This is a genomic window from Candidatus Jettenia sp. AMX1 (assembly GCF_030263775.1).
In the GTDB taxonomy this organism is placed as follows: Bacteria; Planctomycetota; Brocadiia; order Brocadiales; family Brocadiaceae; genus Jettenia; species Jettenia caeni.
This window is the reverse complement of sequence record NZ_SZPP01000060.1, coordinates 1-56,001: the sequence shown is the minus strand read 5'-3', so window position 1 is coordinate 56,001 and position 56,001 is coordinate 1. Positions and strand designations below refer to the sequence as shown.

Below are 56,001 nucleotides of genomic sequence, written 5' to 3'. Positions count from 1 at the left end.
CGTATGATGAAATTAGGAATGCCGGAAAGTTATGCGATCTCATAAATTGCATACTACAGGGAAAAACTGCTTTTTTATCGGATTTGTGCAACAAAGCCCAATGTCACTAAAATATATACCTCTGGCTAAACCAACAACATCATGGTATATCTGGCCCGGAATTGAATATTTTTCTTTCCTCAACATGACTAAAGTGTGACTAAAGAAACAAGAAATATGCTCAGTTATACTAAAATTAAAGAACACAAAATAACATATAAGAACCTACTGTAAGTACTTAAAAATTAAGTGTATAAGTCATAAATGTTTTAATTTCAATATTTAACTAAATTATTGCTGTAATAGCTTCCCAAGCTAGGTATGGGGGTTCGATTCCCCTGGACAAAGATGTCCATAAAGTTCCGTCATATATGCCGTACTATGCCCAACCCACTTTGCAACTTCCCAAATAGATATTCCTGCCATTAAGCATTGACTGATAAAAGTATGCCTTAATGTATGTAAACCTATATCAGTTAATCCAACTTTTTCAACAAGTGCAATAAAGTCTCTGCTTGCTCTATCCTCATGAATAATCTTGCCATCTTTCTTGAAACAATATTCGTAACTATTCAGGTACTTTTTGATGTAAGGCATAAATAGCGAGTAAGTATTTTTAATAAATTTACTGGACTGAGGGAGAAAATTCCCTTAAGGTTTAAGTTTAAGTATGAAAGCCCTAACACCACAAGAGGCATTGAAGATATATCAGTCTGGCCCGGAAGCGGTTATAAAAATTCTCTGTGAATTAAGCGCTGCCGTTGAGCGTTTAGAGCATCGCGTAAGAGAACTTGAAAACCAATTAGCTCAAAATAGCCGTAACAGCAACAGACCGCCCAGCAGCGATGTTTTTCAGAAACATACCAGTTCAGAATCAAGACGCAAAAGAAAACCGGGAGGCCAGAAAGGACATCCAGGCCAAACGCTTAAGCCCGTTGAAAATCCCGATCATGTTACATGGCACAAAGTTGATAAACACTGCGACTGTGGATATCCTTTGAAAGATCAACCATGGCATGATTATGGTCGCCGTCAAGTCTTTGATATTCCTTCACTCAAAACCGAAGTACTCGATGAAACAGGCATGTCCCTCAGTGGCACCAATCATTGGTTACATTCTGCTAGCACGGAGGAGTTTACCTAGTATGAGCTTCATCAAAAACGTGGACGTCCCAAAAAAGGGAAAGCCAGATGTTTGGTGGAGCGATTCGATAACCATCGTCACAAGGTACTTGCCTTTCTGTATGATTTGCATGTACCTTTTGATAATAATCTTGCTGAACGTGATATCAGAATGGCTAAATTGAAACAGAAGATCTCAGGGACCTTTCGCAGCGAAGAAATGGCAGAGAGTTTTTGTCGAATCCGTAGTTTTATCTCCACGGTTCGCAAGCAAAGCAGAAATATTATGGAGGCCATTAAGACTCTCTATACTGATTCCCCATTAATCCCCATTCATGGGTAGCATTATCAAAGAACAATAATCCTCATACTAAAATTTACTCATTTTTATGCTACTTTTGTAAAAGTACCTGAGTAGTTACAAGGGTTATACCTCATACATAAAAAGTAAAACAGAAATGATTTTAAGTGATAATGAAGTCACAACGATTATAAATCAAATAGAAAAATATCGACTCACCGCTAATTCTAAAACAAGAAGAGAACATATTGAACATGTAAATACTATTAAAGAAAATAAAAAGGCTAAAGTTCCGGATATCCAACTTAAAAACCATTTTTCTTCTATTATTAAAAAACCTAAAAGGCAACATATTATAACGCACCAAGGTAATAATATAGGATACATTCCTTTGCCCGGCTTTGATGCTATAACAGCCAACCTTCCAAATAATTCTTCAAACAAATGTTCTATATGTGGTACCACGGTTACCCAATATATGCTTGAATATTGCCTTAATAATCCTCAAATCTTTAAAGACAAAATTTATTGCAATAAACACTTACCCTGAAGTATTATTAATTAATATAAATTGCCTTAATAAATTCTTTTAGTAATCATAATTTAGAGGTTAAAAATAAGATGCTAAAAGAAATTACAACTCGGAAAGAGAGGGTAACATGGAAAGAACAATCAGAGTCAGATTTTCGCATGGCGTAATTAAACCTTTGGAAAAAGTAGAATTTTCGGAAGGTGAAGAATTTACTGTTACTATTCATGAAATACATGAAAAGCCAAAAAAGAAATTTTTCCGCGACGCCTTAAAGGCTACTGCTGGAGGATGGAAAAATTTAGTAGATGCTGAAGAGTTAAAAAGAAATATTTATGCTGATCGCCTTATCAGCACAAGAACTGAGGTAAAGCTATGAAATATCTGATCGATACTGATTGGATAATCGATCACTTCCGGGGTGTTGAACTAATAACAAAGAAATTGGAAAACATAGCTCCTCAGGGAGTTGCTATAAGCATAATATCCTTAGCAGAAATTTATGAAGGTATTTTTACTTCCAAGGAGCCCGCTAAAAGTCAGCAATTGTTAGATGAATTTTTAGCTCCTGATCTAAAAGTATTAAGTATCAATGAGGACATTTGCAGAGCATTTGGCAGGGAGAGAACTAAACTAAGAAAGAAAAAACAACTGATTGGTGATCTGGATCTCTTGATTGCTTCTACAGCCCTGCATTATAATCTCACAATCTTAACTAATAACCTAAAACACTTCGAGAAGGTAGAGGGATTAAAAATTTCCTCGATCAAAGAATAAAGATTATAAAACAAAAAAATGAGGAATGAAATGAAAATATTGTCTGATAAAGCCAATTCCCTTTTACCCTTGCCCCTATATTAATATAACCACCGCTAGCTATTCCTTCGGGCACGGCTCTAAGGACTGGGCAAGGGGGTAGGGCAGACAATATTTACATTTCTCATTGATTAATTTAAAAAGCATAATGACTAAAATGTGACTAAAGAAACAAGAAATATGCTCAATTATACTAATACTAAGAATACAAAATAACATAGAAGAACTTACTGTAAGTACTTAAAAATTAACTGTATAAGTCATAAATGTTTTAATTTCAATATTTAACCAAATTATTGTTGTAATAGCTTCCCAAGCTAGGTATGTGGGTTCGATCCCCTTAAGGTGTATCCCATTGTCTAGACAATGGGATACACCTTATAAATCGGGGGAAATAATTATGTCTATTACAAGCGATAAAATAAGTTCTACTTTAACAACTTTACTCAATGAACTCAGGGACGAATGTTTGTTAACAATTAAACTCATTCATCAACTCGAACTTGAGCACTTAACAGATGGGCAAATTGAAGATGTTTTGGGAGAATTGACAGCGTCCGTCACTCATTTACAAGTACATTCTAAAATAGTAAAGGAAGAATTAAATAATAGGTAAATATCCTATTCATTCGATCCGTAACCTCTCTTGTCTCATCTGATACCTCCACTGCCTCATAATATATGTTTGATCTGTGGATACACTTCAATCCCTCACCTTCTTTCATCATCTATTTTATCAAAAATGACTCTTGGCTACTGGTTCGAAAAACTCATTCCATTATACTTTCCCAATAAAGATACGCATGCAATTACCTACCGGGAGTATGTTTTTACAAACATACAAGATATTACCTATATATTTACACAATAAACACTTAAAAATAATATCCTGTAATTATGTATGTATATGCATACATGAATTAAAACCTACCTCTCAAAATAACGAATACCATATAGGGAAACTAATAATCATAAGTAATTATTAATAAAAAGTTTACGCATTCTATTCGCCTCTATAAGAATTTCTCCGGATAACTCATTTTACAGGCATGTTGTTTGTTGTATACGAGATAAGTTTCTTAAATAATGATAAGGAGAGGTAAGGCGGTGGAAAAAATTGAAAAATCGATAGAGGTTAATGTACCGGTGCATCTGGTGTATAGCCAATGGACCGAGTTTGAAGCTTTTCCCCGTTTTATGGGAGGTGTGAAAGAAGTAAAAAAACTCGATGACAATCGGCTGCGCTGGCGTGCAGAGATTAGGGGTAAAGAAGTGGAATGGGATGCTCGAATTACCCGCCAGACTCCTGACGAAGTTATTGCATGGGTAAGTATTTCGGGTATACAAAACTGTGGCACTGTTACATTCAAGAGTACCGATCAGAACAAGACACGTATTACCTTGATTATGGAAATAGAATCCAAAGAAATCTCCGGAAATACTGAAGATTTCGTAAGGGTAGTGTCAGGCCAAATAGAAGGTGATATGAAGCACTTTAAGGAGTTTATCGAGGAACGCGGAGAGATTGGAACAGAGACAGAAAGCTAACGTGATGAAATTAAGGGTGGTCAAAAAAGAGAAAGTAATTTCAGGACTTTAAGATCTATCTATACGCGCTTTCGTTTATATATTTTTGCAAAATACCCGTGTTGAAGAGTTCTGTTTAGTCTATACGCTATCTTTCTTTTAGTCACTCGTGGAGGGCGGAAAGATGGGAAATTTTTCATCGGGGCTGTTTAGAAAGGAGATACAATATGCCAAGGACCATACTCTTAATTGTGCTTGTTTTACTACTTCTTGCGGTAATACCCGCCTGGCCTTACAGTGTGGGTTGGGGATATTACCCTAGCGGCGGTTTGGGTTTGATTCTTCTTATTGTAATTATTTTAGCAATACTAGGGTATTTTTAGTGTTAATTTTCTTTCATTGTGAAAATTTTCGTAGTCCCATAATCCAGGATGGATAGATTTCACCGGTCTATCATAAAGAGCGTATGAATAAGAACATGATGGAAAGGATAGGAAAATGGTTAATACTACCGATAATCCTTTTGCAAGTAGTACTGTTAAGTAAAATTCTCTTTGCTGAACAAGAAGGTACAAGAAAGCTGTCAAAGGATGAAGTTATCCAAAAAGTCCAAAAATTTCATGTGCCTTTTATAGCCAACAACGGGCAAATTGACGATAAGATAAAATTTTATGCCAATACCTTTTGTGGGACGGTATTTGTAACACAAGAAGGAGAGATAATTTATTCTCTGACAGAGGTAAAGGATCGTGCTGAGAAAAATAAAAATATGAGTAAGGTTACGGGGTCTCACAGGTCAATAGTAAGGAGAGGTGTATTTAAAGAAGAGATTATAAAAGGGAAGATGGATGAAATAAAAGGGGAAGGGAAAACGATAACCAGGGTTAGCTCCTTTAAGGGGAAAGACCCATCAAAATGGAAGACCAGTATATCAACGTATGAGTTGATAAATTTAGGGGAAGTGTATAAAGGAATAGATTTAAAATTAAGGGCTTATGCGAATAATGTCGAAAAGCTTTTTTATGTAAGGCCAGGCGCCAATCCAGAACAGATAAAAATACGATTGGATTATATACAGCCCCCTGAATACCCATTTGCTGAAGGTAACAGCATATACAGTTTATTCTGCGAATGGAGGATGGCCACAAAATCTCTTTTAGAAAACAAGATAAGGGGGTTCGCGGTAAATAAACACGGTGAACTTGAGACAGAATCAGGGACCGTTCTATTCACAAAACCTGTGGGGTATCAGGAGATCCATGGGAAACGGGTGGAGATTGCGGCTGAATATAGTATCCAAAAATCAGAATTTAGAAGTCAGAATCCAGAAGAAAAAATCTCTCAATTTATCTACGGTCTCAAAGTAGGAGATTATGACAGGACAAAGGAGCTTATAATAGATCCTCTCCTGGCATCTACTTTTTTGGGAGGCTCTTCTTTAGAGAGAATAAATTCTATCGCTGTAGATTCCGGGGGAAATATCTATATTGCCGGTGAAACCATTTCCCCGGATTTCCCATTGGCTCCGGGCATATTTGACTCCTCTCATAATGGTAGTTTTGATGTATTTGTATCAAAGGTAGATGGGGCATTAACAACCCTCCTTGCATCTACCTTTTTAGGAGGATCTGATGGTGATAGGGCTGATTTCCTTGTAATAGACCCAAACGGAAACATCTCCGTAAGCGGCTCAACTAATTCATCAAACTTTCCTGTAATCCCCGGCGCTTTTGATACTTCTTTTCATGGCAATAGTGACGTATTTGTATCGAAACTGGATGGAACGCTAACGAACCTCCTCGCATCGACTTATTTAGGAGGATCTGGCAGGGAAGTCTGTGATTCTCTTATGATTGATCAAGCCGGTAATGTTTATGTGGCTGGTTCGACTAGTTCGTTAGACTTCCCAATAACCCCTGAAGTTTTCGATACATCTTTTAGTGGCGGGGGTGATGTGTTTATTTCGAAATTAAACGGGACATTAACCAATCTTCTTGCATCAACCTATTTAGGAGGATCTGCCCTGTTCTCCGAAGAACTCAGTTCGACAGCTATAGATGCAGCCGGAAATATTTATGTAACTGGCGCAACCGGATCTTCAGATTTTCCAACAACTCCCGGCGCTTTTGATACTTCTTATAATGGTAATTTTGATGTATTTGTATCAAGATTAAATGGAGAATTGACAACCCTCCTTTCATCTACTTTTTTAGGAGGATTCGAGGCTGATAGCGCCAGTTCTCTATCGATAAACTCAGAGGGTAATATTTATGTGACAGGGCTTACTTCATCATTTGATTTTCCGGTGACTTCAGGAGCTTTCGATGGTTCTTTTAATGGCGGTGTTAACGATGTATTTGTATCGAAACTGGATGGAACGTTAACGATCCTCCTTGCATCGACCTATTTAGGCGGGTCCGACAGTGATAGTAGTGATTCTCTTGTGGTAGATTTGCAGGGTAATGTGTATGTGACAGGTTCGACTGCATCGTTAAATTTTCCAACAACACTGCGTGCCTTTGATACCTCTCATAATGGTTTCTTCGACATTTTTATTTCAAAGATGGACAGAACGTTAACAAATCTGCTTACGTCGACTTATTTGGGAGGATCCAGTGGTGATGGCGCTGATGCTTTCGTCATAGACTCAAATGGAAATCTCTATGTAGCTGGCTCTACAGGATCGTCAGATTTTCCAATAACCAGTGGTTCTTTTGATACTTCTTTTAATGGTGTTGCCGATGCTTTTATATCAAAACTTAATAGTGACCTATCTGCTTTAATTACCTTTAATTATTTCTATAGCAAAGCTAAGATGAAACTAGGTCCTCAGGCTAATGATGATAATTTTGATATGTGGTCTACTTTTGTCCTCGGCGATACCAGCGACGGGATTGACCCTCTTTCAGATGATATATACCTTCAAGTAGGAACTTTATCCATCTCCATCCCGTCAGGTTCTTTTAAAAACAATAAGAATAAACACTTCAAGCTCAAGAGAATTATAAATGGTGTAGCTTTGCATTTGACAATCGTGCCGTCTTTGAATAAAAAAAGTTTTGAATTTAAGGCAGAAGTGAAACATGCGAATCTGACCGGGACGACAGATCCGATTAAAATGCAATTTACCATTGGCAATGATGGCGGCAGTACTATTGTTGCCGCCGAACCTCATAAGTTAATAACAACCGACACGAGGCATATTCCCTGAGGGCGTATACTCTCCATTGACGAGAGGCTGTCCTCATTATCATTGAGAGAGTGTCTTTTCCAAAGCAATCTATACATAACGACATACATTCGCAACGCTCTATCGTTCCGGGTTTGGCCTGGAATCCATGGTTTTTTTGGATTAACGTGAGAAATGCATGCATAGTGCAGCATCAATGGTATGCGGCTAGTTTTATGGCGCCAGCTAGCCGCAGAGGATTGATGGAGTTTACATGGGCAGTAATAGAAATTCTGCCTTATTATCATTCCGTATATATGAAAGGAGTAATGGATTATGGAAAAAATCGAAAAATCGATTGAGGTGAATGTTCCTGTACACACAGCTTACAACCAATGGACGCAATTTGAGGAATTTCCCCGTTTTATGGAGGGCGTAAAAGAGGTAAAGCAGCTCGATGCCAAACGGCTTCATTGGAAAGCTGAGATTTTGGGTAAAGAGGTAGAATGGGATGCCCATATTACTGAACAGACGCCGGACCGTCAGATTTCCTGGGAAAGCACTTCGGGCGCGGTTAACAGAGGCACTGTTCTGTTTAAAAGCTCTGAGCCGAACAAGACACGTATCACGCTGGATATAGAATATGAACCCAGAGGCGCAACTGAAAAGCTAGGCGATATCGTGGGCGCCCTCTCAAGTAAGGTCGAAGGTGATTTAGAGAGATTTAAGGATTTCATTGAGCAGCGTGGGTCCGAGACGGGAAGCTGGCGTGGAGAGATCAAAGATAGAAAAGTTTAGAAGAGAGAGATAATTCTTGAAAATGCCTGATGAATCCCGGGCGATATACGAATCGTTCTTAGGGAAGCGTCCGGTAGTTACAAGAATACATGGCAAAGATAAAAAATTAAATCCCCCTTAATCCTCGCTTATGAAAGGAGGATTTGGGGGGTTGATTATCGTTTACGGGCATTTACCTAAAATTGTGTTTACGATAAATCTCAATGATGAATAAAAACTATTCTGGAGGATCATACAGGAAATACTCATGAAGGTCTATCGGGAAAGAAAAGATATTGTTACAATTCGTGGAAATCCTGTTACTCTTGTTGGTTCGGAACTTAAGCCTGGAGATAAAGCGCCTGATTTTACGGTTCTGGATGGAGATTTAAAGGAAATCAGATTAAGGGATTTTGCCGGAAGAATAAAGGTTATCAGTGTTACCGCTTCCCTTGATACACCTATTTGTTATATGCAGACAAGGAAGTTTAATCAGGAAGCTGCCCAATTATCCGATACTGCTGTTATGCTAACAATAACCATGGATCTTCCCTTTGCAATTTCACTATTCTGCATGACAGCAGGTGTTGATAAGATTAAAACCCTTTCTGACCATAAGTACGCCTCGTTTGGAAATGCTTACGGTGTTTTGATCAAGGAATTAAGGCTCCTTGCCCATTCTGTCTTTGTTATCGATGAGGATGATACGGTAAGATATATAGAAATTATTCCCGAATTAACCCATTACTATACCTATGATAAAGCCTTTCACTATGTTAAGAAGCTTGCTTAATATCCAGGTGCAGGGATATTATGTACGGTCCAATTTTATGAAAGAATACCTTTTCATTCCTATTGTTACCCTTTTTATTTTTCTCTTCTCCAGCGATTTATCTGCTCAAGTGCATGTTGAAGCAGCCTTTCCCTATCTCAGCTTTATTAATCCTACCGATATTCAAAACTCTGGTGATGGGACAAACCGTTTATTTGTCCTTGAACAACAGGGAATTATCTCTGTATTTCAAAACAGTTCCCGTACGAGAGAAAAACAGATTTTTTTGGATATTCGTGATCGGGTGAATGACCGTGGTGCTGAGGAAGGATTATTAGGCCTGGCATTTCACCCGGATTTTAAGAATAATGGATTTTTTTATGTAAATTATACCGCTTCCAACCCCCGACGTACTGTTATTGCAAGATACAGCGTTCATCAGACAACTCCAAACGCCGTTTTGAAAGACAGCGAACTCATCATCATGCAATTTTCCCAACCTTTTAGTAATCATAATGGCGGGCAAATTACTTTTGGTCCAGATGGATTTCTCTACATCGCAACGGGTGATGGTGGTTCTGGCGGTGATCCTTTCGGGAACGGGCAGAGTCTGAAGACACTTCTCGGAAAAATTTTAAGAATAGATGTGGATAATCCTTCGGAGGGAAGGAATTATGGAATCCCCGCCGATAATCCTTTCGTAGGGAACAATTCCGGATTCCAGGAGGAAATTTATGCCTATGGATTGCGTAATCCATGGCGATTTAGCTTCGATCCGGAAACGCAATGGCTCTGGGCTGCAGATGTTGGTCAGTATCATTTTGAGGAAGTGGATATTATCGGGAAAGGGAAAAATTATGGATGGAACATTATGGAAGGACTCCATTGCTTCAAGCCACCTTCCGGATGTGATACTACAGGCTTAGAACTTCCGGTTTGGGAGTACAACCATGATGTTGGCGCCTCTATAACCGGTGGATACGTCTACCGGGGTTCTCTGGTTCCTGAACTCATTGGCGCTTATATCTATAGTGACTTTATGTCTGGAAGGATTTGGTCTTTGAGATATGATGGCTCCAGTTTGCCCATCAATACTGAATTACTAACCACGAGTTTAAACATATCCTCATTCGGAATTGATGAGAAAAATGAGCTCTATATGCTATCCTTTGATGGTAAAATTTATTGCTTTAAGTCAACAATAGAATAGAATAAAATGATAAGCAATTTTACTTTAAAGGCTCTTAAAACGAAAAAGAGGAAAATATGGGAAATACCGTATATAGAATTTTTTTCTGTAAAGTAGCATTACTCTCCTGCTTGTTAAGTACTGCCTATGGAAGCATAATTCATGTGCCACAAGATTACTCCACGATTAAAAATGCTGTAGGTAATGCAGTGCCTGGTGATGTTATTCTTATAGCTCCGGGAACTTACCTTGAAAATAAAATAAGTATTAATAAGAGGCTTACCATCGCCTCCTGGTATTATACCACCGGGGATGAACAATATATAAGTCAAACGGTTATCGATGGTGGAGGCGCTAACGTATTTACAACAATCCGTAGCCAGGGAATAAACGTGGAGATTAGCGGTTTAAAATTTATAAACTCTTATAAACCAATTATCATACATGATTTGGTTGCTATAAAGCGCAATATATTTTTTGGTAGTAAAGGTGACACCATTAGTTTTGAAGCATCCGGCTACGGCTATGTCGGTTATAATACGATTGAACAAAGTGGTGACGATGGGATCGATATTGACGGGAGGAAGGGGGGATATTACACGATTGAATACAATACAATCCGAAATTGCAGGGATGACGGCATTGAAATCCGTTTAAGCGAATATGCCGGTCCCGCAATAAAATACACGATTAACAACAATACTTTTTTCGGAAACCGTGAGGATGGTATTCAATTAATTGATTATGATGATGTATCAAACAGAGGCTTTTCTAATAGAGTCTTTTCTATCTCTCATAATGTATTTGCAAATAATGCAATGGCTGGCTTAGGATGTATGGCCAATAGGGATAGCGGAGAAAACTATGCAGGATCATCCATGAAAGAGCGGGTATATTTCTACAATAATACCGTTGTGGGGAATATAGTTGGTATTACGGGTGGGGATAATATGATTGCTCTTAATAATATTATTGCTAACAATACAAATGTAGGCATAAAAGGAGTTAAAGCGGATTCCGTTGTAGGCTACAGTATTTTCTATCAGAATGGGACGCATATTCAAAACAGTGTTACCAGTGAACCTCTCTTACTCGATATGGAGCCGAAATATGATGCCAATTATCGCCTTTTAGATGGAAGCCCGTGCATCGATAGAGGTACAATCCGTTTTGAATGGAATTCTGAAGTTGTTTTGGACTTATCTTCCCCCTCACCCAATGGATCGGTACCTGACCTGGGAGCCTATGAACATTAAAATCCTGATGATGTATATCACACGCACCATTACCATCAATGAGAGTGAAATCCAATGTGAGTTTATTCGTGCTTCAGGACCCGGCGGCCAGAATGTCAATAAGGTTGCCACGGCTGTGCAACTCCGGTTTGATGCAGGCAATTCACCTTCGCTGCCTGATGATGTTCGTAATCGTCTTATTCATCTGGCTGGCAAGAGAATTACTGAAGGCGGCGTACTTATTATCAATGCCCGGAGGTTCCGTACTCAGGAAAAAAACCGTCAGGATGCAATTGACCGGTTTGTTGAGTTAATCCGCAGGGCAGCAGAAAGACCAAAACTCCGTGGTAAGACAAAGCCGACATCTGCATCGAAGAGGCGCAGGTTAGATACGAAACGCCGTCGCGGCGAGGTCAAACGGATACGAAGGTCTGCTCCTTATTCTGAAGGCTAGTACACTGTCAACTTAATTTATCATAATAGGCTCTCTCGTATGTGTCATTGCGAGGGTATTGTCCGAAGCAATCCCTGGACATTTCACAAGAGATTGCTTCGGACAATACCCTCGCAATGACACAGCCCCATGCAGTTGAACCGATACAAATCGTATTATCATGAATTCTATTGACCGTGTACGAGAGACGCCTCCGGCGAGACATTTCTTCATGGTATTCTAAAGATGTGGGTAAAGATAAGTTAGAAAGGGGGACGAGGAATTTTCCCCCTTTTTTAAAGGGGGATCAAGGGGGATTACTTCTTCTTCTTTATCTTGTTCCGGGCTTTTGCTTACTCGCAACGCCATGAAAAGATAACCTCTTTAGGCAGCTTCCAGGTCGGGTTGGCTCCTTATTTTAAGCAATTGCAAAACATCAACTATATAAGACCGCAGACGAGAGGTGTAAGCTATGAGTATGTATAAATTGGGTACAGCTTTTATAACGGGAGCTTCCAGTGGGATTGGCGCTGCCTTTGCCCATCAATTGGCAAAGAAAAAGAAAAATCTTATTCTCGTTGATAAGCAAAAAGAGCGATTAGCAGCCCTGGCCGCTACCCTGCAACACCATTACTCCATTACTGTTGAAATCCTGACTGCTGATTTATCCAATCCTGTTGATATTGAGCGCGTTGAAAACCGTATTGCCGAAATTGAAGTTTTAGATACCCTCATTAATAATGCAGGTTTCGGTACATCAGGTAATTTTGTTGAGATTGGTTTGGCGAAACAGATTGATATGATACATGTTCATGTTATAGCAAGTGTACGTTTCTGCAGAGCCGCTTTACCAGGAATGGTGATGCGCCGTAATGGTTCTATTATTAATGTTTCTTCAATTGGCGCCTTTAAACCTATTCCGGGGAGTGTCACTTACTCAGCTACCAAGGCTTATCTCATTACCTTTTCAGAGGCCTTACAAACCGAATTAACAGGTACCGGTGTCAGGGTTCAGGCCTTGTGCCCGGGTTTTACGAATACCGACTTTCACAGCACGACAGAGTTTGTTAACTTTAATCGTTCCCGAATCCCTAAAGTATTCTGGATGTCGGCAGAAGAAGTTGCATCAAAGTCTCTGAAGGCCTTGAGGAAAAATCAAGCGGTATATATTCCGGGATTGAAAAATCGTTTACTCGTAATCCTGGCTCGTATAACGAATAGGTTTCCCCTCGTATTGACATGGATTAGAAAAAATCTCAGTAATATTGCCAGATCACATAAAGAATGATAGGCAACTCATCTACCACTCTATGCTAAGAATCTGTTTGAAAGTCTCCTTTAAGGTATATTTTTCAATGATTTTTATAGATTTTTGTTTAAGCTTTTACATTCATGAATGTACCAGTAAAGAATCAGGTATAAGAAACATGATACTTTGCCTGCCATATCATCGGTAAACACGTTGCGATACATGAAGTACATACTTACGGAGACTGGTTTGATAAGAATGGGAGGAAAGGCTATGGATAATTCTTTTTTACCGGTGTGGCTGCAGTCAGGACTTTGGGGATTAGTCGCCGGATCGGCGTTGCTAATTGGCGCTGCAATCGGTTATTTCGCTCATGTCTCACAGCGTATAATTGCTGCTATTATGGCTTTTGGCAGTGGAGTCTTAATTTCAGCCCTATCATTCGAGCTGATGGATGAGGCATATAAGCAAGGAGGTTTTGTACCGACAGCGATTGGTTTTTTCGGTGGGGCGTCTCTCTTTACTACTGCAAATGTATACTTATCTCATAAAGGCGCTAAGCATCGTAAAAGATCTACGAAACAGCCCTCAGAGGAAAAGAATTCCGGTAGTGGTCTTACTATCGCTATTGGCTCATTACTGGACGGTATTCCGGAATCTATTGCGATTGGTATTAGTATGATACAGGGCGGAGTTATCAGTATTGTGATGCTTGCTGCCGTCTTTCTTTCAAACCTTCCCGAGGGACTCTCCAGCTCTGCAGGGATGAAATATGCCGGACGGCCTGCACGGTATGTTTTTGGTGTTTGGGCAAGTATTGCAATTGCCTGTGGTATCTCGGCCCTTATCGGTTACGCAGTCTTTAGTCATTTTTCAAGTGGTGTTGTTGCTATAACAATTGCAACTGCTGCTGGCGCTATTTTGGCTATGATAGCTGATACTATGATTCCAGAAGCATTCGAACAAACCCATAATCTTACAGGTCTTATTACCGTTGGCGGGTTTCTTATCGCTTTTTTCCTTAGCAAACTTATTTCATAGCTCTCTTATCGTTATTCGAAAATGTTTACCGTAGTGACAAACCTGAACGATCTGGTTAAGGTATTCATTGTGCGCGGTATTGTTTTTCTCGAGGAACAAAAGATTCCGTATCTGATAGAACGAGATACCTATGATTACTCTGCAATACATATTTTAGGAGAAGAAAACGGAGAACCTTTTGCGTCAGGCCGTATACGTGCATGTGACGGATATGCAAAACTAGAACGTGTTGCAATACGGAAGGCATACCGGAGAAAAAATTTTGGGCATAGATTAACAGAATTTATGATATCAGTTGCCAGGGAACAAGGCTTCAGGAAATTTAAGGTACATGCCCAGGCCTATCTTACGGGCTTTTATCGAAAACATGGATTCGTGATTGTTGGAGATGTCTTCAAAGAAGCTACTATTGATCACTATGTGATGATCCGTGATGATTCGGGTCAACAAAAATGAGTATCTCCTAGCGCCCTCCCAGTACTTCTTTTATTAAAAGTGTTAAGTCAAGAATGGCGCGTTCGCCTTCGCCTGCAAAGGCTGAACCATGCATGGTTGCGAGCATTTTGGGCTTCAGAGCAGCCATTTCCCGGAGTAACTGTTCCGTCTTTGTGGTATACGGTATTGCGCCCATCAGTGGTCCTGTTTGGGATTTAATCAGGGCATTCCGTACCCGATCAATTATATCGGACCCTGTCACGGCCTCAACATTTCCAGTCTGAAGGAATAAATCTGAACAGAATAGTATTTGGTTCGTTTCTTCAAATAACATGCCTGCATCCCATCCGTGTGGCAAGTGCGGTGTTGGCAGGAAACGAAAACGGTATTTTCCTGTGCTTACTATTTCGTCCTTTGCCATTCCGCGGGGAGGCCGATCTGCGTAGTCGCCCAGGTTTACCAGTGAGCCTACCGTGCTGCAGAATGCCTGTGCCGACGGCGCTACTTTGAGCCATTCATTAAGAGAACCGCATTCATCTGCCTCAAAATGACTGAAACCGACCCATCGGATCTGCGACGGGTTAATAATTTTTGATAGTGTTTCATGTATGGCTGGAAACATACGCCTCATGCCAGTATGATAGAGTAAAGGTTCATCATCTTTAACAATGAACTGGTTGAATTGCAGGTTGAACTCTGGTGTGTAAATTGAGATGCAATATATATCCGGCGCAATTTCGGTTGTCTTGATCATTTTTTCCTCTTTCGTTTCATGATAAAATGCAGGGCAAACCTTCAGGTTTGCACTTTTGCAAGGCTAAAGCCTTGCCCTACATCGACTCTATGTTTTCATGGGTAGGGGCAGGTTTGAAACCTGCCCCTACTATAGTGCAAAATAGTTTCTGGCGCAACAGGAATAAAATGTAGCGAATTGGATTGGGTTTTCATCCGTTTCCAGGTATTATAATAACTTTTTTTATATAAGCGGTTTTCAGGGTGGCACTGACAAACTTTGTTTGTCAGTATGTTATATTCCCTACCCACGTGGGTCTTGAACCAAGCACGGACAAACCATCCCTGTTCAAGACATACAGGGACATGGTTTGTCCGTGTTGTGAGTTGAGAAAAGATTGCTTCGGGAAAAACCCCCTCGCAATGACAAATACTCTAGAGCCTCTTATGGTAAATTATCTTGATTGTATAGGAATTTTCATTTTATGTAAGCGGTTTTCAGGGTGGCACGGACAAACTCCGTTTGTCCGTGTTGCCGTCTTTAACTTGACTATCGCTTAAGGTATGCGACACTTTTCCCGGGAGATATTTGTATGTTTTATACGACCATTATATTAGCTTCAGAACTGGTTAACCACATTACCAATCCGGATTGGGTCATTATTGATTGCCGTTTCTCATTGGATAATCCTGAGCGTGGCCGTAAGGATTACGTCCAGTCCCATATTCCCGGCGCAATCTATGCTCATCTGAATGAGGACTTATCAGGTGAGATTATTCCGGGTAAAACAGGCCGTCATCCATTACCAAACATAAAAACATTCGTTCAAACTTTATCAAAGTGGGGGATAGATTCCGATGTCCAGGTGATAGCATATGATGACAAAGGCGGCTCAATAGCAGCACGGCTATGGTGGATGCTAAGCTGGGTAGGTCATAATAATGCCGCGGTCTTAAACGGAGGTTGGCAACAGTGGATAAAGAATAATTATCCGGTAAAAAGTGGTGTAGAGGATAGAAAGTTTAGCACTTTTGCCCCTCGACTTCGGAATGAACTCCTCTTTGATGCCAACGATGTCTTACGTATATTGAATAATCCTGGTTTTCGCTTACTGGACTCCCGGAGTGCTGACCGCTACCGGGGCGAACATGAAACAGTTGATCCGATAGCTGGTCATATTCCCGGTGCAATATCTGCCCCGTTTGCTGATAATCTGAATCCGGAAGGTATGTTTCTTTCAAGGGAAGAGTTAAAAGCCCGCTTTCAAACCCTCCTGGGTAATGTGCCATTTGAACGTGCCGTTTTTTATTGTGGTTCCGGTGTTACGGCATCTCACAATCTTCTTGCTTTAGCTTATGCTGGTTTGGGAGATGCCCGTTTGTATGCCGGTTCATGGAGCGATTGGATTACAGATCCTAACCGTCCGGTTTCTAAAGGTTCAAAATAAGGTATCAAACCTGAATAATAAAAGGTTCATTCTCTTTATCGTGCATTATCATAAGACCAAAATGGGGAGGTAATAAGCATGAGATTTCTTGTAACGGCAAAGGCATTTGATACAATTACCCGCGAGGATGAGGTATTGCGTGTCCGGCAAGTGTTTGGAGAAAAAGTCCGGCAGATATGTACATCTGGTAACATGATAGAAGGCGGTGTCTTTGTTGATGCGCGCGGCTGCTTTTTTCTTCTTGATGTAGACACTGCTACAAAGTTGTATGAATTATTGTCTCCGCTTCACGACTTTTGCAAAATCGAGATCCATCCAATAGATACTTTTGAATTTCTGGAAAAACTTTTCAAAAAGCTCGCGCCTAAGTAATCTCATTCTTCACAGCACAAAGCTCATAGCAAAGAATTGGTTGTATCGAATGCTTGTGAAAAGTTGTTTATTCTGTGCCTTTTGATGCTTCTTCATATATGATATGTTCAATGTTGGTGCGGATAATCTTGTATGGTTGGGCACCAGTAAGCACAATCGCCTGCTCCAATGGCTGATCTAACCGGCTGATGAGGATTGTTGGCACTGCAGTAATTCTCAAATCCCGGGCGAGTTTTTCATCTTTCAGAATATGCTCTGTATATTGGTTTGTCTCCAGAGCTTTACGGAGTTCATCACGGTCTAATCCTACCGATGTTCCAATAGTAAGCAGAACGTTTATATCGCTCAAATCTGATCCATCTTCAAAAAAGGCACGGAAGATTTCGTGGTTCATAGCCTCAAAGTGTGTTTTCGTACGGGCAAACTTTGCCGCTTCCAGTGCTTTGCGGCTCCGGGGTTGTACAGGCGGAAGCCGTAGCGCCATGCCCCGCATCTGAGCCATAGGATAGACGGCGCGTTCCCAGGTAGTTCTAAGATATTCACCCTGGGGATCAAGGGTAGGAACAGGATCGGGCCTGAGTTCAAAAGCCCGCCATTCCTGATGGATCGTATCGGCGTACTCTTTTTTAATCTGATTTAAGATAGGTTCCTCAAGATAACAGAAGGGACACACATAATCGCTCCAGATGTTAAGGTTGATTTGATGTTTGTTTTCCATATTTTTTCCTCCAAAATCAATTCATACGTTGCATTCCTATTTCTCCAATAAATAGTAAATATGCTCTCTTGTCAAGAAGGATATAATTATTGAGGGGTGGTAAAATTAAATAGCAAACCACCCATAATCCCCCTTAGTCCCCCTTTAAAAAAGGAGGAAATAATGATGAATGCTTTAGAAAAGGGGGAAATATTTGATTTAGAAAAAGGGGAAAAGTTTGATATGTTTGATCAGACAAACTTTTCTCAAGAAAAAATCCTTCCATCTTTCCCCCCTTTTCTAAATGTATCTTTCTTTCCTCCCTTTTTTAAAGGGGGGTAGGGGGGATTAGAGGGAAACATGGACACACATTGCTCTTTCTCCAGGGGGATAGCATCCTTTTCCATGGAACACTATTCTTCGCTTGATGCATATGCCGCTTAACCCACCCTACTCATTATAGAATTACCGGTAGGGTGGATTAAACGAAGTGAATCCACCATTGCATCTGAATGATATAACATTCCATACAATTCTTTGCCATGTCACACATTCCTCTGTTACACCCCTGTGTCATGTTACACATTGCTTTCCATAGTGATTATCAAATACTTTATGTCTTCCGAATTTGGGTTACAACGTGAGCCTTATAATCTTTCCCTGCATATGGAGCACCTTTTACCGGTATTTATGAAAATATACATTGCATAAACTCCTTACTTATTAACAGCTTACATCATTTTTTATCTTCTTTAGGGTATGCTAAAATTATCTCGTTTTTTGTAAAACAAAAGAGTATGAAAAACTTCTCATAAGATTTCCAAATTTTTTCCTGTTTCTATCCATTTGGAACACATTTTTCTTATGGATAGGGAATAGTATTGTACCTATGTATCGATAGTATACAGTATTTCAAAAATGTTTAGTAATTTACTTCTTGGTATTATGTTATGAGGTTTACATGCGACAATTGAAAATACACGCCTTTATTTTTCTTCCCTTTATGCTTGCTTTTGTTTCACAGTATAAGCTTTTGGTGGTTGCCCGAAACAAAATACGAAAATTGAGCAGGAAGAATTTAATCCCCTGTATCACTCCTGCCTCCACTTCCGAACAGGCAAATGCCGGTGGGAATCCGGAAAATAATACGAATACATGGATTTCTACCTTTGCAGAGCTTTCCCCATACATGATACGGGGAACGACATTTGGTAATTCAATCCAATTTTGATTTTGAGCAACTATAGTTCTTGGACAAAGTATCAGAAACCTTTTCACTGAATCCATGCCGTATTTGCCAGTCTGTAATCAGGTAAAAATTTGAATACCTACACATATTTCAGGGAAAAACAATGTGTTTCAAGGAGAAATTAATAGCAAGAGAAAGACGTGCGCTGTGCGGTATTTGCCCTGCAGGATGTTGGATTGTTGTTACCTATAACGAAGAAGGAAGAATTGATAAAGTGCGGCCTGACGAGAGCTCAGGTCTCGGTATTATCTGTAAACTGGGTGAATATTCTGCTGATATTGTGTACTCGAAGGACAGACTTCTCTATCCGATGCGTCGGAAAGGGCCTAAGGGTACGTATGAATTTGAGAAGATATCATGGGATCAGGCCTACGATACTATCATAGAAAAGTTGAACAGGATTAAGGCAGATTTTGGTCCTGAAGCCGCTGCACTTTATACTGGCCGTGGAAGTTTTGAGCTATCCATGTGTGATATTTATCAACCGAAAGGAGTTGCTGTCTCATCAGCTTCCAGTGTATTGTTTCCTTTTGGTTCGCCAAATACCATGGGCGTAGGGTCACTCTGTTATGTTTCTTTTGCAATGATAGCTCCTCATATAACCATGGGCGGCATGCTTATCAATATGTTCTCGGATATAGAAAATGCCGGGCTTATTATTGTCTGGGGCGCAAATCCGGCTACTGATTGCCCTCCTCTGGATCTTAAGAGAATACTGAATGCACGGGAACGTGGTGCAGAGGTAATCATAATCGATCCTCGCCGTACTATGACAGCAAAGTTAACAAATGCCGAGTGGGTTCCTGTTCGTTCAGGAACTGACGGAGCGCTTGCCCTTGGTATGTGTAATGTCCTTATAAAAGAAGAGCGGTACGATGAGGTATTTGTAAGAGACTGGACAAGAGGATTTGATGAATTTTCACGGTACGTGCAACACTTTAGTCCTGAGGTTGTAGAAGATATTACGGGTGTTCCGGCTGAAAAGATTCAATCGCTTGCCAGACGTATCTCTGAAGCGCATGGTGCATCACCTGTTATGTACAGTGGTCTTGAGTACAACGATAGCGGAGTGCAAGCCATACGCGCTACTCATGTGCTGTGGGCGCTTGCCGGACAGCTCGATGTTCCGGGTGGGCGTTGTTTTTCCATGAGGGAGAATCAATTTCCCCTGAACCGGGATGGCCATATTCCAAATCCTGATCTGCACAAGACAATAGGACGCAATCAGTTTCCTGTCTATAGCCTGTATCGTTCAGAATCTCATCCCATGTCCCTTCCTGATGCGGTTATACGGGGAAAGCCCTATCCGGTTCGTTCCCTCATTATCCTCGGCGCTTCTCTTATAACCGCCTGGCCGCAGCCAAAGGTCTGGAGGGAGACCTTGCATGCCCTGGATTTCCTTGTCTGTATAGACCGTCAGCTTACTGCGGATGCTGCCTATGCAGATATCGTGCTTCCCGGTACGACTCTGTATGAAATAGAATCATATATGATATACGGCCCCGTCTTTCGGATACGGGAAAAGGTTGTTGAGCCGGTGGGAGAGGCCAGGAATGACTTTTTTATCATGGCAGAACTTGCACGCCGTTTAGGCTATGGGTATCTGTATCCTCAAAACGAGGAAGAACTTCTCCGTCATGTTTTAAAAGCGTCAGGATTTACCCTGGAAGATGTACGTGCTAACGGTGGCACAGTACAGGTTCCCACCGTAATGATGCAATACAAAAAATGGGAGAAAGGACTATTGCGGTCCGACGGGAGACCAGGATTTGATACCCCTACAGGGAAATTTGAAATAGCATCCACCATACTTGAAGAGCATGGCTATGATGCGTTACCTGTCTACACGGAACCCCGGGAAGGTCCCCGCTCCCAACCAGAAACGAACAAAAAGTTTCCCCTTATTTTTAATTCAGGATCAAGGGTAACTACGGATTTTCGTTCACAGCACCATGCGATTCCAGGTTTGTATAAGGAACGACCGGAACCGACAGTTACCATAAATACTCATGATGCAAGGGAGCGCGATATTAAGGGTGGTGACCGTGTTACTGTCCAAACAGTACGTGGACAGGTCCCTATGAGGGCGCTTGTTACCGATGATATCATACAGGGTACCATAGATGCAAATATGGGTGGTGGCGGCCCTTTGGGACCAAAGGCGTGGCAGGAGTGTAATATCAATGAGTTGACAGATCTTAAGCGTTACGATCCTATCTCAGGATTTCCTGTTTATAAAGCGCTTTTGTGTGATGTAAGAAAAATCTCTGAGCAGAAGGAATCCGTCAGGATAGATTCAGGCGAGTATGGACCACCATACGCCGAACTTGCCGCGTCTGCAGAAGAGATAAAAGAGAAGAGAAGACGCATTTATTTTGATCATAATGCCACAACACCGCTTGATTCAGAGGTGTTTGAAGTAATGATGAGATCTATGGGAGATTGTTACGGAAACCCTTCAAGCATCTATAAAGAAGGAAAAGACGCTTCTTGTATCCTGGAAGCATCCCGCAGAAGCATTGCACAATTGATTAACTGTACAGCCCGGCGCATTCTCTTTACCGGTAGCGGCTCAGAGGCGAATAACCTGGTGTTAAAAGGTGTTGCATTTTGGAATATAAAAAGGAAGAAAAACCATATCATAACGACACAGATAGAACATCCATCGGTGCTTGCGACGTGTGAGTGGCTGGAGAAAAATGGTATGAGGGTGACCTATCTTACCGTAGACCGTGCGGGAATGGTTAACCCTGAAGATTTGGCTCATGCAATTACTGATAAAACCTGTCTCGTAAGCATAATGACCGCAAACAACGAAACCGGAACAATACAGCCCGTTAAGGAATTTACGCGTATAGCGAGGGAACACGGGGCTTTATTTCATACCGATTGTGTTCAGGGAATAGGAAAGATCCCGATTGATGTGGAAACCCTTGAGGTTGATTTTTTATCGATGTCAGGCCATAAAATACATGGTCCGAAAGGCGCCGGTGCACTCTATATACGAAACGGGGCAAACCTTGAACCCCTTATTCATGGCGGGAAGCAGGAATATGGATTACGGGCAGGGACTGAAAATTTACCAGGAATTGCAGGGTTTGGCAAAGCAGCAGAAATTGCTCTGAAAAATCTTGCACAGATGGATGCGGTAAGAAACATGCGTGACAGACTCGAAGACGGAATAAGGGAACTACTTCCTGGAGTGACATTAAACGGGCATAGAACTGAGAGACTTCCGAATACCCTGAATATAATCTTGCCCGGCATGCGTGGGGAATCAATTGTGCTGACTCTTGACCAAAACGGTGTATCCATTTCTTCAGGCTCTGCTTGTCGCTCCGGTTCTCCTAAACCATCGCATGTTCTTATTGCGATGGGATTGTCTGAAGAAGAGGCGCATTGTTCTGTCAGGTTTTCTCTTGGTGTTGAAAATAGCGGGAAAGAGGTTGAGGCGACTCTCTTTCTTCTCAGGAAAGTAATTCGTGATTCGAAAAACATTGTTCGTTTTATTCCATGCCGTTAAGGAGAGACAACCAGGAGGGGTTATCGCCATATACATCTAATCCTCCTTAGTCCCCCTTTAGAAAAGAGGGAAATGATGGATGCTTTAGAAAGGGGAGAAATGTGTGAGTGATTGAGAAAAGGGGGAAATCCCTCGTTCCCTCCTTTATGAAAGATTGACTTCTTTTTCCCCCTTTTCTAAAGGGGAGTTAGGGGGGATTAGAAGGAGACAGGGACACACGTTGCTTTTTCTCCAGGGGGATACCTCCTTTTCCATGGAACACTATTCTTAGCTTGATTGTAGAGGGATTTTCATTGTATGTAAGCGGTTTTCAGGGTGGCATGGACTGTACAGACGCATAATAATGCGTCTCTACAGTCCGTGTTGTGTTTAATGTGTCATTTGCGAGGGTATTGTCCGAAGCAATCTCTTGATGCATAGGAATTTCAATGTTTGTTGTAGGGGCGAAGCATTTGCTGAGATTACATTTGAATGCAGCCTATATTCTGGATAGCAAATGCTTCGCCCTACGTGTGACCGCAAACAAAGTTGCCGAAGTCCTAATTTGATGCATATGGGGGTTACCGATGCCTTTGCTTATATTGAAAGATGCAGACGGTAATAATGTTAAAAGCCTATCGGAAAACGGTATAAGGAAAAATTGTTATTATGAAGAGTAATAGTTGTGTGAGAGAGGAGATTTTATCTATGTATAGCGCTTCCAGTATTGATCGTATTGAAGTGAAAAATTGTATGAGTGATACGTATAGTAACGATTTAAAGAACGATGTTTTAAAGGGATTAACAGCCACGCAAAAATATATTCCAAGTAAATATTTTTATGATACCTACGGCTCTCGTCTCTTTGAAGAGATTAGTCTTTTGCCAGAATATTATGTAACACATACAGAGTTATCGATTCTACAGGATACTGCTTCCGCAATAATAGAAAATTTTCCGGAAGGGGATCTTATTGAACTTGGTTCCGGCGCAAATGTAAAGATCAAAACCCTCCTTGATATAGCATACAAATCATACCTGGCTGATATCCGTTACGTATCGGTTGATGTAAGTGAAGCGTTACTCGTTAAGGCCTTAAAGGAATTAGTAACTATATATCCTGACTTACGGGTGTTAGGCATCGTTGCTGATTTCACAAAACATATGAAGGAAATTCCGTTGGATCGCAACAAGGTATTCATTTTTTTTGGAAGCACTATTGGCAATTTTACGGAAAAAGAGAGCATTGTTTTTTTAAAAAATATTGCTCGCTTCATGGGACCTAATGATCGATTCCTTTTAGGTTTGGACATGGTAAAGCCCAAAGAGATATTAGAACTTGCATATAATGATCCTCCCGGTATTACCTCTAAATTTAATAAAAATATTCTCAGTGTGGTAAACAGAGAACTCGATGCAAATTTTCATAGAGATCATTTCGATCATGTTGCCTTTTTTAATGGGGGAAAGAATCAGATCGAAATGCATTTGCGGGCAAATCGTACAGTCTCGGTAAAGATAAAAAAATTAGATTTAACGGTTGAAATAGAAAAAGATGAAACAATCCGTACAGAAATATCACGGAAATTCAGAAGGGAAAGCGCTGAAAAAATGGTTGATGAGGCAGGTTTAAGGATTAACCGGTGGTTTTCCGATCCGCAGGGATGGTTTTCCCTGGTTGAACTAAAGAAATCAACCTCCTATCTATGGAAAGAACACCTGAGAACACAAATTGCACAGAGAAAAGCGAAAAGGGTAAAAGGTTGAAATGTTGAAAAGCGATAGGGGCGAGGATGCATGCGCAAAATCCTGTAAAGATATATTGGCTTTGCCCGTATCCATACCACATAAATACCACAATGTATGCAATTACCTATTGAACGTATGTTTTTACAGCCATATAGAAGATATCATAAGAATTTATTATTATGATATTTAAGATTGAATCCAATGTCTTTGTATGAGTATGCATGCAAAGAATGATAGTCGGTTTTTCGTAAGAGTAAGGATAAAAAAACCATGAAGTATACTTGTTTTGTCATAAGTAATTAAATAATTTATGTTTATGTATCAATGATATCTCGATAATAAATTTTGGTATTCATGGTTTTTGGCAAACTTTTTGCTTAAAATATACTGCGTCAGACAGTGCTGTTGAGGGTCATTTCAGAAGTTTAAAAACTTTTTGATAGGGAGAAAAGGGATGTTGAAAAAACTCAGTCTTAGTTTAGTGGCAGGGGCATTTGTTTTTGGCTTTGGTATTGTAAATACTCCGTTTGTTGGTTCTGCCATGGCAGACCATCACTATGAAGAAAAGAAAAAAGAGAAGAAAGAAGTGGAAACAGATGATGGGAAAACGATAGAAAAAAAGACAGAGGTAAAGAAAAAAGACGGAGAGAAGGAAATAGAAAAGATACAGAAGACGGAAAAGAACTATTAAAGAGTTTCATGAAATACTTAAAGATTGTTGCATCTGTCGGGTTCCCCTCCTTTCTTGAAGAGATTCAAGAATATATCCCTTCAGATGCAGCATCTTCAAAAGATTACTCGCTTGCAATGTATTCGGAGAAGGGTTAAGCAATATGCAATAAGGATTCTTACCAAAGATAAAATGTAGTACGGATAAGGGCAAACTCTGAGTAATCAGAGGACGCAAAGGAAAGGGTCTTGGGAAGAGTGAAAAGAAGTATAGGAAAAGACAGCCTTGCTGCCGAGGTGTTTTTAGTGAATATCTTTGTAGTAAGGCTTTTTTATTGCTAATTCAAGAAATGGCGATTTATTACTTATAAGAATACCACCAAGGAGTTTTTATTATGCCGACAAAGAAAAAGTCTATAAAGAATGTGAGTGACAAAGAACAACGTCAATATGAACATATTAAAGAAAAGGCACAAAAATCGGGCCGGTATGGCAAGCGAGCAAAGGAAGTAGCTGCGAGAACCGTGATCAAGCAACACAAAAAGAAAGGTCATGAGAAGGGGAAATGAATTATGAAGATCGAAAAAGTCTTTTTTAATTTTGTCTTGCTTATTTTTACTGATCTGTTGAAGCAATACAAGCAGGAATCTGTGGATCTCGTCAAGATCAAAGCCCTTATGTACTATATTAAAGGTGTTAAAATTGCCCGGTTTGCATATCTCGGTTTATTTCTCTTGCTGGTTCTTTTCATTTGCATGGTTAACGGTTTTTTGCTTATCCATTTAGCATTTTTCTATTATATGCCCTGGAGCAGAGATGTGAAATTATTAACCGTGTTTGTACTCGGTATTTGTTACTTTCTTATTCCCCTGGGAATTTATATTTATTATGCCTCACAAAGGAGCTGGATGAAATTATCAAAAGCGAACAAATTGATGCATAAAGTCTTGGATAAAGATGTTTAAAATACATGAATACACTGAGAAAGGAGATAGTGTCATGGATCAAACAAAAACAGGCGGTATCAAAGATTTGGATAAAACAATGGATCAAACCAAAGCAGGCGGTGTCAAGGATCAAGATAAAATAGCAGAGGCCCTTGAATATTTGAATAAAGAAGCAAAAGAAAAGAAGGGGGAGATTAATCGATTAATTGGAGAAAAATACTCGAACATCAAAGAGATGATGAGTGGAGCTGTGGCGAGTGGAGAAGAAAAAGCGAAGGAAATGGCGACAGAAATCGATACAAGGGTTCATGAAAATCCATGGCTATCGGTAGGTATTGCTGCCGCTGCTGGTTTTCTTTTAGGTTATGCTGTTGAAGCAGCATGTAAACGCTCAAAGTGAAATGCCTCATGATACTATAAAGACAAGAAAAATAGGAAAGGAGAGTGTGGATTATGAATTATCAAACTCCAGAAAGACCAAAAGAGAATATTGGCGGAGAAGGGATGGAGCATAGTAGCGCCGAGAAAATGAATAAAGCCCTTGCACTATTGAATGAAGTAGCAAAAGAAAAGAAAGAAGAGCTGAATCAATTGATTAGTGAAAGATATTCGAATATTAAAGAAATGATGGATGAAGCAACGGAATCATTCAAAGAGACACTGGAAAAAACAAAACAAAATTTGGGCGAGGCTATGGCAAGCGGAGAAAAAAAGTTAAAAGAGATGAGCGTTACCTTTGATAAGAAAATCCATGATAACCCATGGACATATTTGGCGCTTACCGCTGTCGGTTTTTTCCTTTACGGCATTATTATTGGCGGTTCCGGCCGATCCATTACAAAGTATAAATAACAGGGAAATATGAGGATGATAAATATATCCTCTTTTTTTCTTCTTCCTTCTTTTGAGCATTGAAATAATGCTCCATGTCAGAATGAAGTAAAGGTCTTTCCTGTGCTTATTTTGGAAGAGAAGCCTGCTTCATTGGTAAGAGGTATGGGGCCATTTCCTGATAGTAATATTACAGAACGTGTGACGGTTACACTCCTTGTGACGACACACTTCTGTAATAGGTTACATTTTATCTGCTATTCTGTTCCTTTTCTTGCCCTGTTCCAGGAAAAGTTATCCATAGGCTTGACACATTTTGTTAAAAACTTATGTCAGGGTTAAAGCCTTATCTTATATCTGTTTACTTTTTATGTTTACCCTGACTTTTACTAAAATATGACAAAGTAAACGATATTTCCCTTTCGTGGTACATTTTTTGTGACTATGTAATCTTGTGAAGAAGGATAATCAAGACAAAGATGATCTGTTGTATGCCCCTTAAACAGAAAGAGGAGAAAGCTGCAAGATGAAGAGGGTAAGTAAAGTTTTTACAGCACCGGTGATTCTTTTGCTAGGAGTATTTCTCATACGATCTTTTTTACATGAGCAAAAATGTATAGCCCAACCATCAAAGATAGAAGTTATCCAAAAGATCAAAGGAATGCAGATACCTTTCTTAGCTAATAAAGGTCAGGTTAACGAAAGGGTAAAATTTTATGCACATATTCCTGGTGGAACTCTATTCGTTACGAAAGCGGGAGAGATTATGTATTCTCTGTCTGCGTTTCAAGGGAAAAAGGATACGTATTTGAGAGATTTAAAGAATCTTAAAAATAGTATTACGGGGGACTACGGCAATTCCGATACAAACCCTTTATCCTCTTTTCATAAAATGCCTTTCCATTTCTATCCCATAAAAGATGCTGCCAGCCGATCCCGTATCCTCTCTTATTTCTTCCTGCCTCCCTGCAGCTTATTGGAAGAGATCTGTAATCTTCATGATAAAAAACAAGGCTATCCCGATTCATCGAAATGGAATATGCACCGCGTTGACCTGGATGAGAAAGATTCAGGGTGTTTGACGCTAAAAGAAGAAATTTTCAATGGAAATAGTATTCTGGCAGAGGGAGAAGGAAAGGCCACAACACAGGTGAATTATTTTAAGGGAAATGACCCATCTCTGTGGAAGGAGAATATCTCAGCATATGAATATATCAGTTTCGGAGAAGTATACAATGGGGTAGAGTTAAAATTAAAGGCTTGTGGAGCTAATGTTGAAAAGCTCTTTCATGTAAAGCCCTATGCAGACCTTGGCAGTATAAAGATAAAACTCAACGGGGCGAATGCCCTGAAAGTGAATGAGAAAGGTCAGCTTGAGGCAGAAACAGCATTCGGAACCGTTCTGTTCACAAAACCTGTGGCGTATCAGGAGATTCAGGGAAAACGGGTGGAGATTGATGCGGAATACAGAATCCAGAAGTCAGAATCCAGAAGTCAGAATTCAAAGGAAAAAATTTCTCAGCTTACAATTCCTCAACTTATCTACGGTTTCAAGGTGGCAAGCTATGATAGAACAAAAGAACTCGTTATAGACCCTCTTTTGGCAGCTACCTACCTGGGAGGAGGTTCTCATGATATTGCTTATTCAATGGCTGTTGGTCCAGATGGAGGTATCTATGTAGGTGGCTGGACTAAATCATCAGATTTTCCAACAAGTACAGGTGTTTATGGGACTTCTCATCGTGGTAATTCTGACGTTTTCATAGCAAAAATAAATGGTGATTTGACAAAAGTTATCGCATGCACGTATTTAGGAGGAAGCTCCGATGATTATCTTCATTCTCTGACAGTAGATTCCAGCGGAGATGTATGCGTGGCTGGTTTAACCGCATCATCAGATTTTCCAACAAGCGCCGATGCTTTTGATACTTCTTATAATGGCGGAAACTCCGACCTCTTTCTATCAAAGTTATCTGAGAATTTAACCATACTCAATGCATCCACATATATGGGTGGATCTTCTGATGATAGAGGAGAATCCATAGTTACAGACCGGGAGGGAAATGTATTTGTAACGGGCGAGACGTCTTCATCAAACTTTCCCATTATCAAGGGTTCTTATGATACTTCTTATGGTGGTTATTACGATATTTTTATATCGAAATTGAACAGGAATCTGACAAAACTCCTCGCATCTACCTATTTGGGCGGAAAAGATTATGATTATAGTTCTTCCATAGCCATAGCCTCCGATGAAAACCTTTATATTACTGGTAATACGTGGTCGTCAGGCTTTCCAACTACTGCAAATGCATATGATATCTTTCTGGATGGACCTTCTGACGCCTTTATATCAAAATTTGACGGAAGTTTAAAAAACCTTCTCTCATCTACCTATCTGGGAGGGAACGATTACGATTATGGTCAGTCTATAATCGTAGATGCAGATGTAAATGTTATTGTAGTTGGTCAGACCTATTCATCAAACTTTCCAACAACATACGGTGTTTTTGCTCCTGCACATGGTGGTTATTACGATGTTTTTATATCAGTGTTTCCCGGGGATCTGGCAAGTCTTTTAGGATCTACCTATTTAGGCGGGTCCGGTTATGATTATGGTGAGTCGGTAACCATAGATTCAAGCAGAAGTTTGCGGCATGGAGCTATCTATGTATCTGGTTATACTACTTCGCCAGACTTTCCTGTGACTACCGGCGCTTATGATACTGCTCTCAGCGGCGCTACCGATGCTTTTGTATCAAAGGTAAGTAGTGATTTAAGAAATCTTCTTGCAGCAACATACCTGGGGGGAACTCTGCGTGATTACGGGTATGGTCACTCTATGGTGATGGATCCTGCCGGAAATATCTATCTGTCCGGTTGGACTGAATCAATAAACTTTCCCGTCACGGGCAATGCTTATGATGCTTCTTATAACGGCGATTACGATATCTTTGTAGCAAAGCTTGATAATAATCTTTCCACCCCATTTATTGCGCCTGCTGCGGTAACGGGGGGAGCGGCAAATGTGACGGCGCACTCGGCAACATTACAGGGGGTAGTAAATGCTAACGGCTTGAATACCGTTGTGTGGTTTGAGTATAGCACGGATAAAGGAGAGTATACCAGGAATTCGCCCAGGCAAACAATAAGCGGGTCAGGCGATACAGAGATACGTATTGATATAGGAGACTTAGCAGGCGCGATACTCTACTACTATAGAATAGTAGCACAGAATGAGGCGGGGATTACCTATGGAAGGGCATCTACTTTTTCCCCTTGTACAGACTCCTACGAGCCTAATGAAAACATGGATACAGCCTATGGACCAATAATTCTTGGCGTCAGCTATCATGGAAGGATATGCAGTTCTTCAGATGTCGATTATTTTAAGATAATGATAGCTAGCCCCGGAAGAGTATCGCTTGAACTCGATATGCCAAGGAACAAGCAATATAATATGCGCCTTTATGATCCTTCACGGTTATTGATAGCCTCCACATCTTTACATACAAAGGGTGTGGATACCATAAATTATAACGCAACCACGATAGGGACATATTACCTGGAGGTCGCAAGTCGTTCAGGCGATTACGATGAAAATTTAACATACTCACTGACAGGGACATGGCCGACCACGACTGCGGCTATACCACCGGTAGCAACAACCGGGGCTGCAACAAATGTAACAGCCAATTCCGCGATGTTGAATGGGATAGTAAATGCGAATCAGTCTCCAACTGCGGTATGGTTCGAATACGGCACAGGTAGCGGTTTATATAATACTACCTCCTCAACCCAGACTATCGATGGATCGATTGATACGGCAATACGTATCGAGATAAGCGGATTATCACCTGGAACAGCGTACTATTACCGGATAGGGGCGAAAAACGATATTGGGATTGTTTATGGAAGTGAGGGGGAGTTTATCACACCCTGATGAGAAAGAAACTCTTCTGTATCCAAAAGTTTATTCAATATTTTTGACGAAAGGAGGTAGAAAAGAAGGAGGCTTGTAAAAGAAAAGCTTCTGGTGAATATACCAGGACAGGGCATAGGTATAGTATATACTGTATGTCACTCTATTGTAGATATACACCGTAATATTTGTAGGGAAATTTTGCCATTATTGATGTGAAAGGAGGAAAGAAATGAAGAGAAAGAACGTAATGAGTAAAAATACAATAGTAGGACTTGCTTGTGCATTTCTCGTAGTAACTGCAGGTTGTGCCATAGACCGCACCATGGCTAAGAGGGCTCCGGCTGCTCAATCACCCGGACTTCACAGGGTTATTAAACCTGGACCGCCGACAGAGAAGGTAATTATACCAAATCTGAAAGGCGAATATGAGATGTTGCCAACCGAATCGGTTGTTATTCAATTAACCTCAGGATACCTGTCAGATTTCCAGGTTGATATTGACGGAGATGTTTTAGGATTAGTAGAAAATGTAGAAAGACAACGTGATCTGGAAGCTGCGGATATGGGATATTACACTTCTAAACTCATGCCGGATGTTAGTACCAATGATCTTGCCTATCGGGAGATTACTGTTTATCCGTCTCCGAGCAAGCGGGATGGTGATACGTTTAATATAAATATAAGAAATATCTCTGCCAGTACGAAATACACAGGATTAGAAAAGATTAGTTCTCCGCTAACGATTACTGTTGTAGGCGAAACAGCCAGAGAAGAGAGGAGAAGTAGTGACGTAGACAGAAGAACCGAAAGAATCCAGGGACAGGAAGAGGAGGAAGAGGAATAGGTAAATGTAAGTCGGGTATTGAACAGAGGTTTGTTCTCAGGTTTAGAATTGGCGAAGGATAGAGTTGATCAATAGTATCTCCTTATAAAAGTCTGTAATGATACTGCTGATAATCCTATTCCAGAAATACTCATATGAATCCAGTTCCCTGGCAGAGAAAACGATGAGTTTGATAAGGTGTAAGAGGCGACTGGTTGTGGTTCGCTAGTCGCCAATAACACCGTATTAAACCCATAAGCATTTTTGTGATTTTCTGTCATGGTGATTGTTCTCATGTGCTCATATCCATTGATAATAGTTCTCTTTATGTATCATCCATGAATAGTAAGGTATTTCAGTATTGGTTAGAAATAAATTATGGGAATGGAGTAAGAACAGTCCTATTTGGATCTTACTCAAAAATACATACCTTGAATGGAATGAGGATAAGGCATCTCGCTTAGCCGCTGCGTTGGCATATTACACAATATTCTCTCTTGCTCCTTTATTAATTATGGTGATTGCTATTGCCGGTTTTATATTTGGGCAGGAGGCGGCGCAGGGAGAGATTGTGAATCAAATGAAAGGTTTGATCGGTGAAGCAGGCGCACATGCAGTAGAGAGAATGATCATGAGTGCACGGAATACCTCTTCAGGTATCATCGCAACGATATTTGCTCTTGTTACTCTATTTCTGGGAGCGACATTTGTATTTGGCCAACTTCGGGATGCCCTCAATACCATATGGGAGATAACACCCAAGCCAATGAGTGGTGTGATTGGCTTTATGAAAGACCGTGTCATTTCTTTCGCCATGATACTGGCAATCGGTTTTTTACTTCTGATATCGCTGGTAATGAGTGCTGCATTATCGGCCTTCAGCGGCCTTCTGAACGAAATATTTCCGAAACTTTCCTTTATCATGCACAGTGTAAACTTCATTGTTTCTTTCGGGATTACTACCCTCCTCTTTGCGATGATTTATAAAATCCTGCCCGATGTAAAAATTGCCTGGAGTGATGTTTGGCTTGGGGCCGCAATCACCTCGATGTTATTTACCGTGGGTAAGTTTTTGATTGGTTTATACCTTGGAAAGAGCAGTGTCTCATCCGCCTACGGCGCAGCCAGTTCTTTAGTTATTATCCTTATCTGGGTTTATTATTCAGCCCAAATATTTTTGTTTGGTGCCGAGTTTACCCAGGTGTATGCAAATACGTATGGTTCAGGTGTGAAACCTTCAACAGGCGCCACATCTCTTCCTGAAAAGTATTGCGCCGAAAAAGGAATAGCGGATACTGCAACTACAAAGATAAAGCCGCCCAATAAGAAGAACGATACTTCGGGTACTGGCCAATAATAAAGTTGCTCTTACATATTACACTATATATCTGACATTCAAGAGATTTTCACGAGTATCCATAGATTTTGAGGGGGTTACATGAATCTCCCCGGTAAAAACCTTCGGAAAAGAAAAAGGTGAATTTGTCCTGCTTAATCCACCACCTGAATACTGCTCAGCTTAAAAGAAAACCTCCCGAACGCCAGATACCAGATACATGATATATGGTGATAAATAATTCTTCTCTTATGGCAAAAGAGGGTGAAGTCCTGGTATAATTTGGTATAAAAGCTGTAATCAATAAAACGGGAAACAATACCGGTAGATAACTTACAGAGAAATATTCCTGATCAAGGTTCTCGTATCAGGTATTTCCATAATTCTCATAAAGGTATCTGTAACCGTATTAAATGCATAGGAAATTCAAACGTGTTGCCTCTCCATGAATTCCCTTCACGGAGGGGGACAAGCACTGTCCCCCGATGGCGGGGGTAAAGGGCATATGTATCAAGTTAAAGACGGCAACACGGACAAACGTAGAGACGCATTATTATGCGTCTGTACAGTCCGTGCTATAGACTTTCAGCCCTTCGGGTCTATGATGGTTCTTGTGGCTTGTAGTGGCTTGTTCCCAAACTCTTCCCCATTTACATGAGGACATGGTTTGGGAACAAGTCGGGTAGCGTTTAGCTTGATTGCAGAGGAATTTTCATTGTATGTAAGCGGCTTTCAGAGTGGTACAGACAAATGATTCCTACAGGGACATGGTTTAGTTGAGAAAAGATTGCTTCGGGAAAAACCCCCTCGCAATGACAAATACTCTAGAGCCTCTTATGGTAAATTATCTTGATTGTATAGGAATTTTCATTTATGTAAACGGTTTTCAGGGTGGCACGGACTGTACAGACGCATAATAATGCGTCTCTACGTTTGTCCGTGTTGCTGTCTTTCTTGAATATCGTAAAATCCTTTCGTTTTCCTTATCCAAACTATAATGTAACGTTATGAGAATGTATAAAAAGCTATTTTGTATTAGTATCATACCGGTGGTTGTCTTTTTTTCTCAGACAAACTACAGTAAGGCCGATGACGCCTGGCAGCTAGATGGTGACTCAGCAGAAATGAGCGATGACGAAGAGATCGAACAGGGTAAGAGAGTGGATGAATATATAAGGCATCACTTTTACCTGTGTGATGATGCAGAGCTTATTCAGGCAGTTAACACTATTGCGCGCAAACTCATCATTCTTTCTGACCGGAAGACGCTTCCCTTTACCTGTACTATTATCCAATCCCGTTCAATCAATGCCTTTTCTGCCCCTGGCGGGTATATATACGTAACCTATGGCTTATTAGCATTTGCAAAAAGCGAAGATGAAGTTGCGGGGATTATTGGTCATGAGATTGCTCATGCATCTCTTAGGCATGTTTCAAGATTGTATCACGAGGTTATGGAAAACTCTCATGGCAGCGAATCAGATCTTGATATAACCTTGCTCTTGAACAACCACCTTGAGGAATTTGAGCATGAGGCAGACTCCACCGGTGTTTTCTATGCGTATAAAGCAGGATTCAATCCGAACGGATTGCCAGATTTTTTGGAAAGACATCTGGATCTCATGATGAGTGACAGGATATTTAGTCTCTTGAATTTTAGTTTTTCTGTTAAGGTTAATTCGAGGATTAATCTTTTGAGAAAGTATATACCTACTTTAGAAAAGGAGTGATGTATGAAACAGATGACTGAACAAAATCTGATAAACGCCTTTGGCGGTGAAAGTCAGGCCCATATGCGTTATCTGTATTTTGCCGACCAGGCTGATAAAGAAAACTTTCCCAATACCGCCCGTTTATTTCGGGCTATCTCTCATGCGGAATTTGTCCATGCTGGCGACCATTACCGTGAACTCGTTCATTTAGAAGGCGGATTTGTGGCGAATAGTATGGCGACCTTTGGGCCTGGCGATACAAAGAAGAATATACGATTAGCTATCATGGGAGAAAACTTTGAGATTACCGAGATGTACCCTACGTATATTGAAGTGGCCAAATTCCAGGGAGAAAAAGGTGCAGAGAGGAGTTTTCGATGGGCTTACGGTACGGAAAAGATGCATAAAGCGCTTTTTGAAAAGGCGAAAGAGGATGTCGATAGAAACAGTGATGTCGCATTAGGGCCTATTCAAGTTTGTAGTGTCTGTGGATATACCCGCGAAGGAGAGGCCCCGGATAAATGTCCTTTGTGTGAAGCAAAAAAAGAAGACTTCATTGCCTTTCGGTAATGCCAAAGATTTTATGAGGAAAATGATTGAGCAGCAGTTCATGAATGTCTTTGGTAGTGAAAGCCATGCCTCTACACAGTATCTGCATTTTGCTCGCCAGGCTGATAAAGAAGGTTTTCCCAATACGGCTCATGTATTCCGGGCGATCGCTTATTCGAAAAAGGTTCAGGCTAACAACCACTATGCTGAGCTCAGACACCTGGAAGGGAGGTTTATGGTGAACTGCAGGGTAACATTCGGATTTGGCGATACAAGGAAGAATGTAGAATTAGCTATGGCAGAAGAGGAGTTTGTAATCACCGATGTATATCCTGTCTATATTGAGATCGCTAAGTTTCAAGGAGAAAAAGAAGCGGAGAAAAGCTTTACATGGGCTTATCTCGTTAAAAGAATACATAAAAAGCTTTTTGCAAGGGTAAAAGAAGTTATCGATGGTAATACTGATATAGAATTTGGTCCAATTCAGGTCTGTACGGTATGCGGATATACACGAAAAGGAGATACGCCGAATAAATGCCCCGTATGCAAAGCATCGAAAGAATATTTCATCGCTTTTCCATGAAAGTATTGTACAATGAAAACCTTCCTTAAGAAAGCTTTTTAAGGGGAATTTTACTGCAGGATGCTTACCTTGATGATATTGGGTTGCAGACCAGAGCTATAGTATCTTACGGATGAAACAAAACATATCTGCATGATGCGCCGAATGCAAGTTACCAGCTTCATTTCTGCCTTATCCCGTTCAGTTCCAATCGCTGCTTACGACATACCGCATTCCGTGTCTGCTATTTTGCTCTGCTTGAAAAAATCCTTGAATTTAAAATATTTTGCCATTACTATAGTCGGGTTAATACTCATTATAGAATTACCGGTAGGGTGGATGAAGCGTAAGCGAATCCACCTTAGCATCTATAAAAACATTTTTACAGAGTAATGCAACAGCGATGCATCGATCGGGGATAATTAGTTTACTTACGGACTTTGGCAATCAAGATGCATACGTGGGCATCATGAAAGGGGTAATAGCAGGGATTAATCCTGGCGCACATATTATTGATATCTGCCACAATATTCTTCCACACGATATAGGTAACGGCGCCTATCTCCTCTCTACATCTTATAAATATTTTCCCAAAGGGACTATTCACGTAGCAGTTATTGACCCTGGTGTAGGAAGCGCCAGAGGTATTGTTTGTGTTGAAACGCAGGATTACCTGTTCCTTGCTCCCAATAATGGTCTCCTGAGTCTCATTGCCCGGAAGGAAAGGTTGAAAAATATCATTCATATAACCAATAGCAGGTATTTTCTGCCATCGCCGGGTCATACCTTCCACGGACGGGATATCTTTGCGCCTGTTGCTGCACATTTATCACGGGGAATAAAAATCCGGCAATTAGGTGCTAAGATAGATCAACTGGAGTGCCTTGATATACCAGAGCCGCGCTTTAAAAAACCGGGACAACTGGAAGGTCAGATTATTTCTATTGACCGATTTGGAAATCTTATTACCAATATTACAAGAACGCATGTAGAAAGTTTAGCATTAGGTCAGAGAGACAGTGAAGTAATCATCGGGAAAAAGAAAATTTTGGGATTAAGCAAGACCTATGCGGATGTAAGCGACGGGAAATCACTTACTCTTATTGGAAGTGCAGGCTTTCTGGAAATCTCGGTAAACCAGGGAAATGCCCAAAAATATTTTAACGTAGACAGGGGCAGTAAAATAAGTATCCGTCTGATGAAGCATGCGCAGAGCCGGTGATTTGCAGCTTTGCAAGGCTGAAGCCTTGCCCTACCTGTAAGAATAAAAATCTGCCGAAGGCGTTTTATTCAAAATACATAAAATACTCATGTTAGACAAAACTTACAAAGAACAATTACAAATTTGGGACAAGACATATCTCTGGCATCCTTTCACTCAGATGCAGGATTACATCAAAGAGACGCCCTTAATTATAGAAGAGGGAAGAGGCATCTTTTTGAAAGATATCGATGGCAAAGAATACCTTGACGGAGTTTCATCCATGTGGTGCAATTTGCATGGACATTGCAGGAAGGAGATCAATGATGCTGTAAAGCGGCAACTCGACAAGGTTGCGCATACTACCCTCCTGGGGCCTTCCAATATACCATCTATTTTATTAGCCAAAAAACTTGCAGAAATTGCGCCGGAAGGGTTGGAAAAGGTTTTTTATTCAGATAACGGTTCTACGGCCAATGAAGTTGCTCTCAAGATGGCTTTTCAATATTGGCAACATAAGGGATGCAAGGATAAGACAGAGTTTGTTGCCTTACAGTATGGTTACCATGGGGATACCATTGGGACCATGAGTGTTGGTGGTATAGATCTGTATCACAAAGCTTTCAGTCCTCTTTATTTCAAAACATCGTTTGCTCCCTCGCCGTATTGTTACCGGTGTCCATTGGGAAAGCAGAACAAAGATTGTGATTTACAATGTCTTGGTGGGTTAGAAGATATTTTAAAGGAAAAAGCAGATCGTATTGCCGCTCTTATTATGGAACCACTGGTCCAGGGCGCCGGTGGAATGATTATCCATCCAAAAGGGTATTTATCCGGCGTCGCTGCCTTATGTAAGAAATACAACGTCCTCCTTATCCTGGATGAGGTACTTACCGGCTTCGGGCGGACAGGGAAAATGTTCGCATGCCTGCACGAGGGAGTTGTTCCTGATATTATGGCATTATCGAAAGGCATTAATGGGGGGTATATGCCTCTGGCGGCCACGCTTTCAACGCAGGAGATTTATCATGCATTTCTGGGTGAATTTTCCCAGGTAAAAACCTTCTTTCATGGGCATACCTATACAGGCAATCCCCTGGGATGTGCTGCTGCATTAGCGAGTCTCGGGTTATTTGAAAAAGATGATATCCTGAGAAATCTGGAACCCAAAATCAAATACGTATATGACAAGCTAAAATCTTTTGAATCACTGGAACATGTTGGAGATGTGAGGCAATGCGGGCTTATCGCAGCTGTTGAGCTTGTTAAGGACAAAACCACGAAAGAACCCTATCCATGGGAAGAGCGGATAGGGGTTCATGTGTGCCTCGAGGCAAAAAAACATAACTTGCTTATCAGGCCGCTTGGACATATTATTGTCATTATGCCGCCATTGATTATCGGAATTGATGAATTGGATAGGATGCTCGATACTATCTATAAATCTATAGAGATTGTTACCGGTAAGAATAGCTAAGGGAAACAGGAAAAACAGGAGAAATGGGCTTGCATACGAATGATTGACAGACAGGACAACATTCCCTCTCATTTCATGCTTTCTTCAGACACAATGTATTTTACATGGGAGAATTATGTATTATGGAAAAGGGATATTTTATTACGGGGACAGATACCGGTGTCGGGAAAACCCTTGTTACGGGTGGATTAGCAGCCCTTTACAAAAGCAGAGGCGTGAATGTAGGTGTTATGAAGCCAATTGCTACCGGTTGTAAACGTGTGGAGAATCATCTCGTATCTGAGGATGCCATCTTCCTGAAACGCTCAGCAGAAGTCGAGGATGACTACGAGCTTATTAATCCCATCAGCTTCGAACAACCTCTTGCCCCTACGGTAGCAGCACGTTTGAGCAATACGAGAATAGACCTGGAAAGGGTACACACGGCTTTTGACACCTTATACGACAGACACGATTTTCTCCTGGTAGAAGGGATCGGGGGATTATTGGTGCCTATCGATCAATACTATTTTGTTGTGGATCTGGCAAATGAACTGGAATTACCGTTAATAGTTGTTTGCCGGCCTACCCTTGGCACAATAAATCACACCTTGCTCACGGTATCATATGCGCGTGAGCATGGGCTAAAAATCAAAGGGATTATTGTCAATGAATCTGTTGAAAATGAAGATGATATTGTTAAAAAGACAAATATAGATGAGATAAAAAGACTTACCGATCTCCCCCTGTTAGGGATGATCCCTTTTGATACAAGGCTCGATGTAGAAAATTTTCATAAGGAAACGCTCTTAAAGATTTTTAGTGATAAAATAGACAAAGATATTATAATATGACGCTTCATAGTAAGGTATGGTGTATGATTTGCAAATAATTTGATTTGCCGGGTTCTCCCTTTTCTTAACCCGGTTTACTTAGGAGTAAAAAAACACATGAATACTCAGTTAGAACTTGCACGTGATGGTATAATAACCGATGCAATGAAAGAGGCTGCTGCCTATGATGATGTATCTCCGGAATTCATTCGTGAAGGCATCGCTAAGGGACAGATTGTTATCTATGGAAACCCGAATAGAAAGGCGCGGGTAATTGGTATTGGTAAAGGACTGAAAACAAAGATAAATGCCAGCATTGGTACCTCTCCTGATATCATTGATATTGATATGGAGGTGAAAAAGGCCCAAACTGCTGAGAAGTATGGCGCCGATACCCTCATGGAACTTTCAACGGGGGGAGACTTGACCAAGATCAGGAAGCGTGTACTTGATTCTATTTCTCTAACCGTAGGTACTGTGCCACTCTATCAGGCTGCTATAGAAACGATTAAAAAAAAGAGTTCTATCGTATACATGGAAGCCGATTTTCTTTTTGATGTCATAGAACAACAGGCCGAAGAAGGTATTGGTTTTATGGCTATCCATTGCGGCATTAATCTTATAACACTTGAACGATTAAGGAAACAAGGATATCGCTACGGTGGACTCGTTAGCCGTGGCGGCTCATTCCTTACTGCATGGATGAATCATAACAAGAAGGAAAATCCACTCTACGAAGAGATCGACCGCCTCATCGATATCATGAAAAAACATGATGTTATTCTTAGTCTCGGAAACGGGCTCAGGGCAGGAGCGATCCATGATAGTACAGACCGTGCTCAGATTCAGGAGCTTATTATAAACTCTGAAATTGCAGAATATGCGCAGAGTAAGGGTGTGCAGATTATTGTAGAGGGCCCCGGTCATATCCCCATTGACGAAATTGAAGCAAATGTACTTATCCAAAAGCGTTTGAGCAATAACGCCCCGTTTTATATGCTCGGGCCTATTACTACCGATGTAGCCCCCGGATACGACCATATCTCATCGGCTATTGGCGCTGCCTTATCATCGCGTTACGGGGCCGATTTTATCTGTTATGTAACGCCGCCTGAACACCTGGCTCTTCCAGGGCCTGACGATGTCCGGGAAGGTGTCATGGCTGCCCGTATCGCCGCCCATGTAGGCGATATGGTAAAGCTTAAAGATAAAGTAAAGAATTTAGACCTGAAAATGGGTATTGCGCGGAGAGATCTTGATTGGAAGACCCAGTATGATACGGCTATCACCAAAGAACGCGCACAAGAGATCCGTAGCAGCCGGCCCCCTATGGATGAAGATACGTGTACCATGTGTGGCAACCTCTGTTCATTGAAGGGTGTGATGAAATACTACGAGCACGATCTCAAGAAAAGCCGCAAAAAGAGTGCAACTCCTGTAGCCTTTTAAATAAAAACATGGGAGACCACAGATTCATATATTTTTACAAATGCTTCGCCCCTACGTATCTGTGTAATCTGTGGTCTCTCTTTTAAGATTTTATAAATCCATGCCGGTAATCCTTCTGGAACCCCCACGCCCTGAAAATCCAAGCCGATTTGAGGATGTAGTCAACGCCCCCTTATCGGCCTGTCTCTTTACAGGTTATATAGCCGCAGTGTTCAGGAAATATAAGATAGAAACAGAGATTGTTAATGCGCACCTCTATGATTGGTCAATAGAGCAGACGATCGTACATCTTTTGAAGAGATCATTTCCTCTCCTGTGTGTTCATATGGTATATCTTTGGGAGATGACGCACGATATCTTTGATATGCTTTCAGTGATAAAATCAAAGAATAACATGGTACATATCAATCTTTATGGATACTATCCCACGTTTGCCTATAAAAAAATCCTTACCGATTTTCCCTTTATTGATTCTGTAACCATTGGCGAACCTGAATTTACTTCCCTTGATCTTGCAAGGTATATTCTATCCCAAAGAGGAATTCCCCACTCCCCCTCTTCTGAAGATATCTCCCCCTTTCTTAAAGGGGGGTTAAAGGGGATTACCGGCCTTGCCCGGAGAGACAAAAGCGGAGAGATTATTTTCCACCCTCGCCATCCCATGCAAGATCTGGATCAACTTCCTTATCCTGACAGGCAAGATAGAGAACTCTATAAGAAGAAAAATATTACAACGTACATACAGGGAAGCCGCGGGTGTTATGGACGCTGTACCTTTTGTTATCTCAATCCTTTTTATGGACAGATAGGCCAATGGCGCGGCAGGAGTGTAAAAAATATCGTAGAAGAAATGCTCATATTACACCGTGAGTATTCCATCGGGAACTTCTATTTTTCAGATGCTAATTTTTTTGGTCCTGGAAAATCCGGAAGGGAACGGGCTATTACCCTGGCGGAACTCATACTCATCAATGATGTAAATATCCATTTCGGTTTTGAGTGCCGGGTAAATGATATTGAGGAATATTCCCTTTCAAGACTGGTTATGGCAGGCCTTACCAATGTATTTCTCGGTTTAGAGAGTGGAGACCCTGAGTCATTAAAACGGCTTAAGAAGCATACTACTGTTGATGAAAATAAAAAGGCTATTCAGTTATTACGCGATTATGGGATTGAGCCTACCTTTGGTTTTATTATGTTCGAACCTCATTCTACGCTGGAAAGTGTACGAAATAATTTTGAATTTTTGAAAGAAGTGGAAATCATGACCTCTTCTGCAGTCACTGCGCACCTGCTCCATCACCGGCAAACTCTTTTTGAAGGGACACCTGACTACCAGTCTATGATGCATGAAATTTCCAACCCTCATACCTCGTTTACCAGGTATGAAGCGCTCTATAAGATACACGATCCAAAAATTGAGGCATTCTCGGAAATTATTACCGCAGTTTGCAGGGCTGTCTTGTCTTTCATCCCAAAAGATTTTGATTGTGACGGAACAAAAACATCAAACACATCTGCCAAATCATCTTCATCCGATACCGCAAACAATGCGCTTATCACTCTTTTTGAAAAAACACTTTCTGGTTTTGAGGCTCATACCATTGATTATTATAATTCTGATAAAGTAAAGGAGGTTAGTCAAAAATTGATATCCGAGATAGAGGCAAATATGCAGTCATCATCTTAACCTGTTACCTGTAGGGCAAGGCTTCAGCCTTGCTCCGTGTATGGTAGACTTCCCGTGCGATTCTTGCTTAGGAAGAGAAAATAACATAGTGAGATATTTTTTAGGAAATCTGTATAGGTGAGGATTTTGAATGAATAACGTAAACCATTCATCGGTTGATTATCTCGTCCAGCTTAGTTGTGGCTATTGGAAATCTTGTATACTCTTTGCCGCCGTAGAGTTTGATATATTTACCCTGATCAATAACGGCAAGCATACCAGGAAAGATATCTCGCAATCAATCCGTTCTGATGAACGTGCTACTGAGATGCTTCTGAACGCCCTCGTTTCACTTGAACTACTTACGAAGCAGGCAGACCGTTACGATAATTCTCAAATTTCAGAGCTTTATTTAGTAAAGGGAAAGCCTTATTATCAGGGGGATTTTATCCATCATCTCCATAATATCATGGAAAACTGGACGATGATCCGGGAGACAATAGAAACGGGGAAGGCCGTCTCGTTGAAGGATTTGCCTGAAGAGGTAGACCCTCATGATCTCAGAGATTTTATTACCGCAATGCATGCTATTGCCTCGGTAAAGACAGAGATTCTTTGCAGCAAGATTTGTTTACAAGAAGCAAAAACGCTCTTAGACCTTGCAGGGGGCCCTGGCACATACGCCATTGCATGTGCAAAGGCTAACCCTCAGCTCCGTGCTGTGGTTTTTGACCTGGAGCATGTCGTTAAACTTACCCGGGAATTTATACAAGCTGCCGGCGTGGAAGACCGGGTTATTACACAAGCAGGCAATTGCCTGGAGGATTCTTTCGGGGAGAATGCCTACGATGCTATTCTTGCTTCAAATCTTCTCCATATTTATAATCCCGAAAATAATAGAAAAATACTCAAGAAGTGCCATGATGCCTTAAGAAGCGGTGGGCAGGTTATTATCCACGAATTTGTGCTGGATGAAACCAGAACCCATCCGCAGTTTGCTGCGCTCTTCAGCTTAAATATGCTTATTGGCACACAGGAAGGCGCATCTTATAGCGAATCTGAGTACAGGGCATGGCTTGAGAACACTGGCTTTAAAGATATTAAAAGGATTGATCTGGTATCCAATTCATCATTAATTATTGGTAAAAAGATCCTATAATCATTTGGGAGCGAAATGTTTATAGACAAATCATTGCTTGTCCCCCTCTGTGAGGAGGATTTAGGGCATATGCATCAAGCTAAGAATGGTATTCCATAAAAAAGGAGGTATCTCCTTGGAAAAAGAACAATGTGTGTCCCTGTTCCCCTCTAATTCCCCTAACCCCCTTTAAAAAGGGGGGGAACAAAGGATTTCCCTCTTTTCTAAAGAGGAATTAAGGGGGATTACGGGTAGTTTGTTATTCTTCGCCGGTTCCACATGTTATAGTATGCAAGAAATGAAACCGAACAGGATATGGAGAGAGTCAAGATTTTTATTATATGCAGGTGTATGGGATGTACGGAACTCTTAATGATGTATAGGAATTTCAATGTTTGTTGTAGGGGCGAAGCATTTGCTATTCAGAAAATAGACTGCATTCAAATGGAATGCCAGCAAATGCTTCGCCCCTACGTGTGACCGCAAACAAAGTCGCCGAGGGGCCTAATTTGATGCATATGGGATTCAGAGGCGAGGCAACACGTTTGAATTTCCTATACATTTAATGAGACCTTCGATGACTTTTCAATCGTAAAGACGTGTTGTGGTGTAGTGGCAAGGCGCGCCTTGCCACTACAGAATCGCTTTGAAATTCCTCTGCGCCGAGTTATAAGTAGGTCGGATTAAGCGATAGCGAATCCACCTTTCCTGGAAATAGTATGGGTGGATTCGGCGTAAAAAACAACGCCTTAATCCACCCCACTCATACCTTGAAAAAACTGAGAGGACAAAGAGAAGATATCTTCGGTAACTCCTTATTTTCCCTATCAATCCGGTTTTACCGTATCACCCAGTGTATCCTCAAGGTAAAGCATTTTTACCAATACAATAATGGCAGCCACAAGAGGAGTTGCAAACACGAGGCCCAGAAATCCTAAGAGAACTCCCATTAACACCTGAGCAATAATAACCAGAGCTATTGGTATTGATGTGGCGCGCCGTTCGATATAGGGTGTGATCAAATAGCTCTCGATACCCTGGATAGCGAAGTAAAGGAGTACGATATAGAATGCCTTCATAGGACTTTGCATGAGCGCGAGTAACACGGCCGGTATAGCCGAGAGGATCGGACCTATATTGGGAATGAATGTGAATATCCCGGCGATGAAGCCCAGTGCCATTGCAACAGGTATACCAAGCAGGTTCAACCCAAGTCCGGTAAATATGGCAATAATAGCCATTGATATAATCTTGCCCACAAGCCACCAAAATAAAGTCTCTTCAACGTTATTCAAAACCTCCTGAGCACGCTTCCGTTTCTTTATAGGGACGAGTTTTACAATACCTTTTATGTAAGATTGGGGATTAATAGAAAGAAATAAACCGACAATTATAATGATGAGGAAATTTGCTACAAGACCGAATGTCGCTGAAAAAAAGCTGCCGATTTTTGATAATACATTCATTTTTCCAGACATAATCTCGTTGATACTGGGTACTTTTGTAAGGAGTGTCTTGACCCATGTATATTGCATGAGTTGATCTCTGAGCTGTTGTATCGATTGCGGAAGGGTCTGTGCTAATTGGTCAATTTGTTCCGTTACTTTAGGCACAATAAACCAGGTAACTATACCAAAGATGCCGATAAGGCTAAACAAGACTATTATCAGCGATAAGCCGATGGAGAGATGAGTGTATTTTCTGATAAGATTGCTGAGGCCGCGCAGGAAAATTGCCATTAATGCGCTTGCAAAGATAAGCAAAAGCACATCAATAGTCTTCCAGAATACTAGCAATAAGATAATGATGAATGTGCCAATCCCTACTGCTAAGAGAACACGTTGTGCAAAAACAGAACGATTTGTATGCACAGTATCCGGGTCTATCTCCTGGTTTCTTTGTTCCTGCCCTGCATGCTCTTTATTCATAATCCGGATCTCCTCTGCCGGGGAGATTTATTGCAGAGAAATTCCCGTTTCAGAGATTGAGTAGCTTTTTAGTTAAGGATTGAAATACGGATAGAACTCTCTGCTGGTCTACTATTCAATTCACACATGAGATTGCCCTTGTAGGGCAAGGCTTTAGCCTTGCTCTCCCATCTGAACATAGAGATGGAGTAGCACAACTCTAAAGGGTTGACCTATCATTACCCACAAGTCCCAGTACACTGTCAACTTAATTTATCATAACGTACTCTCTCGTATGTGTCATTGCGAGGGGTATTTTCCCGAAGCAATCTCTTTTGAAATGTCCAGGGGATTGCTTCGGACAATAACCCTCGCAATGACACAGCCCCATGCAGTTGAACCGATACAAATCGTATTATCATGAATCATATTGACAGTGTACCAGATAGGGTGACACGGAAAAACCCTATATACATTTAATCTCCCTTGATCTCCCTTTAAAAAAGGGGGAAATCCCTTGTTCCCCCCTTTTCTAAAGGGGGGTCAGGGAGGATTAGAGGGGAACAGGGACACATATTGCCCTTTTTCCAAAGGGATGCTTCCTTTTTTGATGCTATTGCCCTCATAGTATATCTTTCTTCTGAAAGATATTACTTGTAAAAATTAGTAGACTCAGTTTCTTCGACGGGTTTATCCAGACAATCTTCTATCATACTGACCTTGAACCGGGTATCACCCTGATCAACTGCCTTAACGACGATCTGCCAACTTGCCTTTGCTTCTGGATCCAGGGTTGCCAAAGGATCGAATCTTACCGTCTTGCCATCAATGGCTCCTTTCGTCGGACCTGTGGATGATACATACTGCATCGCATCTGCCAGCATGCAATCGACCTTGATGTTGGTGCTAACCTCAGAACCCTGGTTGGTTACACTGACCGTGTACGATGTGGTATTACCAACTACGACCGGGTCCTTTGTGTCAACTGCTTCAAGCAGGAGAGCTGGAACACCCAGCACCTCAGTTGTAACGGCGGCAGAAACAGGCTCTGCGCAGTTAGCCTTAGCTGTTGTTATGCTTTTTGCGCTCCCCAAACTCTTGGTGAGCAAAGTCATACTGACTTTCCTGGAATCTTGAGGCTGCAGGGTGCCTAAATTCCATTTGATGGTGCCATTTGCTACCGTAGCGCCTTCACTGGCGCTCTCATAGGACATATTTACCGGTATTGGGTTTTCAATAATCGTGGATGCTGCAGGGCCATCGCCTGTGTTTTCAACCGTAATATCATAGGTAGCTTTACGATTGATGTATCTCTTTTCAGGTCCTGATTTTTCAATCGTAAGCACGGGCTGCCTTACAACAATGGTTGTTGGGGCAGACTCAGCGCTCAAACCGCCTTCACCGACTGCTTTTGCAGCGCTTGTAAACTTGCCGGTCTTATCCGGCCTGACTGTTAACGATATCTCCCGGGTCTCTCCCGGATTTAACGTACCAATATTTTCTACCACTTTGGTATCACCTTCCGGCGTTTTCAATCCTGCCGGCAGAGCTTCCTTTATTTCTACATTTTTTACGGCTCCGCTACCGGTATTGCTTGCGACAATAGTTACCGGAATCGCATCACAAACTAAAGCCTCTGAAGGCGCATGCATGGTAACCGCTAATTTAGGCTGCACGACATTTGTCATAAGACAGAGCTGGGGTAAATGATAGGTAACATCGGCGCATATCGGGATTTCCCCTGGTTCTCCGGATATACCGGTGATCCGTATTACTTTTGTTTCCTCTGGTTCTAAGTCTCCTAAAGACCATTTTGCAGTACCGTTTTTCACGCCTTCCCGCATTGTGGGATCGGAGCTTTTTATCTGGAACTTTTGGGGAAGGTGTTGAATAACTTCGACATTTCTCACAGGCATCTTCGTAAGGTTAGTTACGGTAACAGAATACTCATAAGGTTGATTTATATTGATTTCTCTCGGTGCGGTTCCCTCTAAAGAAAGAACGCTGCCTTCAGGAGGGTATGATGCAGTGACTTTCAGTATGTCAGCCCCTTCTTTTGCTTCTTCCTTAGATGGACGTTCTTCTTTTGTCTCTTCCGTAGAGATATACTCTTCCTTAGATACTGTCTTTTCTTCTTTGCGCTTGCAGCCATACACACTCACTATGATAATTACCAGCAGTAATGAATAAAAACTCGCCATTTTCCAACGACTCATACATACCTCCCTTCAAATTACAATGAATTATTAATATCAAATTTTCTCTATACTACTCTTTTTTCTCTTCACCTTTTTCTGGCTGAGCCTGAGGTGGTCCCTCTCCTGGAGTCAGGGCATCGATTACCTGTTCTACCACACCTTCCTTTTCTGGCGCAGTTGGTGGTGGCAGGTTGGCAAATCCTGCGGTTATACCTTCAACGAAGGCATTACGGATAATTCCCAGGATAGTAGGGAGGATTTGTGGATTGGGATCTGTAATAGTACCTTTGATAGGAATGATAGTAGCTATCTTTTTTTGCTCCGGTGCATGTTCTGGACTGCTGGAGAAGATTGACAGAGTTGTATCCACAACCTTAGACTTGATCCAGTCTAAGAAGGAGGGCTTTTCAGGGGCGACATCTACATTATGGAGGACGGGCTTAACTCCGCCGGTAATTTGATTCTTTTCAACTTCAAATGAAACAAAAAGATCGACAGTACCCCTTATCGGTTTGAGGTCTGACTGAGCAACGGCGAATTGAGAGAGATCAGTCAGAGCCAGGCCTTTTAGTGCTGTTTTCCCCGTGAAGTTGAGTCCCTTCTCCCAGGGATTGGCAGAAAGGGAAAAGGTGAGATTCCCTGATTTTTGCAGTATTGCATTAGCGGATACGGTAGTTGGCATATCTTGCGCCAGTTTTTCCCGTGTGGCAATATTTTTCACCTTTACCTCCATATCATGGAGCCAGATCCGAGGCTGGTTTTCCTCTGTTGCGTCGATAAAAATAATCTCGGCTTCATTTACCTCTACACGGTCTATGCGCAGGGGCGGAGCTTTTTTGAGTTGTGCGCCTATGTCAGGGATACGCACAGGTTTCTTTTCTTCCGGTGGCACTGCCCGCTCCTTCACAACCGTTACTTGGGGATGATCAACATCTACCCGTGCAACCAGGGTTCCCTTCAGGAGCTGTTTCCATACCATGGTAACCTTCACCCGTTCTGCAAAAAAGAAAGGCTCATCTGATCTGCCGGCAGGTTCCTCGAAGATCTTGACGCCGGTGATCTCATATCGGGGAGGTATGATTGACAGAGATACGTCCTGAAAACTCCCTTTATAATTTTCTAATCCATCGAGTGCCTGCTGAGTAAAGTAGCTGGCTATAGGATCAAGCGCCAGGCGGAAAGCAAAGATCACAACTGCGGCAATAGCAATCCATAAGAAGAGTTGTTTATACCAGGTATTGAAAAACTTCTTCTGGTGTTTGCGGGTATCGCTTTTCTGTTCTGACATGATGTGATACTCCTGTAAGTGAGTGCCCCGGTTGCTTACGTATCTGCTATACAAGGAACTCACCGCCTGAAGGGAAATGAGGCGCTTCTCTGGAATATAAACTTGGCAGCATTCCAGGCTCAACAGAAGAGAAACGCCTAGTAGGTCGCTTATGGACGCGGCCCGCTCTCTTACCCGGCGCTCTTTAAGAAATTTTATCTTTTAGAATTTATATCCATTTATACCTTTTTTAAATCCACAGTGCAGTGTGCGCACCGCGTTGCCTTAATGGGAATTGTAGATAAACAATAAGGACAATCTTTTACCGTAGGCTCATCTGATGTTACCTCTTTCTTGCTCTTGACCCGATTGACTACCTTCACAAGCAGGAATACGACGAAAGCAATAATTAAGAAATTAATTACATCATTGATAAACGAACCATAAGCTACAATCGGAATTCCTTATGCAGTAGGCTGAATCTTATATTTACTATAAGTAATGCAACATGCTTGCCAAAGAATTCTTGAGGTGAAATTTGTCGCGATAAGGATGGGATTAATATATAAGTGCTTTATAAATAGTTTGTTATAATGATAACATCAGGCATATAACTATTTTCCATTCCTGAGATAAATCTTATTTTCGTATGCCCATACATACACATATATTGCCAATTCATTTTAAACAGTTGTCACATAGATATATAAGTCCTGTTTTGTAAATTTATAAAAATATACGATAAGTCGGTAATTGCATACATTTTATTGCAAACGGGTCTATAAGAATGAGATATGGAATGGAGTATTAAACCATTCCTGTTATTTCTTCAATCCTGTCCGTGCGATGAAAGATGTGGTAGAGTATGGGAAGCACCAGTAAGGTAAGGATGGTTGATGATAGTATTCCGCCGATTACTACAGTTGCAAGCGGACGTTGTACTTCCGCTCCGGTTCCTGTAGCTACCGCCATGGGAAGAAAGCCTAGTGAGGCAACAAGGGCGGTCATAAGCACCGGACGCAGCCGGGTAATTGCCCCATCAATAATCGATTGACAAAGAGAGTTGCCTTCCGAACGGAGTTTGTTAATAAATGAAATCATGACAAGTCCGTTGAGCACGGCTACACCGGAGAGTGCAATAAAGCCAACGCCGGCCGAGATTGATAACGGGATACCTCTTGCCCAAAGTGCGACAATTCCTCCGGTAAGAGCAAAGGGAACGCCCGTGAAGACCAGAAGGGAATCCTTTACCGTCCCGAATGTTGTGAAAAGCAGGAAAAATATTAAAGCGAGTGCAATAGGGGTGACTATTTGTAACCGATTCTTTGCCGATATCATTTGTTCAAATTGCCCTCCCCAGGATATCCAGTAGCCTGCGGGGATGTTGACATGTGTTTTTATTACCCTCCTGGCCTCTTCGATAAAAGAGCCGATATCGCTTCCTCTTACATTTGCTGTTACAACGATGCGACGTTTACCGTTTTCCCGGCTAATTTGGTTAGGACCGGGCGCTACGGTAAAATCTGCAATAGATCCGAGGGTTATATAACCGGGTTTATTACTATCCTCAGAGTGAACTGCCGGGATGAGGCCCCCCGTAAGGAATGTATCTTTCTTGTCAGGAAGAGGGATTGGTAATCTCCTGAGTGCATCAACATTGGTACGTATCTCTTCGGGAAGACGTACCAGAAGCTCAAATTGTTTATCTCCTTCAAAAACCTTACCGGTGCTTTTCCCTGCAATAGCAATTTCAATTACTTCCTGTACATCGGATATATTGAGTCCATACCGCGCCATCTCTTTACGATTCATTCGTATGGTGAGGACAGGAAGGCCGGTTACTTGCTCCACCTTAACGTCCGATGCCCCCTGGATTTTTTTCAGGACATTTGCTATCCTTTCGCCGGTTTGCAGAAGTACCTCTGTATCATCTCCAAATATCTTTACTGCTACATCGGTGCGTACGCCTGCAATAAGCTCATTAAACCGCATCTGAATGGGTTGGGTAAATTCATAATTATTCCCGGGAATTTTTTTGAGATGTTCTTCGAGTTCGTGTATGAATTCAGTTTTTGATTTGCCTGGATCAGGCCATTCAGATTTCGGTTTCAGCATGACAAATGTGTCTGCTACATTCGGAGGCATGGGGTCAGTTGCTATTTCTGCCGTTCCTATTTTGGAAAAGACGTTTTCTACTTCAGGGAATTCTCTTATTTCTTTTTCGAGCATACATTGCATCTCTATTGCCTGCGATAAGCTTGTTCCGGGGATACGTATGGCATGAATTGCAATATCCCCTTCATCCAGACTGGGTATGAATTCACTTCCCATGCGTGTTGTCATGAGTCCGCTCAGGATAACAAGTAACGCCACTGCAGTAATAACAAACATCTGGTTCCGCATCGCAAGGTTAAGAACGGGAATATATCCCTTTTTAGCCCAGCGAATGACAGAGTTATCTTTTTCAGAAAATTTCCCTGTAAAAAATAGTGCTGCGGCAGCAGGAACGAACGTCAGAGAAAGGATGGTTGCGCCGATGAGTGCAAGAATTACGGTAAATGCCATAGGGTAAAACATCTTTCCCTCAATACCTGTCAGGCTCAGGATCGGTAAATAAACGATCATAATAATTAATTCACCGAACATGGTTGCCTTCCGGACTTCTTTCGATGCATCAAAAACAACCTCGAATCTTTCCTGACGCGTTAACAGTCGTCCAAGTCGATGTTGTTCTTCTGATAGCCTGCGGATGCAATTTTCAACAATTATTACAGCGCCGTCGATGATAATTCCAAAGTCAAGCGCGCCTAAGCTCATCAGATTCGCACTTATCTTATTGCTTACCATCCCGGTAATAGTAAACAACATGGATAGTGGTATAACAAGAGCGGTAACGAAGGCTGCCCGTATATTTCCCAGAAAGAAAAACAGAATCACCATTACCAGAATGGCGCCTGCCGCTAAATTTTCCTTCACCGTTTCGATTGTTTTATCCACAAGGGCTGTACGGTTATATACTGTTTTCGCAACAACACCTGCTGGCAGTGTATTGTTGATCCCAATCATCTTGTCAGCTACTTTTTGCGAGACAGTTCTGCTGTTATCTCCCATAAGCATGAAGGCCGTACCGAGGACAACCTCTTCTCCATTTTCTGTAGCAGCGCCGGTACGGAGCTCCTTCCCGATTGCGACTTCTGCCACATCTTTAATGTAAAGAGGAATGCCCTTATGGCTTCCAACAGTAATTTGCCGGATATCTTCTCTGTGAGTAACCTGTCCGGGTGATCGAATCAGATACTGCTCTCCATGGTGTTCAATATAGCCTGCGCCCACATTGGCATTATTCCTGGCAAGGGCCTGAACTATATCATGGAATGATAATCCGTAAGCGATAAGCTTTTCCGGATACGGTGTTACGTGATATTGTTTTTCGTATCCGCCAATAGTGTTTACCTCAGTAACACCGGGTGTTGTAAGCAACTGAGGCCGGATAATCCAGTCCTGGATGGTTCTTAAATGAGTGAGTGTATATGGTGTATCCTGCGGGAGCTTAAGGGTATTGGCTTTTGGTTCAACTGTCCACATAAAAATCTCGCCAAGTCCGGTTGCAATCGGGCCCATAATAGGGTCGGCACCAGGCGGCAAATTACCCTTAACCTCCTGTATGCGTATGTTGATGAGTTGTCGTGCAAAGTAAATGTCCGTTCCGTCTTCAAAAATAATAGTTACCTGTGAAAGCCCATAGCGTGAGATGGAACGTGTCTCAACGAGATGAGGTATACCCGACATGGCCGTCTCAAGGGGAAAGGTAATACGTTGTTCTACTTCTAAGGGAGAATATCCGGATGTTTCGGTATTAATCTGCACCTGAACGTTCGTGATATCGGGTACTGCATCAATAGGAAGTTTCTGGTAATTGTAAATGCCTAAAATAGCAACCGCCATGGTCGCTATAAGAATTATCCATCGGTGGTGGATTGAAAATTTTAAGATTCGTTCAAGCATTTTAAGTTGAAAGTTGTAAGTTATTTTTTATGTGTTCGCATTAATGCTTGCTCTAATCCATAAAGCATCTTTAATCTATCCAAAAACATACCAGATACACCTGAATAGTCAGGTTCAATGCTCATGCACTGCTCCTGCTTTGCCCAATTCGGCTTTGAGGATAAAGCTATTCTCTGCAGCATACTGCTGGCCCGGTGATATGCCGTGCAATACCTCTATCCATTGTTCACCACTCCGGCCTAACTCTAATGGACAAAACTCAAACAGATTACCATACCTCGCAAAAACTCCGGGATGGTCATAGAGCGATTGAATTGCATCTGCCGATACTGCTAAAGGTATGGTTATCTCTTCTTGTACGATTTCAACTGTCACGAACAGGCCCGGCCGCCAATGTCCCTCTGTGTTCTGTATAACAACCCTTCCTGTGGCAGTTCGTGTTTGCTCCCCGACAAGGGGCCCAAGGTAGGTAAGAGTACCCTTTGTTTTTAGGCCTAACACGTCAGATTTTACCGTAGCATCTTGCCCGACCCTCACCGCATTGAGATTGCTGGCGTATACGGTAACTTCGGCCCAGACTGTTGAAAGATCTGCAAGGACAAAGATGTCTGCATCGGCCTCGACCGCCTCGCCGACAGAGATATGTTTTTCAATAACCACGCCGTTGAATAGCGCGCGGATCTCGTATCGGGAAAGATTTTTTCCTGTTTTTTCCGGTATGTTTTCTAAATCAGCTTGTGAGAACCCTAAGGTTAATAGTTTTTGTGTAACCTCTTGCAGCTTTATTTCTGCCTCTGCCAGATTCTGCCGGCTTTCGAGATATTCTTTTTCGGAGGAGATTTTCTGTTTCCAGAGACGCTCTTTCCGTTGAAAAGTTGCTTGTGCCAATTCCAATCGTTTCACGGAAGCCCGATATTCACTCTTGATCTCTGCTACTTCATGGCTGTCAAGAATGGCAATAACTTCGCCGTGCTTAACGGTGTCGCCGAGATTTTTATATACCTCTACTACCACGCCTGATACCCTTGGAACAACATGGATTACCTTGTCTGCATTCAGCTTGATTTCGCCAGGAAATTCGAGTGTGATTTTCATTTGAACAGGACCTGCAGTCTCAATAACAATCCCCAGATCGCGTATTAATTCAGGGGAAAGCTCTACCCTTCCTTCTCTTTGGGAATATTCCCATTGGTATGTAGTATCCCTCCATTCCGCTATTACTGTGACGTCAAAGGAGTGTGGCTCTTCAATAATCTTATCACCACGAAGATACTCGCCTTCAGGCTGGAAATTAATTACTTCTCTATGGCCGCCAAGTCTCTGCAGCTCAATGGTTACTTTTACCTCATGAGGGTCAATCCTTTCCCCTTTATCATATACATAGACCCTGAATTGAGGAGGAATACCTTGCTCGTAGATCAGAATCTCCATTTGAAAACCCGCCTCTGATACTAATTTTCCTCCATGAGGTCCTCTTGCTTCATCATCTTCCTCATGGTGTAATGCCGTATCTTCATGAGTATGCTCATGATTCTGTTCTGTTCCTGTTTTCTCCATACGGAGAATAATGAATGCCAGAATAATCCCTACGAGAATAAGCACGCCAATCGCTGAGATTTTTTTAAAACGAGGTATTGGATTTTTCATAGTTTTATTTTGCTACCTTAATAGTCTTAATCCATTTGCGATAGCCAGCAATCCTCCCAACTCATTAATCAGGAGCCCGGGCATAAAGTCTATCCATCCAAAAACTGCTATGGGTAAGAGAATGATAATAATAAGAAAGGAAAAGATAATATTCTGGTAGATATTCTTTACGGTCCACTGGCCGAGTTCAATAATATCGAGGAATCTTTGTCAGAATGCCATGAACACCCCCTAACCCCTCTCAAGAGGGGAATTGGAGAAGTCCCCTCTTGGGAGAGGATTGAGAGGTGGATAAAAAGTCGTTGGGTTTTGTCTTTTAAAACCCAACCTGAATTTATGTTAAGGAATTTCAATTCCGTAGGGCAATCCTTTAGGGTTGCTCTTATCCAGGTACATTCCAGCGGAGAAGCAAGGCTAAAGCCTTGCCCTACATTTTGATAAACAAATACTTTCTGGACAACCCCACATCACCATCTTTGTTGTGACGATTAATACTCTATCAGGAAAGAACCATAAAAATCAAGACTGGTTATCCATTCACGTTTAGAAGCAACAATACAGATGCGCTATCTCTCCGTTATATCCCTGAATATACCCCCAATTCTGATTGGCTTATCGCTTTCATCATACTCAAGATTACATGTCGTCTCAGAAATGAATCGCTCACCATTTTTCTTCTTACAATAGGAAACAAAATCTCTCCATACGCCTTCCTCTTTCAATCTCCTGATCAGTTCTTTTCGATCATTGGGATTTACATACACATCCTTTACCCGTATCCCAATAACTTCTTCAGGTGAATTATAACCCAGTATTTCTGCTCCTGCCTGGTTGATCCAGGTAAATACTCCATCTTCTGCAGTCTCACACACGTATATCCCTTCCTTCAGGGAATTCAGTAATTGCTTGTGCTGTATTTCAGATTTTAATAATTCTTCCTCTAGTCTTTTTCGCTCGCTAATATCCCTGAATATTCCATCTATGCGGACGAGTTTTCCTTCCTCATTAACAACAAGATTTGACGTCCGTTCCATGAAAAAGTATTCCCCGTTTTGCCTCTTACATAACGATGTAAAACTCTTCAGTATTCCTTCCCTTGTCAGTTTCTCGATGATTTCTCTCCGTTCATCAGGATTCGCATATATATCCTTTACCTTTGTTCCTATCGCTTGCTCTGAGGATGCATAGCCCAAGATCTCTGCCCCTGCCTGATTAATCCAGGTAAATACCCCGTCCTCTACAGGTTCACACTGATAGATCCCTTCCTTTAAGGAATTCAGCAGTTGACGATGATGCCTCTCCGATTCCTGTAACTCCTGCTCCAGCTTCTTCCGTTCGGTTATATCCCTGAATATCCCGTCTATCCGGATTGGATTTCCCTTCTCATCCATCACCACGCTCGATGTCCTCTCCATATGGAACCGCTCGCCATTTTTCCTCTTGCAAAACGAGGCAAATCCCTTCCAAACCCCTTCCTTCGAGAGCTTTTCTACC

49 protein-coding genes, 1 pseudogene and 1 riboswitch are annotated in these 56,001 nt (G+C 41.4%); of the genes and pseudogenes, 40 read left to right on the top strand and 10 right to left on the bottom strand.

What is annotated here, in order from left to right; genetic code table 11:
• Nucleotides 1-354 precede the first annotated feature (354 nt).
• The gene (locus tag FBQ94_RS15545; protein ID WP_285442245.1) at nucleotides 355-636 is read right to left on the bottom strand and encodes a tyrosine-type recombinase/integrase; all 282 of its coding nucleotides are present in this window, start codon (nucleotides 634-636) and stop codon (nucleotides 355-357) included.
• 73 nt (nucleotides 637-709) lie between these two features.
• Between FBQ94_RS15545 and FBQ94_RS15540 the strand changes: the two are divergent.
• From FBQ94_RS15540 to FBQ94_RS15460, 17 genes and pseudogenes are all read left to right on the top strand, one after another.
• Nucleotides 710-1,504 (top strand): annotated as a pseudogene (locus tag FBQ94_RS15540) (IS66 family transposase).
• Nucleotides 1,505-1,619: 115 nt separating this feature from the next.
• Nucleotides 1,620-2,012 (top strand): hypothetical protein, encoded by a 393-nt coding sequence (locus tag FBQ94_RS15535; protein ID WP_007221305.1) that lies wholly within the window; start codon nucleotides 1,620-1,622, stop codon nucleotides 2,010-2,012.
• Between the two features lie 109 nt (nucleotides 2,013-2,121).
• Nucleotides 2,122-2,370, top strand: a complete 249-nt coding sequence (locus FBQ94_RS15530; protein WP_007221306.1) for an antitoxin family protein — start codon at nucleotides 2,122-2,124, stop codon at nucleotides 2,368-2,370.
• On the top strand, nucleotides 2,367-2,768 hold the full coding sequence (locus tag FBQ94_RS15525; RefSeq protein ID WP_007221307.1) for a type II toxin-antitoxin system VapC family toxin: 402 nt from the start codon (nucleotides 2,367-2,369) through the stop codon (nucleotides 2,766-2,768). The genes FBQ94_RS15530 and FBQ94_RS15525 overlap by 4 nt, the downstream gene beginning before the upstream one ends.
• A 439-nt stretch (nucleotides 2,769-3,207) precedes the next feature.
• Nucleotides 3,208-3,423: a hypothetical protein gene (locus tag FBQ94_RS15520; RefSeq protein WP_083849235.1), complete on the top strand. Its 216-nt coding sequence runs from the start codon at nucleotides 3,208-3,210 to the stop codon at nucleotides 3,421-3,423.
• A gap of 491 nt (nucleotides 3,424-3,914) precedes the next feature.
• Nucleotides 3,915-4,355, top strand: coding sequence for an SRPBCC family protein (locus tag FBQ94_RS15515; protein WP_007221308.1), 441 nt, complete (start codon nucleotides 3,915-3,917; stop codon nucleotides 4,353-4,355).
• Between the two features lie 206 nt (nucleotides 4,356-4,561).
• On the top strand, nucleotides 4,562-4,717 hold the full coding sequence (locus tag FBQ94_RS15510; RefSeq protein ID WP_083849236.1) for a DUF3309 family protein: 156 nt from the start codon (nucleotides 4,562-4,564) through the stop codon (nucleotides 4,715-4,717).
• An 83-nt stretch (nucleotides 4,718-4,800) separates the two neighbouring features.
• Nucleotides 4,801-7,545 (top strand): DUF7948 domain-containing protein, encoded by a 2,745-nt coding sequence (locus tag FBQ94_RS15505; protein ID WP_083849238.1) that lies wholly within the window; start codon nucleotides 4,801-4,803, stop codon nucleotides 7,543-7,545.
• Between the two features lie 50 nt (nucleotides 7,546-7,595).
• Nucleotides 7,596-7,865, top strand: a complete 270-nt coding sequence (locus tag FBQ94_RS15500) for a hypothetical protein (protein ID WP_040543625.1) — start codon at nucleotides 7,596-7,598, stop codon at nucleotides 7,863-7,865.
• Nucleotides 7,840-8,301 (top strand): SRPBCC family protein, encoded by a 462-nt coding sequence (locus tag FBQ94_RS15495; protein WP_007221310.1) that lies wholly within the window; start codon nucleotides 7,840-7,842, stop codon nucleotides 8,299-8,301. Before FBQ94_RS15500 ends, FBQ94_RS15495 begins: the two co-directional genes overlap by 26 nt.
• Before the next feature lie 247 nt (nucleotides 8,302-8,548).
• Nucleotides 8,549-9,073, top strand: coding sequence for a thiol peroxidase (gene tpx / locus FBQ94_RS15490; RefSeq protein ID WP_007221311.1), 525 nt, complete (start codon nucleotides 8,549-8,551; stop codon nucleotides 9,071-9,073).
• A complete protein-coding gene (locus FBQ94_RS15485; protein ID WP_285442244.1) occupies nucleotides 9,054-10,262 on the top strand; it encodes a PQQ-dependent sugar dehydrogenase in 1,209 nt (402 codons plus the stop codon). Before tpx ends, FBQ94_RS15485 begins: the two co-directional genes overlap by 20 nt.
• Nucleotides 10,263-10,318: 56 nt before the next feature.
• Nucleotides 10,319-11,497, top strand: coding sequence for a right-handed parallel beta-helix repeat-containing protein (locus FBQ94_RS15480; protein ID WP_040543627.1), 1,179 nt, complete (start codon nucleotides 10,319-10,321; stop codon nucleotides 11,495-11,497).
• 7 nt (nucleotides 11,498-11,504) lie between these two features.
• Complete coding sequence (arfB, locus tag FBQ94_RS15475) at nucleotides 11,505-11,930, top strand: alternative ribosome rescue aminoacyl-tRNA hydrolase ArfB (RefSeq protein WP_007221314.1); 426 nt, start codon at nucleotides 11,505-11,507, stop codon at nucleotides 11,928-11,930.
• 451 nt (nucleotides 11,931-12,381) lie between these two features.
• Complete coding sequence (locus FBQ94_RS15470; RefSeq protein ID WP_285442242.1) at nucleotides 12,382-13,197, top strand: SDR family NAD(P)-dependent oxidoreductase; 816 nt, start codon at nucleotides 12,382-12,384, stop codon at nucleotides 13,195-13,197.
• A 234-nt stretch (nucleotides 13,198-13,431) separates the two neighbouring features.
• Entirely contained in the window at nucleotides 13,432-14,199 is a 768-nt protein-coding gene (locus FBQ94_RS15465; RefSeq protein ID WP_007221316.1) for a ZIP family metal transporter, read from the top strand.
• A 21-nt stretch (nucleotides 14,200-14,220) separates the two neighbouring features.
• On the top strand, nucleotides 14,221-14,655 hold the full coding sequence (locus FBQ94_RS15460) for a GNAT family N-acetyltransferase (RefSeq protein ID WP_007221317.1): 435 nt from the start codon (nucleotides 14,221-14,223) through the stop codon (nucleotides 14,653-14,655).
• A 7-nt stretch (nucleotides 14,656-14,662) separates the two neighbouring features.
• Here the strand turns inward: FBQ94_RS15460 and FBQ94_RS15455 are convergent, their stop codons facing one another.
• Nucleotides 14,663-15,388, bottom strand: a complete 726-nt coding sequence (locus tag FBQ94_RS15455) for an MBL fold metallo-hydrolase (RefSeq protein ID WP_007221318.1) — start codon at nucleotides 15,386-15,388, stop codon at nucleotides 14,663-14,665.
• 571 nt (nucleotides 15,389-15,959) lie between these two features.
• On the opposite strand from FBQ94_RS15455, the gene FBQ94_RS15450 reads away from it, so the two are divergent.
• Together FBQ94_RS15450 and FBQ94_RS15445 are read left to right on the top strand one after the other, a co-directional pair.
• Nucleotides 15,960-16,814: a sulfurtransferase gene (locus tag FBQ94_RS15450; RefSeq protein ID WP_007221319.1), complete on the top strand. Its 855-nt coding sequence runs from the start codon at nucleotides 15,960-15,962 to the stop codon at nucleotides 16,812-16,814.
• A 78-nt stretch (nucleotides 16,815-16,892) separates the two neighbouring features.
• Entirely contained in the window at nucleotides 16,893-17,186 is a 294-nt protein-coding gene (locus FBQ94_RS15445; protein WP_007221320.1) for a DUF3303 domain-containing protein, read from the top strand.
• A 67-nt stretch (nucleotides 17,187-17,253) separates the two neighbouring features.
• Here FBQ94_RS15445 and FBQ94_RS15440 read toward each other — a convergent pair whose 3' ends face one another.
• Complete coding sequence (locus tag FBQ94_RS15440) at nucleotides 17,254-17,904, bottom strand: DsbA family oxidoreductase (RefSeq protein ID WP_007221321.1); 651 nt, start codon at nucleotides 17,902-17,904, stop codon at nucleotides 17,254-17,256.
• Nucleotides 17,905-18,069: 165 nt separating this feature from the next.
• Here FBQ94_RS15440 and FBQ94_RS15435 point away from each other — a divergent pair, with 165 nt between their 5' ends.
• The 21 genes from FBQ94_RS15435 (at nucleotide 18,070) to FBQ94_RS15335 (ending at nucleotide 43,504) form a co-directional block, all read left to right on the top strand.
• The gene (locus FBQ94_RS15435) at nucleotides 18,070-18,225 is read left to right on the top strand and encodes a hypothetical protein (RefSeq protein WP_285442241.1); all 156 of its coding nucleotides are present in this window, start codon (nucleotides 18,070-18,072) and stop codon (nucleotides 18,223-18,225) included.
• A gap of 619 nt (nucleotides 18,226-18,844) precedes the next feature.
• Nucleotides 18,845-19,114, top strand: coding sequence for a hypothetical protein (locus FBQ94_RS15430; protein WP_007221323.1), 270 nt, complete (start codon nucleotides 18,845-18,847; stop codon nucleotides 19,112-19,114).
• 121 nt (nucleotides 19,115-19,235) lie between these two features.
• Complete coding sequence (locus tag FBQ94_RS15425) at nucleotides 19,236-22,655, top strand: IscS subfamily cysteine desulfurase (protein WP_007221324.1); 3,420 nt, start codon at nucleotides 19,236-19,238, stop codon at nucleotides 22,653-22,655.
• 648 nt (nucleotides 22,656-23,303) lie between these two features.
• On the top strand, nucleotides 23,304-24,401 hold the full coding sequence (gene egtD / locus FBQ94_RS15420; protein WP_083849241.1) for an L-histidine N(alpha)-methyltransferase: 1,098 nt from the start codon (nucleotides 23,304-23,306) through the stop codon (nucleotides 24,399-24,401).
• A gap of 436 nt (nucleotides 24,402-24,837) precedes the next feature.
• Nucleotides 24,838-25,074, top strand: coding sequence for a hypothetical protein (locus FBQ94_RS15415; protein ID WP_007221326.1), 237 nt, complete (start codon nucleotides 24,838-24,840; stop codon nucleotides 25,072-25,074).
• Between the two features lie 177 nt (nucleotides 25,075-25,251).
• Nucleotides 25,252-25,349, top strand: a riboswitch (cyclic di-GMP riboswitch).
• Nucleotides 25,350-25,447: 98 nt separating this feature from the next.
• Nucleotides 25,448-25,621 (top strand): hypothetical protein, encoded by a 174-nt coding sequence (locus FBQ94_RS15410; RefSeq protein ID WP_007221327.1) that lies wholly within the window; start codon nucleotides 25,448-25,450, stop codon nucleotides 25,619-25,621.
• A 3-nt stretch (nucleotides 25,622-25,624) separates the two neighbouring features.
• Nucleotides 25,625-26,017 carry a hypothetical protein gene (locus FBQ94_RS15405; protein ID WP_007221328.1) on the top strand — a complete coding sequence of 131 codons (393 nt, stop codon included), beginning with the start codon at nucleotides 25,625-25,627 and terminating at the stop codon, nucleotides 26,015-26,017.
• Between the two features lie 34 nt (nucleotides 26,018-26,051).
• A complete protein-coding gene (locus tag FBQ94_RS15400) occupies nucleotides 26,052-26,399 on the top strand; it encodes an ElaB/YgaM/YqjD family protein (protein ID WP_007221329.1) in 348 nt (115 codons plus the stop codon).
• Nucleotides 26,400-26,452: 53 nt separating this feature from the next.
• The gene (locus tag FBQ94_RS15395; protein ID WP_007221330.1) at nucleotides 26,453-26,851 is read left to right on the top strand and encodes an ElaB/YgaM/YqjD family protein; all 399 of its coding nucleotides are present in this window, start codon (nucleotides 26,453-26,455) and stop codon (nucleotides 26,849-26,851) included.
• Nucleotides 26,852-27,356: 505 nt separating this feature from the next.
• Nucleotides 27,357-30,773, top strand: a complete 3,417-nt coding sequence (locus tag FBQ94_RS15390) for a DUF7948 domain-containing protein (RefSeq protein ID WP_007221332.1) — start codon at nucleotides 27,357-27,359, stop codon at nucleotides 30,771-30,773.
• A 211-nt stretch (nucleotides 30,774-30,984) separates the two neighbouring features.
• The gene (locus FBQ94_RS15385) at nucleotides 30,985-31,599 is read left to right on the top strand and encodes a hypothetical protein (RefSeq protein WP_007221333.1); all 615 of its coding nucleotides are present in this window, start codon (nucleotides 30,985-30,987) and stop codon (nucleotides 31,597-31,599) included.
• Nucleotides 31,600-31,939: 340 nt separating this feature from the next.
• On the top strand, nucleotides 31,940-32,935 hold the full coding sequence (locus FBQ94_RS15380; protein WP_007221334.1) for a YihY/virulence factor BrkB family protein: 996 nt from the start codon (nucleotides 31,940-31,942) through the stop codon (nucleotides 32,933-32,935).
• A 986-nt stretch (nucleotides 32,936-33,921) separates the two neighbouring features.
• Nucleotides 33,922-34,644 carry a M48 family metalloprotease gene (locus tag FBQ94_RS15375; protein ID WP_007221335.1) on the top strand — a complete coding sequence of 241 codons (723 nt, stop codon included), beginning with the start codon at nucleotides 33,922-33,924 and terminating at the stop codon, nucleotides 34,642-34,644.
• Nucleotides 34,645-34,647: 3 nt separating this feature from the next.
• Nucleotides 34,648-35,196, top strand: a complete 549-nt coding sequence (locus FBQ94_RS15370; RefSeq protein ID WP_007221336.1) for a rubrerythrin family protein — start codon at nucleotides 34,648-34,650, stop codon at nucleotides 35,194-35,196.
• Nucleotides 35,159-35,758: a rubrerythrin family protein gene (locus tag FBQ94_RS15365; protein WP_285442240.1), complete on the top strand. Its 600-nt coding sequence runs from the start codon at nucleotides 35,159-35,161 to the stop codon at nucleotides 35,756-35,758. The genes FBQ94_RS15370 and FBQ94_RS15365 overlap by 38 nt, the downstream gene beginning before the upstream one ends.
• A 382-nt stretch (nucleotides 35,759-36,140) precedes the next feature.
• Nucleotides 36,141-36,959 (top strand): SAM hydrolase/SAM-dependent halogenase family protein, encoded by an 819-nt coding sequence (locus tag FBQ94_RS15360; protein ID WP_040543634.1) that lies wholly within the window; start codon nucleotides 36,141-36,143, stop codon nucleotides 36,957-36,959.
• Between the two features lie 88 nt (nucleotides 36,960-37,047).
• Nucleotides 37,048-38,415 carry an adenosylmethionine--8-amino-7-oxononanoate transaminase gene (gene bioA, locus FBQ94_RS15355; RefSeq protein WP_007221339.1) on the top strand — a complete coding sequence of 456 codons (1,368 nt, stop codon included), beginning with the start codon at nucleotides 37,048-37,050 and terminating at the stop codon, nucleotides 38,413-38,415.
• Between the two features lie 122 nt (nucleotides 38,416-38,537).
• The gene (bioD, locus tag FBQ94_RS15350; RefSeq protein ID WP_007221340.1) at nucleotides 38,538-39,248 is read left to right on the top strand and encodes a dethiobiotin synthase; all 711 of its coding nucleotides are present in this window, start codon (nucleotides 38,538-38,540) and stop codon (nucleotides 39,246-39,248) included.
• A 96-nt stretch (nucleotides 39,249-39,344) separates the two neighbouring features.
• Nucleotides 39,345-40,676 carry a phosphomethylpyrimidine synthase ThiC gene (thiC, locus tag FBQ94_RS15345; RefSeq protein ID WP_007221341.1) on the top strand — a complete coding sequence of 444 codons (1,332 nt, stop codon included), beginning with the start codon at nucleotides 39,345-39,347 and terminating at the stop codon, nucleotides 40,674-40,676.
• A gap of 100 nt (nucleotides 40,677-40,776) precedes the next feature.
• Nucleotides 40,777-42,366, top strand: coding sequence for a B12-binding domain-containing radical SAM protein (locus FBQ94_RS15340; protein WP_007221342.1), 1,590 nt, complete (start codon nucleotides 40,777-40,779; stop codon nucleotides 42,364-42,366).
• Nucleotides 42,367-42,496: 130 nt separating this feature from the next.
• Entirely contained in the window at nucleotides 42,497-43,504 is a 1,008-nt protein-coding gene (locus tag FBQ94_RS15335; RefSeq protein ID WP_007221343.1) for a methyltransferase, read from the top strand.
• Nucleotides 43,505-44,310: 806 nt separating this feature from the next.
• Here FBQ94_RS15335 and FBQ94_RS15330 read toward each other — a convergent pair.
• The 7 genes from FBQ94_RS15330 to FBQ94_RS15305 all read right to left on the bottom strand — a co-directional run.
• Nucleotides 44,311-45,411: an AI-2E family transporter gene (locus tag FBQ94_RS15330; RefSeq protein ID WP_007221344.1), complete on the bottom strand. Its 1,101-nt coding sequence runs from the start codon at nucleotides 45,409-45,411 to the stop codon at nucleotides 44,311-44,313.
• 629 nt (nucleotides 45,412-46,040) lie between these two features.
• The gene (locus tag FBQ94_RS15325) at nucleotides 46,041-47,606 is read right to left on the bottom strand and encodes a DUF11 domain-containing protein (protein ID WP_007221345.1); all 1,566 of its coding nucleotides are present in this window, start codon (nucleotides 47,604-47,606) and stop codon (nucleotides 46,041-46,043) included.
• A gap of 52 nt (nucleotides 47,607-47,658) precedes the next feature.
• A complete protein-coding gene (locus FBQ94_RS15320) occupies nucleotides 47,659-48,876 on the bottom strand; it encodes a DUF748 domain-containing protein (protein WP_007221346.1) in 1,218 nt (405 codons plus the stop codon).
• A gap of 218 nt (nucleotides 48,877-49,094) precedes the next feature.
• Nucleotides 49,095-49,310, bottom strand: coding sequence for an MscL family protein (locus tag FBQ94_RS17565; RefSeq protein ID WP_352246931.1), 216 nt, complete (start codon nucleotides 49,308-49,310; stop codon nucleotides 49,095-49,097).
• A 352-nt stretch (nucleotides 49,311-49,662) separates the two neighbouring features.
• Nucleotides 49,663-52,860, bottom strand: a complete 3,198-nt coding sequence (locus FBQ94_RS15315; protein ID WP_040543637.1) for an efflux RND transporter permease subunit — start codon at nucleotides 52,858-52,860, stop codon at nucleotides 49,663-49,665.
• A 114-nt stretch (nucleotides 52,861-52,974) separates the two neighbouring features.
• Nucleotides 52,975-54,507, bottom strand: a complete 1,533-nt coding sequence (locus FBQ94_RS15310) for an efflux RND transporter periplasmic adaptor subunit (protein WP_007221348.1) — start codon at nucleotides 54,505-54,507, stop codon at nucleotides 52,975-52,977.
• Between the two features lie 566 nt (nucleotides 54,508-55,073).
• Nucleotides 55,074-56,001: PAS domain-containing protein (locus FBQ94_RS15305; RefSeq protein ID WP_285442239.1), on the bottom strand; the 928-nt coding region annotated here is incomplete at its 5' end.

Coding starts and splice junctions, on each gene's coding strand:
- FBQ94_RS15545 (WP_285442245.1), bottom strand. CDS start 636: ATGCCTTACATCAAAAAGTACCTGAATAGTTACGAATATTGTTTCAAG.
- thiC (WP_007221341.1), top strand. CDS start 39,345: ATGAATACTCAGTTAGAACTTGCACGTGATGGTATAATAACCGATGCA.
- FBQ94_RS15430 (WP_007221323.1), top strand. CDS start 18,845: ATGCGACAATTGAAAATACACGCCTTTATTTTTCTTCCCTTTATGCTT.
- FBQ94_RS15395 (WP_007221330.1), top strand. CDS start 26,453: ATGAATTATCAAACTCCAGAAAGACCAAAAGAGAATATTGGCGGAGAA.
- FBQ94_RS15535 (WP_007221305.1), top strand. CDS start 1,620: ATGATTTTAAGTGATAATGAAGTCACAACGATTATAAATCAAATAGAA.
- FBQ94_RS15415 (WP_007221326.1), top strand. CDS start 24,838: ATGTTGAAAAAACTCAGTCTTAGTTTAGTGGCAGGGGCATTTGTTTTT.
- FBQ94_RS15485 (WP_285442244.1), top strand. CDS start 9,054: ATGTTAAGAAGCTTGCTTAATATCCAGGTGCAGGGATATTATGTACGG.
- FBQ94_RS15435 (WP_285442241.1), top strand. CDS start 18,070: ATGAATGCTTTAGAAAAGGGGGAAATATTTGATTTAGAAAAAGGGGAA.
- bioA (WP_007221339.1), top strand. CDS start 37,048: ATGTTAGACAAAACTTACAAAGAACAATTACAAATTTGGGACAAGACA.
- FBQ94_RS15530 (WP_007221306.1), top strand. CDS start 2,122: ATGGAAAGAACAATCAGAGTCAGATTTTCGCATGGCGTAATTAAACCT.
- FBQ94_RS15405 (WP_007221328.1), top strand. CDS start 25,625: ATGAAGATCGAAAAAGTCTTTTTTAATTTTGTCTTGCTTATTTTTACT.
- FBQ94_RS15510 (WP_083849236.1), top strand. CDS start 4,562: ATGCCAAGGACCATACTCTTAATTGTGCTTGTTTTACTACTTCTTGCG.
- FBQ94_RS15450 (WP_007221319.1), top strand. CDS start 15,960: ATGTTTTATACGACCATTATATTAGCTTCAGAACTGGTTAACCACATT.
- FBQ94_RS15440 (WP_007221321.1), bottom strand. CDS start 17,904: ATGGAAAACAAACATCAAATCAACCTTAACATCTGGAGCGATTATGTG.
- FBQ94_RS15340 (WP_007221342.1), top strand. CDS start 40,777: ATGCCGGTAATCCTTCTGGAACCCCCACGCCCTGAAAATCCAAGCCGA.
- FBQ94_RS15410 (WP_007221327.1), top strand. CDS start 25,448: ATGCCGACAAAGAAAAAGTCTATAAAGAATGTGAGTGACAAAGAACAA.
- FBQ94_RS15310 (WP_007221348.1), bottom strand. CDS start 54,507: ATGAAAAATCCAATACCTCGTTTTAAAAAAATCTCAGCGATTGGCGTG.
- FBQ94_RS15465 (WP_007221316.1), top strand. CDS start 13,432: ATGGATAATTCTTTTTTACCGGTGTGGCTGCAGTCAGGACTTTGGGGA.
- FBQ94_RS15325 (WP_007221345.1), bottom strand. CDS start 47,606: ATGAGTCGTTGGAAAATGGCGAGTTTTTATTCATTACTGCTGGTAATT.
- FBQ94_RS15315 (WP_040543637.1), bottom strand. CDS start 52,860: ATGCTTGAACGAATCTTAAAATTTTCAATCCACCACCGATGGATAATT.
- FBQ94_RS15520 (WP_083849235.1), top strand. CDS start 3,208: ATGTCTATTACAAGCGATAAAATAAGTTCTACTTTAACAACTTTACTC.
- FBQ94_RS15495 (WP_007221310.1), top strand. CDS start 7,840: ATGGAAAAAATCGAAAAATCGATTGAGGTGAATGTTCCTGTACACACA.
- tpx (WP_007221311.1), top strand. CDS start 8,549: ATGAAGGTCTATCGGGAAAGAAAAGATATTGTTACAATTCGTGGAAAT.
- FBQ94_RS15360 (WP_040543634.1), top strand. CDS start 36,141: ATGCATCGATCGGGGATAATTAGTTTACTTACGGACTTTGGCAATCAA.
- FBQ94_RS15375 (WP_007221335.1), top strand. CDS start 33,922: ATGAGAATGTATAAAAAGCTATTTTGTATTAGTATCATACCGGTGGTT.
- FBQ94_RS15525 (WP_007221307.1), top strand. CDS start 2,367: ATGAAATATCTGATCGATACTGATTGGATAATCGATCACTTCCGGGGT.
- FBQ94_RS15460 (WP_007221317.1), top strand. CDS start 14,221: ATGTTTACCGTAGTGACAAACCTGAACGATCTGGTTAAGGTATTCATT.
- FBQ94_RS15480 (WP_040543627.1), top strand. CDS start 10,319: ATGGGAAATACCGTATATAGAATTTTTTTCTGTAAAGTAGCATTACTC.
- FBQ94_RS15400 (WP_007221329.1), top strand. CDS start 26,052: ATGGATCAAACAAAAACAGGCGGTATCAAAGATTTGGATAAAACAATG.
- FBQ94_RS15425 (WP_007221324.1), top strand. CDS start 19,236: ATGTGTTTCAAGGAGAAATTAATAGCAAGAGAAAGACGTGCGCTGTGC.
- bioD (WP_007221340.1), top strand. CDS start 38,538: ATGGAAAAGGGATATTTTATTACGGGGACAGATACCGGTGTCGGGAAA.
- FBQ94_RS15455 (WP_007221318.1), bottom strand. CDS start 15,388: ATGATCAAGACAACCGAAATTGCGCCGGATATATATTGCATCTCAATT.
- FBQ94_RS15335 (WP_007221343.1), top strand. CDS start 42,497: ATGAATAACGTAAACCATTCATCGGTTGATTATCTCGTCCAGCTTAGT.
- arfB (WP_007221314.1), top strand. CDS start 11,505: ATGATGTATATCACACGCACCATTACCATCAATGAGAGTGAAATCCAA.
- FBQ94_RS15385 (WP_007221333.1), top strand. CDS start 30,985: ATGAAGAGAAAGAACGTAATGAGTAAAAATACAATAGTAGGACTTGCT.
- FBQ94_RS15320 (WP_007221346.1), bottom strand. CDS start 48,876: ATGTCAGAACAGAAAAGCGATACCCGCAAACACCAGAAGAAGTTTTTC.
- FBQ94_RS15330 (WP_007221344.1), bottom strand. CDS start 45,411: ATGAATAAAGAGCATGCAGGGCAGGAACAAAGAAACCAGGAGATAGAC.
- FBQ94_RS15370 (WP_007221336.1), top strand. CDS start 34,648: ATGAAACAGATGACTGAACAAAATCTGATAAACGCCTTTGGCGGTGAA.
- FBQ94_RS15505 (WP_083849238.1), top strand. CDS start 4,801: ATGAATAAGAACATGATGGAAAGGATAGGAAAATGGTTAATACTACCG.
- FBQ94_RS15390 (WP_007221332.1), top strand. CDS start 27,357: ATGAAGAGGGTAAGTAAAGTTTTTACAGCACCGGTGATTCTTTTGCTA.
- egtD (WP_083849241.1), top strand. CDS start 23,304: ATGAAGAGTAATAGTTGTGTGAGAGAGGAGATTTTATCTATGTATAGC.
- FBQ94_RS15470 (WP_285442242.1), top strand. CDS start 12,382: ATGAGTATGTATAAATTGGGTACAGCTTTTATAACGGGAGCTTCCAGT.
- FBQ94_RS15445 (WP_007221320.1), top strand. CDS start 16,893: ATGAGATTTCTTGTAACGGCAAAGGCATTTGATACAATTACCCGCGAG.